The organism is Streptomyces sp. NBC_00012 (genome assembly GCF_045040875.1).
GTDB lineage: Bacteria > Actinomycetota > Actinomycetes > Streptomycetales > Streptomycetaceae > Streptomyces.
In genome coordinates this window covers 1,144,927-1,200,678 of the sequence record NZ_CP108309.1, presented here as the reverse complement: position 1 = coordinate 1,200,678, position 55,752 = coordinate 1,144,927, and the positions used below count along the sequence as shown (strand labels likewise).

Sequence of the window (55,752 nt, the reverse complement as noted above, 5' to 3'; positions counted from 1 at the left end):
GTCCGGGCGTCAGCCATCCGGCACTCCGGCGGCCTGGCGGGAGACCCGGCGCCGCCGCTCCCGCCTCCTGCAGGCTGTGCCGTAATCCCTGGCGGGGGGTTTCGGGACCGATTTAGGCTCGGCGGATGCCGACCCACACGTACCCCGACAAGCCCCGGCCCGGCGACCGCGTCGCCGTGCTGTCCCCCTCGTCCGGCCTTCCCGGCATCCTGCCGCTGCCCCATGAGCTGGGGCTGCGCAGGCTCCGGGAGGAGTTCGGCCTCGAACCGGTGGAGTACCCGACGACGCGGAAGATGGGCTCGACCCCGAGGGAACGGGCCGCCGACATCCACGCGGCGTTCGCCGACCCCGACATCAAGGCCGTGATCTCCAGCATCGGCGGCGACGACCAGATCACCGTGCTGCCGTACCTGGACCGCGACCTGCTGCGCGCCAACCCCAAGCCCTTCTTCGGGTACAGCGACAACACCAACCTGCTGGTGTTCCTGGAGAACCTGGGCATCGTCGGCTACCACGGCGGCACGGTGATGGTCGAGTTGGGGCGTCCCGGCGCGATGCACCCGCTGACCGCGGGCTCCCTGCGGGCCGCGCTCCTCGCCCGGGGCGAATTCGAGCTCACCCCGTCCAAGGAGACCAACGGGGCCAACGGCCGGTGGGAGGATCCCCGTACCTTCGATGCCGGACCCGAGATGCGTCCGTGCGACGGCTGGACATGGCACAACGCCGACGGCCGGACCGTGAAGGGTGCGAGCTGGGGCGGAAATCTGGAGATCCTCTCCTGGCTGCTGATGGCCGACCGCGAGATCCGGCCGGTGGACGCCTACGCGGGACGGGTGCTGTTCCTCGAAACGTCCGAGGAGATGCCGACTGCCGACGAGGTCTACCGGATCCTGCGGAGCATGGGGGAGCGGGGGCTGCTCAGGCAGTTTCCCGCCCTCCTGATGGGCCGGGCCAAGAACTGGTCGTTCGACCAGCCGCTCGACGCGGAGGCGGGGGAGCGGTTCCGCGAGGAGCAGCGGCGGGCGGTCCTGCGGGCGTTGAACGAATACGCCCCCGGGACCATGGCCGTTCTCGACGTCGACCTCGGTCACACCGATCCCCAGCTGGTCATTCCGTTCGGCGGGCAGATCGAGGTGGACGGAGTGGGCCGCCGCGTCGTCGTCACGTACTGAGCGTGCATCGCTCTTTGGTCCGACCATATGCGGTGTGTGACATAGTTGAAGATCCGGCAGCAGACACGACGGCAACCGGACGATTCCGGCCGAGGCAGGGGGTGACGGATGCCCGTCGAATGGCAACCCGTACGGCAGTCCCGTACGCATGAGCTCGTGCTCCAGAGCATCGAGCAGCGGGTCTTCGCCGGTGAACTCAGGGCGGGCGACCGGCTGCCGCCCGAGCGCGAGCTCGCGCCGGTGCTCGGGGTGAGCCGGTCCGCGCTGCGCGAGGCGCTGAGAGTGCTGGAGACCATCGGTGTGCTGGTCGCGCAGCCGGGCCGGGGGCCGGATGCCGGGGCGCGGATCGTACGCAACCCCGACGACGCGCTCGGGCGGCTGCTGCGACTGCACTTCGCGCTGGGCAGCTACAGCCTGGAGGACGTCCTGGAGGCGCGCGTCGTGCTGGAGCGGTCCAGTTTCGAGGCGGCCGCCGGGCATGCCTCGCCGTCGGATCTCGACGAGGCGGAGGCGCTGGTCGCAGGCATGGGGGAGCCGGATGTCACGGTGCCCGAGTTCAATGATCTGGACACCCGGTTCCATGTGCACATCGCCCGCAGCTCCGGCAACGAACTGACCTCGACGCTCACCTCCGCCGTCCGTGAGTCGGTGCGACCGCTGATCCTGCGGGCTCTGGAGGCGGCCGAGGACTGGCCGGCCACGGCCGCCGCGCTCAACGCGGAGCACACCGAGTTGCTGGGGCTGGTACGCGCAGGCGAGGGCGCCCGCGCCGCCGACCTGGTCGAGAGGCACATCCGCAGCCTCCACGGCACGCTGGTCGACGAGAAATCCGACCGGGAGCCGGAGAGTTCCTGACGCATGGACGCGGGCTCGGTGGGCCCGAGCCCGCTGTGCTCGGGTGAATGATTGTCAGGTGCATGACTAAATTCCCCGGCTCGCGGTGCCACATCCCTCGCGTTCCGGACCGAGGCTAGTATGGTCGGACCATAAAAATGGAGAAGCGATCGGAGAGACCCCCATGCGCATCGGACTCTTCGCCACCTGTCTGGGAGACACGCTCTTCCCCGAGGCGGTGAAATCGACCGCGGTCCTGCTCGCCCGCCTGGGTCACGACGTGGTGTTCCCGCCGGGGCAGACCTGCTGCGGTCAGATGCATGTCAACACCGGCTATCAGCGCGAACCCGTCCCCCTGGTACGGAACTTCGCCGACCAGTTCGGCGACGCCTCGATCGACGCCGTCGTCATGCCGTCCGGATCGTGCGCGGGCTCGGTCCGTCACCAGCACGAGATCGTCGCCGAACGGTACGGGGACGCCGCGCTGCGCGCGGGCGTCGCCACCGTCAAGGCCAAGACGTACGAGCTGTCGGAGTTGCTCGTGGACGTCCTGGACGTGGACGACGTCGGCGCGTACTTCCCGCACCGGGTGACGTACCACCCCACCTGTCACTCCCTGCGCATGCTGCACGTCGGTGACAAGCCCCTCAAGCTGCTCCGTGCCGTCGGCTCCATCGACCTCGTCGAGCTTCCCGAGGCCGACTCCTGCTGCGGCTTCGGCGGCACCTTCGCCGTCAAGAACGCCGAGACGTCGACCGCGATGCTCCAGGACAAGATGCGCAACATCGCCACCACCGGGGCCGATGTCTGCACGGCGGGCGACTCGTCCTGTCTGATGCACATCGGCGGCGGGCTCTCCCGCATCAGGTCCGGCACCCGCACCCTGCACCTCGCGCAGATCCTCTCCGCCACCCGCACCTCGCCGTACGTCCCCATGGAGGCCGTCCGATGAGCAGCACCTTCCTCGGCATGCCCGCGACTCCGCCCCGTTCCCCGTACGGGACCGGCAATCTGCGCGGCGACCGGAAGTTCTCCGAGGCCGCCCACGACGAACTGCGCAACGAACAACTGCGCCGCAACCTCGGCCGGGCCACCCGCACCATCCGCGCCAAACGCCTCGGTGTCACCGGCGAGCTGCCCGACTGGGAAGCACTGCGCGAGGCGGGTTCGGCCATCAAGACCGACACCATGAACCGGCTCCCCGAACTCCTGGAGCAGCTGGAGCGGAAGGTCACCGAGCGCGGCGGCACCGTCCACTGGGCGCGCGACGGCGTCGAGGCCAACGAGATCGTCACCCGGCTGGTCAGGGCCACGGGCAGCAGCGACGTCATCAAGGTCAAGTCGATGGCCACCCAGGAGATCGGCCTCAACGAACACCTCGAATCGGTCGGCATCACCCCGTACGAGACGGACCTCGCCGAACTGATCGTCCAGCTCGCGCACGACAAGCCCTCGCACATCCTGGTCCCCGCGATCCACCGCAACCGCGACGAGATCCGGCAGATCTTCCTCAAGGAGATCCCGGGCGTCGACCCGCGCCTGGACAACGTGCCCGCGCACCTGGCCGCCGCCGCCCGCGCCTATCTGCGCGAGAAGTTCATGACGACCAAGGTCGCGGTCTCCGGTGCCAACTTCGGGATCGCCGAGACCGGAACTCTCGTGGTCGTGGAGTCCGAGGGCAACGGCCGCATGTGTCTGACGATGCCCGACACCCTGATCACCGTCATGGGCATCGAGAAGGTGCTGCCGCGCTACCAGGACCTCGAAGTGTTCCTGCAGTTGCTGCCGCGCTCCTCCACGGGCGAGCGGATGAACCCGTACACCTCGATGTGGACCGGCGTGACGCCGGGCGACGGACCGCAGGACTTCCATCTGGTCCTGCTCGACAACGGCCGCACCGCGGCGCTCGCCGACCGGATCGGACGCGAGGCTCTCAACTGCATCCGCTGTTCGGCCTGCCTCAATGTCTGCCCGGTGTACGAACGGGCGGGCGGTCACGCGTACGGATCGACGTACCCCGGACCGATCGGCGCGGTGCTCACCCCGCAGCTCGCCGGGATGCACGCGGCCAAGGACGACCCCAACAGCTCGCTGCCGTACGCCTCCAGCCTCTGCGGCGCCTGCTTCGACGCCTGCCCGGTCAAGATCGACATCCCGTCGCTCCTGGTCGAACTGCGCCATCAGCACACCGAACAGTCCGGCACGACGGCGGAGAAGCTGGCCATGAAGGCCGCGGCCACCGTCATGAAACACCCGAAGCTCTTCACGGCCGTGCAGAAGGGGGCGGGGATCGGCCGCGTCATCGGCGGGCGGGACGGCAAGATCTCGCATCTCCCGCCGCCGTTCGACGGCTGGAGCGAGAGCCGGGACACCGAAGTGCCGCCGAAGCAGACCTTCCGCTCCTGGTTCGCATCGGCCGAGGGCGCCGCGACGATGCGGGCTGCCGCGGGCGAGTACGAGCAGAACCGGAAGAAGAAGGAGGAGGAGAAGTGACGACCGCTCGCGAAACGGTGCTGGGCAGGGTCAAGGACGCCCTCTCCCTCGCACCCGCCCCCGACATCGCCGTCCCGCGCGCCTACCGCACCGGTCGCACCCTCCCCGACGGCGAACGCCTGGCCCTCTTCACCGACCGGCTCGTCGACTACAAGGCCACCGTGCACACCTGCACCGCCGACCGCACCGCGCAGGTCGTCGCCGAGGTGCTGCGGGAACACGGGGCACGGCGGATCGGTGTGCCGGCCGGGCTCGACGCAGGCTGGCTCGACGTGTACGACGGCGAGGTCCAGCAGGACTCCGGTGACATCCCGGCCCCCCGGCTCGACGCGCTGGACGGGGTCGTCACCGCCTCGGCGGTCAGCTGCGCCGAGACCGGCACCATCTTCCTGGACGGCTCGCCCGACCAGGGACGGCGGGCGCTCTCCCTCGTCCCCGATCTCCATGTCTGCGTCGTCGACCTGTCGACGGTCGAGGCCGGTGTGCCGGAAGCGGTGGCGCGGCTGGCGCCGCAGCGTCCGACGACGCTGATCAGCGGCCCCTCGGCCACCTCCGACATCGAGCTGGAGCGGGTGGAGGGGGTGCACGGTCCGCGCACGCTGGCCGTGGTGATCCGGACGGACGCGTAGGGCCGGTCCGGCGGGCGGGGTGCGCGGCGCGACGGCCGCGCACCCCGGTGCTCACCCGTGCGTGACCGTCACCGGCTCGAAGCCGATACGTGTCGTCGTCCCGTCCTGCGCCCAGCGGACCTCCACGACGTCCCCGACCACCGTCACCGCGTCGGCCACCGCGTCGAGCGGAGCCGCGTCGGGCTCCGCGGTCAGCGAGGCCAGCGCCACCAGCACCACCGTGCCCTGCGCGGACGCGGACAGCCTGGGCACCACCGCCCAGGGCGTGTACGCGGTGCCCTGCGGAGCCCGTACCTCGTCGCGGGACTCCCAGCCGTGCAGGCCGTGCAGCGCGGAGGCCAGGGCGTCGTCGCGGCCGGTCGCCCAGCCCGTCTGCTCCACCCGCGCCCCGTCCGGCGCGCCGAGCACCCGGTGCGCCCGCAGTTCGTAACGGCCGTGCACCACCGTGACGCTCTCCACCCGCAGCCCCGGCACCATGGGTGAGCCCGACGTGAACACCGGGCGGTGCCAGGAGGCGGCCCAGCCCCAGCCGTCGCCCCCGCCGGCGCCCAGCGCACGGATGACCCGGCGACCGCTGCGGGCCCCGGCGACGACCACGGCCAGATGGTTGTCCGCCGCGTTCGCCCTGGACGTGGGGCCGGTCACCGTGGAGTACGACTGGCGGCTGTACAGCGGATCGTCCTGCACACCCGACTCGCCCTCGTGCGGGCGCACATGGTCACTGCCGTGGTTGTGCAGCCGCACGATCCCGTCCGCGCGGGTGGACTGGACGAGCAGCCCCGGCGCGGGCAGTGCGAGCACCCGGTCGGGGCCCTCGCTCGGCGCGGGCTCCTCGGTCGCCGTCCACAGCGGATGGCCCTCCGGGGCGAGCAGCGACACGAAGGCCTTGGACGCCCAGTACGGCGACGCGGGCGCCGAGTAGTTCTGCAGCGACGCCTCGTGCGGGCCGTGCCAGCCCAGGTTCAGCAGCCCGTCCGTACCGGTCGCGCCCCTCTCCAGGAAGTAGCGCAGCGACCCGTTGATCACCCGCCGCGAGGCGCCGGGAGTGAGCGGGGTGTGCCCGCTGACGGCGCCGAGCGCCACCGACGAGGCCGCTGCGAAACGGTAGGTCAGCGAGCGGCCGAAGTGGATCGGCGCACCGTCGCCGCCGAACAGCAGCGAGAAGCCCTCCAGATGTTCGCGCAGCCGGGCGCCGTAGTGCGCGGACAGCTCCGCGTCGCCCGACAGATAGGCGTCCAGCACGGGGTAGAGGTGCAGTGCCCAGCCGTTGTAGTGGTCGAAGGCCCGCCCGTCGCCGTCCGAGTACCAGCCGTCGCCGCGGTACCAGCCCTCCAGCAGATCGAGGGCGCGCTGCTTGGCCCGAGCCGTCTGGGCGTCGCCACGGCCCACGGACTCCAGGAAACCGGCCACGGAGTAGGGGAACAGATACCAGTTGTTGGGGGCGGGGGTGTGCCGCAGCGCGTCGCGCAGCCACTCCTCGGTCCGGTCCTGCACCCCCGCGTCCAGCCGGTCCCACAGCCACGGCCGGGTCAGCCGCAGACCTATGGCCACCGAGGCGGACTCGACCATGGGCTGGCCGAACACGGTGTGGTCGCGGATCAGCGGCCAGGACTCGGCGTCCTCGCGGCCGGGGTTACGGGTACCGGCCGCGAGCCCGTCGGCGTACCGGTCGAGCCAGCCGTGCGGGTCCTTGCCCTCGGCGCCCGCCACCCGGAAGGCGGCGGCGAGAAAGGTGCGCGCGTAACCCTCCAGACCGTCGGAGCGCACTCCGGACGCGGACGGCCTTCCCGGCAGGTCCAGCAGGGCGCCGCCCGGAGTGGCCCACTGCCAGGCGGCCCGGAGCAGCCCGTCGGCGGCGGCCTCCCAGTGCGCTCGGGTGTAGCCGGTGTGCGGGCTCAGCGCCCGGTCGTCCGCCGGGAGCTCGATGGGAGAGGTCGGGTGGGGAACGGTCATGCGAGGAATGCCAGCCTTTCGCGTCGTACGGGATGGGCGAAACCGTCGCCCGCGGCCCAGCGGCCGGCCTCGCCCGCCGCCAGGTCGACCAGTCGCCGCAACTCGTTGCCCTGCGAGCCTGCGAGGTGCGGGGTGATCAGGGCGTTCTCGCACTCCCAGAGGGGGTGTGCGGCGGGCAGGTTGTCGGGATCGGTGACGTCGAGGATCGCCCGGATCCGGTCCTGCCGGAGTACGTCGACGAGCGCGTCCTGGTCGATGACGGCGCCCCGTGCGGTGTTGATGAGCACGGCGTCCGGGCGCATCGAGGTGAGCAGTTCACGGCTGACGAGCCCGCGGGTGGCCGGCAGCAGCGGGGTGTGGACGCTCACCACGTCGCTCTGCGCGAACAGTTCGTCGAGGCCGACGGGCCGCACGCCGAGCGCGGCGACCTCCTCGCCGGAGACGTACGGATCGTGCAGCAGGACGGGCAGGTCGTAGGGGCGCAGCAGTTCGACGACGCGCCGCCCGATCATGGAGGCGGACAGAATGCCCACGGTGCGGCCGTAGTTCCCGAGCCGGTCGGGGGCGGCGAGCCAGTCGTCGCGGCGGCGCTGTGCCCGGTAGTCGCGGGCCCGCTCCAGGGCGCGTTTGCCGGAGAGCAGGATCATCGCGACGGTGTACTCGGCCACCGGCAGGGCGTTGGCGGCGGCCGCCGAGGACACCTCGATGCCGCGTTCCCAGCAGGCCTCGGTGATGTGTCCGCGGACGCTGCCCGCGGTGTGGACGACGGCGCGCAGGCGCGGTGCCGAGTCGAGGGCGGCCGCGTCGAGCGGTGGGCAGCCCCAGCCGGTGACCAGGATCTCGGCGCCGGCCAGCACGGCGCGGGCCCGGTCGGTGGAGAAGTCGTCGATCGCAGGCAGTGGCGCGAGGTCGCACACCTCGTCGAGTGCGGCCAGGGACCGGGCGCCGAGCAGCGCGTCCGCGGCGGCCGGCTTCATGGCGACGGCGGCGCGTGGCCGGTTCCGGGCGGCGGAGGCGGAGGGGGCTGTGTTGGGCATCTCTCTCCTGACGGGGGAAGGGGGCGGTGGCCCGGTCACTTCACGGCACCTGCGGTGAGCCCCGGCTTCCAGAAACGCTGGAGCAGGGCGAAGGCGAGGATCAACGGCAGGACCGCGAGCAGCGAACCCATGATCACGACGGGGTAGTACTCGGGTGAGACGACGGCGGCGCTGTTCCATGTGTAGAGACCGAGGCTGACCGGATACAGATGCTGGTCGGAGAGCATCACCATCGGCAGGAAGAAGTTGTTCCAGATCGCGGTGAGCTGGAAGAGGGAGACGGTGGCCAGGTCCGGCCCCAGCATCCGCAGGGCGACCCGGAAGTAGGCGGCCTCGGCTCGACGCCCAGCGGCACGCCGAAGACCCGCTTGTCGAAGGTGGTCAGGCCGAGCGCCTGCAGCAGCAGCGCGGCGCGCAGCCGGTCGCCGACCAGGCCGGTGATGTCCCGGGCGACCCCGTCGATGGCGAAGCCGGGGATCTGGGGGTATTCGATCGTCGCGACGTCCGGGGCATTGCCCGCCGGGGCGGCGTTGCTGAGCTTGGCATACCCGCCCATCGAGCCCGCTGGGACCTGCTGGAAGTCGACCTGGACGGTGTCGTGGGTGCGGTTGAACGCGTCCACCACGTCCTGGCTGCCCCGCAGCGCGGACCAGAAGGTGATGCGGGTAGGGAGCCTGCCGCCGGTGCCGCGCGTAACGCCCGGCCCCGACAGCCCGTCGCTGCGGCCGCAGGCGCCGAGCGCACCGGCCGGCGTCAGGGCGGCGATCGTGGCGAGCACGGATCGACGGCTCTGTCGACCGGGCATGTGCGCCTCCCGCGGCTGCTGAATCGGCTCACGGGGAATCCTGATCGGCTGATCGGTACTGGTCAAGCGATCGCTCAGAAGAAAATAAAAGCGGTCAAACGATCAGCCGGCGGGAAGCGGTGCTCGCCGGGCCGACCCACGCACCTTCAGCGTGGGCAGCAGCTCCGTACGGCGCACCGGTCCCCTCGCGCCCGCCGCGCCGGACAACCGGTGGAGCAGCAGCTCGGCGGCCACCCGCCCGATCTCCGCCTTCGGCGGCGCCACCGCCGTCAGCGGCGTGCTGCCGAGGGCCGCGACCACATCGTCGTACGCCACCACCGAGCAGTCCCGGGGCACCTCGACCCCGCTCTCCGCCAGCCGCTGCACCAGCATCAGCGCGTCCACGTCGCCGTGCAGCACGGCCCCCGTGGCGCCCCGCTCCCGCAGCAGCGCGGCGAGGCCGAGCGCGGTGCGGCCGTCGCTCGCCGGAACGGAACCCCGGGGATCCGCCGGGGCATGGGCGTCCGGGCCCGGCGCCGCCTGCGGCGAGCTCAGCACCACCGACCAGTCCTCCACCTCCCGACGGGCGGCCGCGATCTCGGTGAACGCGGTACGGATGCTGCGCGCCGTCGGGCTGTCGTCACGGGCGGCCAGCACGATACGGCGATGCCCCAGCGAGACCAGATGGTCCACGGCGAGATGGATCCCGTACCAGTGATCGGAACAGACGGAGTCCAGGGCGTGCAGCGCGCTGCCCGGCCGGGGCCGCCGCTCCATGAGCACGGTCGGCACCCCCACGTTCGCGAGCCAGCCGTAGTCCAGCTCCTCCGAGCGGGTGCTGAGCCAGCGCGGCGCGATCAGCAGCCCGCGCGCCCCGTCGGCCAGCGCCCGCTCCACCAGCGGACGTTCGGCACCGGCCGACGGGGGCGCGATGTGCAGCGCGATCCGGATCCCGGACTCCTCCAGGACGGAGCGGGCGCCGTGCAGCGTCTCGTACAGGTACGTGTGCCGCTCCGGGACGACCAGGGCGACCGCCCCGGCGTCCCCGGCCGGCTCCTCGCCCCGGGCCGCCGGGACCGCGCCGGTCGGGACCGGCTCCCGCACCGGGCGGGCCACCCCGTGCCCGCGCCGCAGCCGCCCGTTCCGGGCCAGCTCCTCGACGTCCCGCCGGATCGTGACCACCGAGACGTCGAGCTCGGCCGCGAGCGCGCTGACCTTGACGGCGCCGCGCGACTCCACCACCGACAGGATTCGCTGACGCCTGAGTTCAACCGGCTCCCGCATGCTGCTGGCCCCCTCGCCGTACCGCCGCGCACTGTTCGTTTGAGCGCTTCCGGTGAGCGCTCGGCACGCAGCATAGCGACCGGTCTCCGGACCGCTACGGGTGCGGACCGCCCCGCCCGTCCCACCGGCCCCAGCAGGCACTCTTGCGGCTCCGTCGCAACGCGACCTAACGTCAACGGACTTGAGGCCGAAAGCCGAGGGGAGGGGCACATGGAGATCAAGAAGGTAATCGTCCGCGAGGAAGAAGCGAAGAACCGCGAACGGCAGACGATCGAGAAGCGTCCGACACGCTGAACCGGTGCGTTCCGGCTCAGCCGGCGCCTGACGCGATCGGTCTTCCGGGGCCGGTGCGCCACGGCCGGACAGTGACGAAAAGGGCGGACGCCGGGCGCGAGGCGGCGTCCGCCCCCGTGCCGTGGGAGGCGCAGTGCGAATACATCTGGTGACCATGCCGTGGCAGCCGATCGAACTCCCCTCGCTCCAGGTGGGACTGTTGCACGCACTGCTGGACCGAACCCGGCCGGACGACGAGGTCCGCGAGTTCCACGGCTCGCTGCGCTGGGCGGAATTCCTGCTGGAGCGCTCGCAGGGGGCGCTGCGCCCCGGCGACCACGTCGCGGTCGGCAGCGAATCGATCTTCGACGGCCTCGGGGACTGGGTGTTCTCCGGCGTCCTGTACAACGATCCCGAATGGGGCGTGGCGCAGCTCAAGGAATACGCCACGCGGCGCGGGACCGACATATCCACCGCGACCGCGATGCGGGTCCACGCGGCGGAGTTCATCGACGAGAGCGCGAGCGCGATACTCGACGAGGCACCCGATGTCGTCGGGTTCACCTCCACGTTCATGCAGAACATCTCCTCGCTGGCGCTCGCGGCGGAGCTCAAACGACGCCGCCCCGGACTGACCGTGGTGTTCGGCGGGAGCAATTGCGACGGCCCGATGGGCCATGCCCTGCACCGCAACCACCGCTTCGTCGACCATGTGGTGCGCGGCGAGGGGGAGTACGCCCTGCCCGCCCTGCTCGCCCACATCGACGCGGGCACCGCACCGGCCGACGTCCCCGGACTCTGCTGGTGGGACGGGCAGGAGCCGCGCGCCAACGAGGAGTCCCGGCGCACCGTCGCGCCCGGTGACATTCCCTCGCCCGACTACGACCTCTGGCAGCAGGCCATCGACGCCTCCCCGCTCGCGGAGTACGTCCATCCGAAACTCGTGGTGGAGGGGGCCCGGGGCTGCTGGTGGGGCGAGAAACACCACTGCACCTTCTGCGGCCTCAACGGCTCGGCGATGACTTTCCGCGCCAAGCCCGGGAACCGGCTCTGGGACGAGGTCGACCGCCTGGTCCGGCGCCACCGCATCCTGGACATCGTAACCGTCGACAACATCATCGACATGGCGTACTTCAAGGACTTCCTCCCGCTCGCCGCCGACAGCGACTGGGATCTGCGCATGCATTACGAGGTCAAGTCCAACCTCACCGCCGAGCAGCTGGAACTGCTGGCGCGGGCCGGATCGGTCCACATCCAGCCCGGCATCGAGAGTCTGAACAACAAGGCCCTGGAGCTCATGGACAAGGGCGTCAGCGGCGCCCGCAACATCCGTACGCTCCGCGAGTGCGAGAACCACTCGCTCACCTGCTCCTGGAACTACCTGTACGGCTTCCCGGGGGAGACCGCCGAGGACTACGCCTCCGTCATCGACCAGATGCCCGCGCTCGTCCACCTCCAGCCGCCCGGTGGCGCCCACCGCATCCAGCTGGAGCGGTTCAGCCCCAACTTCGCCGACCCGGCGCTGGGCTTCCACCAGCGGCGGCCCGCCGAGATGTACCGCCACGTCTACGACCTGCCCGAGGAACAACTGGCCGATCTGGTCTACCTCTTCGACACCCCGCCCGCCGGGATCGGCGGCGGGACCGAAGCGCGGCTGAAGGCCGCGGCCCGCGACTGGTACACCGGCCACCCTGCCTCGACCCTGGTCCTGGAACAGCCCGATGGCGAGGAGGCGCTGCTCGTCCACGACCGACGGCACGGCTGGCCGCGCCGCACCCACCGGCTGACCGGCTGGCGGGCCGCCGCCCTGCGCCATCTGGAGGCGGGCCGCACCCGGAAGGCACTGCACCGGCTGCTCACGGCCGACGCGAACCCGCCGACAGCCGAGGCGCTGGACGCGTGGCTCGGCGACGCGGTCGCCCTCGGGCTCCTCTTCGACGACGGGCGGTCGTACGTGTCGCTGCCCACCTGGCACGTGCCGGTCCGGTCGGTCGAGCGCGCCCAGGCGCCGGACGGGACGACCGGCGAACCACCGGACGAACCGATGGACGACCCCAGGCACGAGCCCGGACACCGGGCGCAGGGCCGGTTACAGCCGGCCGGAGCGCCGCGCCGAGGAGAGACGGTCGCCGAATGAGCCCCTTGCCCGCACCCCCGACCCGTACCGCCCCCGTCCTGCCGGCCGGGCAGGTGCCGCACCGGATCCGCGGACGGCTGGTGACGGTCGACGAACCCCTGCGGCTGGGCGCGGCCGGCCGGCCGGCGGCGGAAGCGGTCCGGTTCCTGCGCGAGTGCCAGAGCCACGACCTCGTCGTGCGCTGGCTTCCGGCGACCGACGACCCGCTGTTCACCGGGCCCGCGCGTGAGGTGGCCGGGACGGCGGGCCTGCTGCGCCACCTGCCGGCCCCCGGCCCGCTGCCCGGCGAACCGCCGGAGCTCACCACCTGGCGGGACCGCCACGCCTATGGACAGCTCTACTGCCGGCACGGACCGGACTTCGTCACGGTCATGGACCGCAGGGACCCGTCGGCCGCCGCCCGCTTCACGATCGACGACCCCGATCTGCTCGCCACGTTCCGCACCGTTCAGGCCCCCACCGCCGTGGCCGCACTGAGTGCCGTCGGCCGGGAAGCGGTGGAGCTGCTGGCGGCCGAACGCCTCGCGCGGGTGACCGACGGCTGGGTGGTGGCCCTGCCACCCCGCATCCGCCGGTGGCCCGTCCCCTGCTCCGACATCTGAACGGGATGGAGCAACTGCCCGACCCACCGCCCCCTTCGGCCGAGACCCGTTCCGCCGGTGCCGGGACCGACCACCCCGCCCGATCCGGACGTGCCCTGCTGCGCCACCGGCCGTTCGCGCTGCTGTGCGGGGAACAGATCGCCAGCTCCGTCGGGCGCCAGGTCACCGCCCTGGCCCTCGCGCTGCTCGCCGTGACCCGGCTGGGCGCCGGGCCCTTCGGCGCCTCCGCGCTGATGGCACTGAGCTACCTCCCGGGTGCCCTGCTCGGCCCGTTCGCCGGAGTGCTGGTCGACCGGGCACGGCTGCGCGCACTGACCGTGCTCCTCACCGTTCTCCAGGTGCTGGTCGTCGGCTCCGTACCTCTGGCGGACGCGCTGGGGCGGCTCGGGCTGCCCCAGCTGTACGTGGTGGCCACCCTGTCCGGCGCGCTGACCTCCATGCTCGCCGTCGCCCTCCAGGCGGCTCTGCCCCGGGTCGTGCGTCGCGAGCAGCTGCTGTCCGCCAACTCGGCGCTGACCGGTGCCCGGACCACCGGGCAGATCGGCGGCCCCGCGCTCGGCGGTGTGCTGGTGGGCCTCACCGGGGCCTCCGCCGCGCTGCTGGCCGCCTGTGCGGCGTACGGCATCGAGGCGCTGCTGCTGCTGGGGCTTCCCGCCACGCTCAACTCCTCGGTCCACAAGGCCCGTCGAGACCAGGAATCCCGAACAGCCGCACTGCGCGCCGGGCTCGAAGTGGTACGTGGCGAAAGGCTGTTGCGCCGGCAGGTGCTCGCGGGGGCCGGTTTCAACCTCGGCAGCGGAGCCGTCGACGCGCTCTTCGTGCTCTACGCCACCCGTGATCTCGGGCTGCCGGCCTGGCAGTTGGGGACGGTCTACACCGCCTTCAGTGTCGCCACCGTCCTCGGAGTGCTGCTGGCGGGCCGGTTCGCCGCCACCATCGGGCTGGCCGCGGCGACCCGGGTCTGCGCGGTGGTGGCCGCCCTCGCGATCTTCCTGATCCCGGGCGCCTCGCTCGGGCCCGGCTTCCCGGCGCTGCTGGCGTACCAGTTCGTCTTCGGTCTTGCGGCCACGGTCTGGGCCATCTCCATGACCACCACCCAGCAACTGATCACACCGCCTGAGCTCCAGGGCCGGGTTGCCGGGGTCCTGCAGGCCGCGCTCATCGGTACGGTGCCGGTCGGCGCCCTCGGCGGCGGTGCGCTCGCCGCCTGGCTGGGCAATGTGCCGGTGCTCACCGGCGGGGCGACGGTGGCACTCGTGGCCGCCGCCTGCCTCTGGCTGCCGTAGAGCCGTAGAGCCGTAGAGCCGTAGAGCCGTAGAGCCGTGGCGTCGTACGCCGGGGGAGAAGGCTCCACCACGCACGCGGCCCTCCCGGACCGCCGCCTGTCGGCGGGGCGTTCCGGAAGGGCCGGCGGGACAGAGGCAGGATCAGACGATGCCTTCCTCGATCTCCGCCTGCTCACGGGCGTTCCCGTACGCCGACGGCGTGCTGTACGAACGGCGGGCGACGAACCACCACACGGTGGCCAGGACCAGCACCGCGATCAGCGCGATCGACGCGTAGTTCATCGAGTCGACCGTCACCGGGGAGGACTGCGGGAGCAGGAACAGCACGGTCACGATGGCGACCCACACGACGGCGATCCAGCCGATCGGCTTGCTCCAGCGGCCCAGGTGCCACGGCCCGCGTTCGAACCGGCTGCCGGAGCGCAGTTTCAGGAAGATCGGGATCGCGTAGGCCGGCGTGATGCCGATGACGTTGATCGCGGTCACCGCACCGTACGCGGTGGCGGAGTACAGCGAGGGCAGTGCGAGCACCCCGGCGACGACGACCGACAGCCACACCGCGTTGACCGGCGTCTGGGTGCGGGCACTCACCTTGTGCCACAGCGCCGAGCCCGGCAGGGCGTTGTCACGGCTGAAGGCGAACACCATCCGGCTCGCGGCGGCGACCTCGGCGTTGCCGCAGAACAGCTGTGCCGCGATCACGATCAGCAGCAGGGCGGTGGCGCCGGAGGTGCCCAGCGAGTCGATCAGGATCTGCGCCGGCGGTACTCCGGTGGCGCTGTTCTGGGTGCCCGCGTAGTCCTGGATGGCGAAGGTCAGCCCGGCGAGCAGTACGAAGCCGGCGATCCAGGAGACCCAGATCGCGCGGACGATGCCCTTGGCCGCCGTGACGGAGGCGTTCGACGTCTCCTCCGACAGGTGGGCGGAGGCGTCGTAGCCGCAGAAGGTGTACTGCGCGAGGAGCAGTCCGATCGCCGCCACGTACAACGGGTTGTGCCAGCCCGTGTCATTGACGAACTCGGTGAAGACGAACGACGGCGACTGGTGGTGCGAGGGGACGATCGCCAGCACGGTGACGATCACCGCGACACCGGCGAGATGCCACCACACACTGATGGAGTTGAGCACGCTGACGAGGCGGACACCGAAGAGGTTCAGCACGGCGTGCAGCAGCAGGATGCAGACAAAAATGATCATTGTCTTGCCCGGTGTGGGGGTGAATCCCCACTGGAGGTTCATCAGCGCACCGGTGAACAGCGCCGCCCCGTAGTCGATGCCCGCGATCGCGCCCAGCAGACCCAGCAGATTCAGCCAGCCTGTGTACCAGCCCCACTTGCGGCCGCCGAGCCGGTCGGCCATGTAGTACAGCGCTCCCGAGGTCGGGTACGCGCTGGTGACCTCGGCGAGCGCCATGCCGACACAGAGCACGAAGAGCCCGACACCGGCCCAGCCCCAGAGCATCACGGCCGGACCACCGGTCGACATGCCGAAGCCGTACAGGGTCATGCAGCCGGACAGGATCGAGATGACGGAGAAGCTGATGGCGAAGTTGCCGAAGCCTCCCATGCGGCGGGCGAGTACCGGCTGGTAGCCGAGTTCGCGCAGCCGCTCCTCCTCGTCCTTCGGCGGGTTTGCCTCCGCGCCCGACTGGGTCGGGGTGGATATGGACATCGGGAAAACCTCCGTGAGCGGGTTGTGAAAGGGACGGACAGAATCGGTTCGGGACGGGGCGGGCACACGGCATCGCGGTGCCGTCGCTCAGCGCTGCGGCCCCCGTCCGGGGTCGCGGGAGACGGAGAGACAGCGGCTGCGGGCACGCAGAAAGACGTCCTCCGCGTCTCCGGGGCCCTTGCGGCCACGTGTGCGGTACACCCAGGGAACCGAGGTGAAATAGGGGCCGAGCTCCTGGAACACCGTTGCGGCCTCGGCGAACCGGAGGGCTCCCCACAGGGCATGCGCCAGATGGTTGAGATCGAGCAGGGAGTGCGAGAGAGGTGGTGTGCGACGGAACCAGAGCTCCAGCGCACGGGCCGCGTCCCGTTCCGCGTCCTCTGTGACCCAGTGCAGGTCCAGGGCCTTCTCATGGCCCTGTTCTCGGCGGTAGCGCTCGACCCGCACATAGAGCGGCAGCACATGAAGCGCGGATCCGTCGGGTGCCGAAGAGGCGGCCCACTGAACGAAGTTGACCGCTTCCGAGAGCGATCCGCCGGCCTTGCGCGCGTAGACGAACTGGAGCATCCGGTGGTAGGCCTCGCGATTGCACGGATCGCGTTTGTCGGCCTCGGCAAGCAGCCCCCACGGGCCGGGGAAGAGCATCGGTCCCGGCGGGTGCAGCCGGTGTTCCTCCAGCTGCTGGTGTTCGTCCAGCTGGGACAGGGCCAGCAGGCACACCCACGGCACCGGGTCCGCGGGCGAGGCGTTCGCGGCCGTCCGGCAGGCCTGCCAGGCCTCCTGCCACAACTCCTGTGCGCGGTGGTGGCTTTCGCGGTGGGCACGCACCGCCCTTTCGACGACGACGCGCGCCTGCATCACCGTGGCGGCGACGCTCCGGGGGTCCTCGGCCAGCCAGGCCTGCACCGCGTCCGACCCGGCGGCAACCGCCCCGAGCACCTGTGTGCGCTGGGTCCACAGGGTCCAGTCCGGCGTACTCTCCAGCAGGCTCCGCATGGACATCCAGCGGCCGGTGCGCAGGTCCTGTAGCGCGACCCGCAGATCGTTGTCATGGCCGGCCGGGTGGTAGACCGGCCGGAATTCACTGTTGGCCATGGACTCGCCCTGCCCCTGTACGACAGGCCGGCATACGACGGTCTGGAGATCTCCTCAGCACGTCACGCAACCCGTTGGCGGCATGGAACCCGTGCAACTGCGGAAGGCCGGGACATCGGTGGTCGGGAGTTCGGGGCAGGGTGTCGGTCTCATCAATCCTCAAGGACGTGGGGGGCGAAGCAGCTGTTGAAGAGCGAACTGCTCGAAAGCGTCCGGTTGTTGCTCGGCGGTGAGTGTAAGGCCAGTCACTCCGAACTCCGGACCGATTCGCGGATCTTACTCAAGTCAGCCGAATCCCTTGGACGTTGAAAGATGTACCGGTTGTTCCGGTCGCGTCCCCGGGCGGCCCTTGACGTACGCGGTGGTCTGCACCACTCTGGGCGGCGAGTTCAGTGATCACGATTCCGTTCAAGCCGCAGAGCTTCCGCGTAACTGGAGATTCGATGACAGGCCCGGTACTCGCCGTGGACCAGGGCACGTCGGGGACGAAGGCTCTGGTGATCTGTCCCGAGCGAGGTGTGATCGGCTCCGCTTCCGTTCCGGTGCGAAACCGGCACGGGGCCGGGGGAGTGGTCGAGGCGGACCCCGCCGAACTGCTCGGCTCGGTCGTCGAAGCGGGCCGCCGGGCGTTACGGGAGGCCGCCGAACCCGTGGTCGCGGTCGGCCTCGCCAACCAGGGCGAGACGGTGCTCGCCTGGGACCCGGACACAGGACGGCCGCTCACCGACGCGATCGTCTGGCAGGACCGGCGAGCCGCCTCGGTCTGCGAAGAACTCGCCCAGCATGACCAGGAGTTGACGGAGCTCACCGGGTTGCCCCTCGACCCGTACTTCGCGGCGCCGAAGATGGCCTGGATCCGCCGGGAGCTGACCCGCGAAGGCGTCGTCACCACCAGCGACTCCTGGCTCGTCCATCAGCTGACCGGCACGTTCGTCACCGATGTGGCGACGGCGGGGCGCACCCAGCTGCTCGACCTCGACCGGGCCGGCTGGTCGCCCCGGGCCCTGGACCTCTTCGGCCTCGGCGACGAACGGCTGCCCGACGTCGTCGACTGCGACACCACGGTCGGTACGACGACCGCCTTCGGCGGTGAACTCCCGGTGACCGGCCTGCTCGTCGATCAGCAGGCCGCCCTCCTCGCCCAGAACGCCCTGGACCCGGGCAACGCCAAGTGCACCTACGGAACGGGTGCCTTCCTGCTCGCCCAGACCGGACCGGCCCCGTGCCGCGGCTCGACCGGACTGGTCAGCTGCGTCGCCTGGCGGCTCGGCGGCCGTACGAGCTACTGCCTCGACGGGCAGGTGTACACCGCCGCGTCCGCCGTCGACTGGCTCACCGGACTGGGGGTGATCTCCGGAGCGGCCGACCTCGACCCGGTCGGCACGGCCGTCCCCGACTCCGGCGGCGTCACCTTCGTACCGGCACTCGCCGGCCTCGCCGCCCCCTGGTGGCGCGGTGACCTGCGCGGATCGATGACCGGCCTTGGCCTCGGCACCACCTCGGGCCATCTGGTGCGGGCCCTGTGCGAAGGCATCGCGGCCCAGGTCGTCGAGCTCACCGAGGCGGTCGCGACCGACCTCGGCTCGCCGCTGACCTCGCTCCGGGTCGACGGCGGCCTGACCCGGTCCGGACTGCTCATGCAGACCCAGGCCGACCTGCTGCAACGGCCCGTCGAGGTGTCCGCCCTGCCCGATGTCACCGCACTCGGTGTCGGAGCCGTCGCCCGGCTCGGCCTCGACCCGCGGCTCCCGGTCCGGCAGGCCCTGCCCGACTGGAAGCCGGCCGCCGTGTACGAACCCCGGATCGGCGCCGACGAGGCGGCCGAACGGCTCGCCGGATTCCGGACCGCCGTGCAGACCCTGCTGGACCGTGCCTGAGACGTACGAGAGTCACGCGATGAGCCCCACGATCACCACGGCCGGCGAACTGGCCACCGTCGAGCCGCCCGGCGGCCCGCTCCACGACGTGACCGTCGTCGGTGCGGGCGTCGTCGGCGCCGCCATCGCCCGCGAACTGGCCCGCTACCGGCTGCGCACCGCACTCCTGGACGCCTCCGACGACATCGGCAACGCGACCTCGAAGGCCAACACCGCCATCCTGCACACGGGTTTCGACGCCGTCCCCGGCTCCCTGGAGGCCCGGCTCGTACGCGAGGGTGAGCGCAGACTCCGCGCGTACGCGGTCGAGAGCGGCATCCCCGTCGAACGCGTCGGAGCCCTGCTCGTCGCCTGGGACGAGGACCAACTGGCCGCACTCCCCGCCCTGTTGGCAAAGGCCGAGCGGAACGACTACCACGCCGCACGCCTCCTGGACGCCGACGAACTGCGCGCCCGCGAACCCCACCTGGGCCCCGGTGCCCTCGGCGCACTCGAAATCCCCGACGAGAGCATCATCTGCCCCTGGACGACCCCGCTCGCCTACGCCACCCAGGCCGTGCGTGCCGGAGTCCATCTGCACCTCAACTGCCGGGTACGGCACGTCGAGAGCGGCGATGACGTCCACACCCTCACCACCACCCGAGGACTGCTGCGCACCCGCCACCTGATCAACGCTGCCGGACTGTACGCCGACGAGCTCGACCGGGAACTCGGCCACGACGATTTCACCGTCACCCCGCGCCGCGGCCAGCTCATCGTCTTCGACAAGCTCGCCCGCGATCTCGTCGGCCACATCCTGCTGCCGGTGCCCACCGCCGCCGGGAAGGGAGTCCTGGTCGCACCGACCGTCTTCGGCAATGTGCTGCTCGGCCCCACCGCCGAGGACCTCGACGACAAGACCGCCACCGGATCGACGGCCGACGCGATCGCCCTGCTCCGCGAGAAGGGCCGCCGCATCCTGCCAGGACTGCTCGACGAGGAAGTCACCGCCGTCTACGCCGGACTCCGTGCCGCGACCGGCCAGGAGGACTACCGCATCCGCTCCCGGCCGGAGCGGCGGTACATCACCGTGGGCGGCATCCGCTCCACCGGACTCACCGCCTCCATGGCCATCGCCGCACATGTCACGGAACTGCTCGGCGACTCGGGCCTCGATCTCGGCACGCCGTCCGAACTGCCGCCCGTCACCATGCCCAACCTCGGCGAGGCATTCCCGCGCCCGTACCAGGACGCCGGACTCATCGCGGCGGATCCTGCGTACGGCACGCTGGTCTGCCACTGCGAACGTGTCTCGGCGGGCGAGATCAGGGACGCCCTGGCCGGCCCGGTGCCGCCGCACTCCCCGGACGGCCTGCGACGCAGGACGAGAGCCGGGAACGGACGGTGCCAGGGGTTCTACTGCGGGGCCGCGGTCCGCGCGCTCTTCGAGGAGGCCCGGCCATGACCCGGCACGAACGGACCGTCGACGTGCTGATCGTCGGGGGCGGCCCGGCCGGCCTCGGTGCCGGGGCCGAACTCGCCGCGTCCGGCGCCGGCCGGGTCGAGATCCTGGAACGCGAACAGACCGCGGGCGGCATCCCACGCCACTGCCACCACGGCGGATTCGGCGGCCACACGATCGGTGGGGGAGGGGCGACCGGGCCCGCGTTCGCCCGGAGCCGCGTGGCCGCCGCCGTACGCGCCGGAGCCACCCTGCGCACCGGTGTCACCGTCACCGGCTGGGCGGGTCCGCTCACCGTGGACACCACCGCACCCACCGGCCTCGAACGGATCACCGCCCGCGCGGTGATCCTCGCCACCGGCGCCCGTGAACGCCCCCGCAGCGCCCGCCTCGTCCCCGGCAGCCGCCCACCCGGCGTCTACACCACCGGTGAACTCCAGCAGGCCGTCCACCTGTACCGGCAGCGGATCGGCACCCGGGCGGTCGTCATCGGCGACGAGCCCGTCAGCCGTGCCGCGGCCGACACCCTGCGCGTCGCGGGTGTGGACGTCGTCGCCATGGTCACCGACCGGCCGGCTCCCCGGCTCGCCGCCCTGACCCGGCCCGGGGAGCGCACCCCGGTCCTCGGCCGCACCACCGTCACCGCCCTGACCGGCCGGAAACGGCTCACCGGCGTCTCGGTGCGCCACCACGACGGCCGGACCGCGACGCTGCGCTGCGACACCGTCGTCTTCACCGGCGACTGGATCCCCGACCACGAACTCGCCCGGCGCGGCGAGGTCACCCTCGACCCAGGCACCCGCGGCCCCGCGTACGACGCCGCCCACCGCACGAACCGCACCGGAGTCTTCGCTGTCGGCAACCTGCTGCACGGAGTGGAGAGCGCGGGCGTCGCACTGGCCGAGGGCCGGGCCGTCGCCGCGCCCGTACTGCGTCATCTGACGACTGGTCAGTGGCCCACGGGCCGACCGCCCATCGCGGTCGACTCCCCACTGCGGTGGATCGCACCGAACCTCGTGAGCCCGGTCGGCGACCTCCCGCTCCGGGGCCGCTTCGTCCTGCGCGCCGACCGGCGACTGCCCTCGCCGCTGCTCGTCGTCCGCCAGGACGGCGGGGAGCTCCATCGTCAGCGCCTGCTGCTGCCCGCCGTGCCGGGCCGTCCGTTCCATCTGCGCGGCGACTGGCTGGAGAGGGCCGATCCGAACGGCGGGACCGTGCGGGTCTCGGTGCGCTGAGCGTACGGTCTCGCTGCGCTGAGCGTACGTCAGGGAATCAGCAGCCAGTCGGACCCGATCGCCGCAACGAGACCGACGGCAAGCAGCCAACTGCCCAGACGGGTACGGCCGTTCCGGCTGAGCTCGATCACGATCCCGCACAGGATCAGCGCGAGCCCGTACACCCCGACCACCAGGACAGAGGACCGGCTGGCGATCCGCAGCGCGAGGACCACCGCCATCGCGGCCATGCCTACCGCCGAGAGGGCCATCCGCAGCCGTCTCGCCTGGCGCGGTGTCAGCTTCCGGTCCCCGGCCTCCCCGTCGGCACCGGTCTCCCCGTCCGTACCGGTCTCCATGTCCGCCGCGGGGTCCGTCTCCGCGACGGCCTCGGGGCCGGCCTCGGGACCGGCTTCGGAGACGGTTTCCGGACCGGCTTCGGGACCGGTCTCGGGGACGGGTATCGGGGTGTCCACGGCCTGGTCCTGGTCAGAAGTGCTCATGACGCGCGATCGTAATCGGTGCGGGCCGCCCTGTTCACCGCTCCGGGCGACGGGCGGGCAATATGACCCAGGCGTGACGTGGGCCCGGCCGCATCCCGCCCCTCGGCGGTGCGGTCCGGGTCACCCGTCCTGGAGCCGCAGGCGCGGTGCCTCGGCGGTCGCGTCGACCGGCTCGGCATGCCCCGACCCGTCCCCCGCCGCCTCCACCCGCCCGGCCAGCTCCCCGGCCCAGCCGATCAGCCCGTCGACGCCGAGCCCGTACGGCCGGACCCCGGCGAACTCCGCGAGCGCCGCCGCCCCGCGCCGCAACAGCCGGGCCCCGCCCGTCGCATTGCCCCGGGCCGCATGGGTCAGCCCCACGGCCAACTGGGCGAGACCGCGCCACAACTCCCGTTCCGCCGACGGACCCGACTTCCAGGCGTCCTCGAACACCTCGTGCGCATGGAACGGCATTCCCGCGTCCAGCAGCCGTTGTGCCTCCCGCACCGTCTCCTCGGGGGTACGGGCCACCCCCTCCGGCTGCCGTTCGACCCCCGGCGCCCCGTACGGAAGGGGGCGTCCCAACCCGTCGCGCGGGCGGGCGTTGCGCGCCCGGCCCTCGATGTCGCGGTCCCTGCGAGTCTCGTCCACGCCACGATTGTGCCCCGCACCTGCGGCGAACTGTCCGAACCACTGTCCGTGGACCCCCGGACACGACTAGTGTCGAAGCCATCCGCACCACCCTGGGGAGGGTAGGCATGAAGCCGTCCCGGCCGCTGTACGAGCGCGAACCGGAACTCGCTGCCGCCGCACAAGCCGTGGACGCCCTTTGCGGCGCCCAGGCCGTCGGCGGGCTGCTGATCTTCAGCGGCGAGGCAGGCATCGGCAAGACAGCACTGCTCGGCGAGATCCAGACGATCGCCGCCGACCGCTGCACCGTCTGGTCTGCACGAGGCGGCGAAACGGTCACATCCGTGCCGTTCCACGTCGTGCGCCAGCTGCTGCAACCCGCACTCGACCGATTCCCGCCCGACGAGGCGCGGGCCCTGTTCGGCCCCTGGTACGAGATCGCCGCACCCGCCCTCGGACTGGCCGAGCCGACCGGCCCGCAGCCGGACCCGCAAGGTGTTCGGGACGGCCTCGACTTCGTCGTCGCCCGGCTCGCGTCCCGGCTGAGCCACCGTCCGCTGCTGCTCATCATCGACGACGCGCACTGGGCGGACGGCGAATCCCTCGCCTGGCTCGCCTCGTTCACCGCCCGCCTCGGCGAACTGCCCGTCCTGGTCGTCCAGGCCCACCGACCGGAAGAACTGGCGGCGCGGCAGAAGGAGAGCGGACCGGGCAGCTCCCACCCCTCCCAAGTCAGGGTCGCGCTGCGCGCACTCACCCCGGACGCCACCGCGGAACTGGTCCGCGCGGCCCTCGGCGAACACGCCGACGACCCGTTCTGCCGCGAGGTGTGGGCCGTCACCGGCGGCAACCCCTACGAGGCGGTCGAGCTCGTCGCCAAGGTCCAGGACCGCGAACTGGTACCGCTGGAGGAGTCGGCCGGACTGCTGCGCGAGCTCGGTGCGTCGGCCCGGGGCAGCGGCCTCGTCGCCCGGCTCGAACGACTCGGCACCAACGCGAACCGGTTCGCCTGGGCCGCCGCCGTACTCGGCACGGACATCTCCCAGGACCTCGCAGCCACCCTGGCCGGAATGAGTTCCGCCGAGGCCGCCGACTGCACGGCACGGCTCCGTGAGGCCCGTATCGTCACCGGCTTCGACCCGCTGGAGTTCGTCCACCCGCTCATCGCGAGCGCGGTGTACCGCTCCATCCCGCCGGCCACCCGCACCGCCATGCACGGCCGCGCCGCCTGGGCGATCACCCGGGCCGGACTCGGCCCCGCCGCGGCCTCCCGCCATCTGCTCGAAGTGCACCCGGACGACGACCAGGAACTGGTCGAGCAGCTCCGTGAAGCGGCCAAGCAGCATCTCGCCGTGGGCGCACCGGAGGCCGCCCGCCGCTGCCTCGAACGTGCCCTGCAGGAACCACCGCGCCAGCGCGTGAAGGCCACCCTGCTGTACGAACTGGGCTGCGCCACGCTGCTCAGTTCCCCGGCCACCACCGTCCAGCACCTGCGCGCCGCACTCGACATGCCGGGACTCGGCGACGACCAGCGGGTCGACGCCACCTACCGGCTCGCGGCCGCGCACTCGCACAACAACCAGCTCAAGGAGGCGGCCGGCGCCCTCGCCGCGGAGGCCGCGCGCACCGCTCCGGGCCCCGGCCTGATGCGGCTCCAGGCGGCCCACTTCCTCTGGGAGGGCATGCAGGCGGACGAGGAGGACGGTCCCGGGCGATCCGGCCGGCTCGCTCGGAACGCCGACCACCTGCACGGCCGCGACAACGCCGAGCGCGCCCTTCTCACCCTCCGCGCCTTCGACGCCATGCTGCGCGGCGAGAACTCCCAGCTCATCGTCGACCTCTGCGAACGTGCCCTGGTCGACGGCCGCCCCGCCCGGGGCCTCGGCTGGACCGACACGGAGTGGGGCTTCGAGCTGCCGACCCTCGTCGGCATCACCTACGCCTTCACCGACCAGCTCGACCGGGCCGAGGAACTCTTCGGCGAGGCCGTCCGGGCCTTCGAGATCTCCGGCTGGAGCGGGGCGCATCTCGCGTTCTCGCACACCCTGCTCGGACTGGTCCACCGCCGTCGCGGACGACTCGCCGAGGCCGAGGGCTTCCTGCGCGAAGGACTGCGCCTTGCCGACCGGGTCGGCAGCGGACTCCCGGTCCACTGGGACGCGGCCTGCCTGCTCATCGACACCCTGGTCGCCCGGGGCCGGGTCACCGAGGCCCGCGAGATCGCCGACCGCTACGCCTTCGGCGCGCCGTACCCCAGCGCGATGGTGCTGCCCGACGGCCCGTGCGTACGCGGTCGGCTGCTGCTGGCCGAAGGCCGTACGAAGGAAGCGATCACCGAGCTCGAAGCGGCCGGCCACGCCCTCGAACCCCGTGGCAGGTTCAACGGGGTGTGGGCACCCTGGGCCGGTGATCTGGCCCGTGCCCTGGCCGAGGAGGACCCGGCCCGCGCCGCCCAACTCGCCACCACGGCCCGGGTGCACGCCGAGCGCTTCGGCACGGACACCGCGATCGGTGAGGCCCTGCGCTGTGTCTCCCTGTTCGCCGGACCCGAGGACGCCACCCACCTGCTGGCCGAGTCGGTCCGTCACCTGGAGGCGTCCCCGTCCGCGTACGAACACGCGCTGGCCCTCGTCGACTACGGCATCGCGATCCGCTCACCGCGCGAACTCGCCCGAGCGCACAAACTGGCCACCGCGTGCGGTTCGGAAACCCTGGCGAACCGCGCCCACCAGGCACGGGCGTCGATCCGGTCCTCGGAGTGAGGTAATGTTTGTCCTGCGAGCCCGCCGGGGAACACCGGGGGGAACCGCATCGGGACGTGGCGCAGCTTGGTAGCGCACTTGACTGGGGGTCAAGGGGTCGCAGGTTCAAATCCTGTCGTCCCGACTCGTGAGAGTCGTAGGCAAGAGGTCGTATCGGAGGTTTCCGGCACGGCCTCTTCGTCATTGTCGGGGGCCGCGGGTGGGAGTTCTGCCGCCGCCGGGCCGACGAGGCACAACCTCCGCTTCTCCGTGCCGAGTTGCCCGGGTGACGCCCTGGCAGGAAAGCCCGGCGTGGCGGCGCTCGGAGATGGCACGATCGGTGCATGGAGAATCGGTCGCCGACCACCTTGCCCACCGCCCCCGTTCGACTGGCCGGGCAGAGCATTGTGCTCAGGGAGTGGGACGAGGAAGACGTTCCCGCCCTGATCGAGATGTACGACGATCCGGAGATCAGCCGCTGGACGCCCGTACCTTCCCCGTTCGACCTGACCGCCGCTCGCGAGTACCTCGGGCGGGCGCGTGAGGCCCGGGTCGCGGGCCGTCGGATGCAGCTGGCCATCACGGCCGAGGGCGGACAGCCGCAGGGCGAGGTGCTGCTCTTCCAGGACGACCTGGACGACCGGGACATCGAGCTCGCCTATGGTGTCGGGCCCCGGTACCGGCGTCGCGGCCTGGCTTCCGCAGCGGTGGTGGTCGCCACCGAGTACGCCGTTCGGCACCTGGGCGCGAGGCGGGTGCTTCTGCGGATCGAAGCCGAGAACGCCCCGAGCGCCGCAGTGGCGCGAGCGGCCGGATTCGTGCCAGGCGCGGACGAGCTCGTCGCCCGGGAGGCGAAGGGGCGCAGGGTGCTGCTGCGGACCTGGTGCCACGGGAACGGTGCACCGGCATCCTGACGCCACCGGCATCGCGCCGGATCGCTTTTCGCGCCCGCAGCCGGGCCTCCTCGGGCCACCGGACCGGCCCATTACGCTGGTACGAAGCGGCTGAAACGGGGCGCAACGGTCTCAGGGAGGCGTGATGAGTCAGCAGCCGGTCCTTCTTCCCTACACCGATCCGGCCTTCGTGGCCGACCCTTTCCCGGTCTACCGGCAACTGCGCGACGAGGGCCCGGTACGGCGCGCCATCATCGCCGGTGGCCTGGAGGCGTGGCTCGTCACGCGGTACGAGGACGGCCTCGCGGCCCTCTCGGACCCGCGGCTGAGCAGCGACGTCCGCGACGCGTCGGACCCCCGGCTCATCGAGCGGCTGCCGAGCACCGACCGGGGATCCGTACTGCGCAACATGCTCCGGACCGATCCCCCCGACCACACCCGGCTGCGCCGCCTGGTGTCCAAGGCGTTCACCGCCCGCAGCGTGGCCGAGCTCCGGCCCCGCGTCCAGGAGATCGCCGACCGGCTGCTCGACGCGATCGCGCCCGACGGCCGTGCCGACCTCGTGGGGAGCTTCGCGCTGCCGCTCCCGGTCACCGTGATCAGCGAACTGCTCGGCGTGCCCCTGACGGACCGGCGCGACTTCCAGCGGTGGACCGACGACCTGGTCCTGCAAGGGGCCGAGCCGCCGGACCCGGCCCGGACGGACGAGGCCTGGCGGCACATGCACGGGTACCTGACCGGCCTCGTAGGGGTGAAGCGGGCCCGGCCCGGGGACGATCTGCTCAGTGCCCTGGTGGCCGCCCGGGACGAGGAACAGAGGCTGGACGAGGACGAGCTGATCGCCATGGCCTTCCTGCTGCTGGCGGCCGGATACATCACCACGGTCAACCTCATCGGCAGTGGGATCACCGCGCTGCTCGCCCACCCCGACCAGCTCCGGCGGCTGCGGGACGATCCGGCGCTGCTGCCGGGGGCGATCGAGGAATTCCTGCGATACGACGGTCCGGTCAGCCCCGGCATCGCCCGGTTCGCGCGCGAGGACGTCACGATCGCGGGCGTGGACATCCCTCGCGGCGCGACCGTGCTCGTGGCATCCGCCATCGCCGACCGCGACCCGGACCACTTCCCGGAGCCGGACCGCCTGGACATCTTCCGGCAGGACAACGCCCACCTCGCGTTCGGGCACGGCATCCACTACTGCCTCGGGGCGCCGCTGGCCCGGCTGGAGGGCCAGATCGCCATCGGCACCGTCCTGCGCCGCCTCCACGATCTCGCCCTGGCTGTGCCGCCCGACGAACTGCGGTGGCGGCCGGGAGGGCTGCGCGGCCCGGAGCGGCTGCCGGTCACCTTCACCGCCGCCGCCCTGACCTGAAGGCGCTCACCGGGCCTGACGCCGGCGCCTCAGGAGGCGAGCCTGCCCAGAAACGCGTCGAGGTTGCTCCTGGTCCGCGCCACCTGCTCCTCCAGCGTCAGGGTCTCCTCGAAGCGTCCGCCGGACGCCGGGATCTTCCTGCCCCGGACGTACAGCGAACAGGCGAGGTCGGTGCAGATGTACAGGCCGACCGAATTGCCCTCGCGCCCCGCCGCGCCGGTCTTGCGGGCGGTCATCAGCGAGACGCCGCCCCCCGGGTGCGTGGTGAGGCACAGGGAGCACATGCTCCGGTGCAGGAAGCCGCGCTGCTGGGCGGGGAAGCGGAGCGTCACACCGATGAGTTCGCCGTCGCGTTCGGTGACGATGTAGCTGCGCCCGGGGGCGGAGAGATCCCGCCACCCCAGAAAGTCCAGTTCGTCCCATGGCTGCTCGTCGAGGTCGCGGGGGAGCGGCAGGCGCTTCGCCTCCCCCTTCGAGCAGTTGATGAACGATGTGCGGATGTCCTGCTCACTCAGGGCCTTCATGTGAGGGACGCTAGCTCTGCCTATGATGGCTAGGCAAATGGTTAATGAGGCAAGGTTACGCTTCGGCGGCGCCAGGCGTGCTGTCCGCGATCATCAGCCGGTGCGCGGGCGGGTGCTCGATCGAGAGATCCGGGCGCCAGGCCGCGAGGACCTGGGCGGAGGGACCGAACAGCGACCGGGGCAGGGCGTCGAGCCCTGTCCACTGCCAGGCGCTGATCAGATGGGGCTCGGTCACCTCCGGGTTTCCCGACCGGACGGTCACCTCGGCACCCATCGACACCCGGTTGATGCCCCCGGCCACGTCGTGGAGCATGGCGAAGACGCGCACATCCGCCGCGTCGACCTCCAGCCCCGTTTCCTCCCGGAGCTCGCGGGCGGCCGCTTCGGCGATGGACTCATGGGTCGGGTCGACCTTGCCGCCGGGCAGCTCCCAGGTGCCGCCGTGGTGCCTGCCGAGGAGGATCCGCCCCCGGCCGTCCTGCACGACGACACCCACGCCGAGCGCTGCCTGTGCCTTCGGCGGACGGGTGTTGCGGGAAAAGGTGTCCGCGGGCGTGGTCGTCATGGTGCTCCCTGTGTTCCTCGCTGGTGGGGAAAGGCACGGGCGCTGGGCCCGGCACTCCGTCGTACGAGGCAGCCTACGGACAGCTGTGCGGCCGACCTCCGCGAGGGCCGCGGGCGGGGGCATCGGGCACATGGCCCTGAGGCCAGGCGGGTCGGGCGGGTCGGGCGGGTCAGAGGATGAGGCGCAGCGAGGTCGCCGAGATGCCGAGCCGCACGGTCTGACCCCATGTCAGCTCCAGCGCGTCCGTCTCCATCCCGTCACCGAAGACCACCAGTCGGTCGGATTCGACGGTGAGCCGCAGCCCCTGCGCGCGCCCCAGTTCCCCGGAGACCTGCGTGGTGCCGGTCGCGGGGGAGGGCCAGGCCTCGCGGACGAACCAGAGGAGGCGCGGGTCGGTGGGTGCCGGGAGGCGGAGTTCGCTGCGGCGTTCCTGCCACAGCGAGCGCAGCCACCCCGTGGCACCGGTGCCGGTGCCGACGAGTACACCGGAGGAGGCCTGCGGCTCGGGGGGTGCGTCGGAGTCGTCCGGACCGAGCCGGTAGCGGGCGGTCTGATGGCCGGGCGGGCCGAGGTAGATCTCATTGAGGGCGAGGAGGCGCTGGGTGTCGTCGGACACCGCCTCGACCATGGTGAGTTCGTCCGCCGTGCCGCTCGGGGACACGGCCGCCCGGAGCAGGGCGGCCGTGTCGCGGGGCCGGTGACGTACGAGCACGCCCGGATTGCGTCCGGGCTCGGTGTCGATGCCCACGACCGGCTGGCCGGAGAGGTACTTGGCGGCGTTGGCGACCAGCCCGTCCTGCCCGACGACGACCACCACGTCCTCCGGCCCGAACAGGAATCGGTCGAGGTCCGCGCGCTCCACCCGCGATTGCCGCCACTGGAGCGGTACGGCCGCCGCCACATCGGCCAGTGCTTGTTGGGTCTGCCCGTGCCGCCGCGCCACCTCGTCGATGGAGCGGCCGCGGCTGGACAGGAAGAAGACGGCCTGCCCGTGCGTGCCGTGCCTCGCCAGCAACTCCTCGTACTCGGTGGTGCGGTGGACCAGTACCGCGCGCGGCGCGAGACTCATGCCCGGGTCTCCGGGCCGGCACCGCCGAGCTTGCTGAGCAGACCGGTGAGCACGTCGGGGGAGAGGGTGAGGCTGTCGATGCGCGGCAGGTTCTCGGCGAGCCTGGTCGCCGCCAGGGCGTGCAGGGTGGCGGCGTCCACCTCGCCGTGCACCCGCAGCCAGGCGGCCTGGGACTCCGCCTGCGCGGCGCCGACCTCGCGGGCGGCCTCGGCCTCGGCCCGGGCCAGCCGGACCTTGCGTGCTGCTTCGGCCTCGGCGCGCACTCCGTCGGCCGCAGCGTTCTCCTCGGCCTCGCGGCGGGTGTTGGTGCCGCGCTGCTCGACCAACTGCTCCTCCCTGCGGGCCAGTTCGATCTGACTGGCGAGCTCGTTCTCGGCGATGGCCCGCTCCCTTTCCACGGCCACCGCGCGACGCTCGTAGGTGGCCCGGTCCGCCTCCTGCTGGATCTGCTCGCGGGCGGGGGTGCGCAGGGCGCGCTCCACCTCGGCCTCGGGCCGGATCGCCACCACCCGTACCGCGACCACATCGATCCCGGTGGCGGGCAGCCGCGGTTCGGCGGCGAGCCCTGCGGCGACCCGGTCGCGTACCGACGCGACACCGTCGACGAGCGCCGCGGCCAGCGCCGTTCTGGCCAGTACGTCCAGGGTGTGCTGCTGGGCGGTCTCGGTCAGCAGAGTGGCGATCTGCTCCAGCGGCGCACCGCGCCAGACCCCGGTGTCCGGGTCGACCGAGAAGTCCAGCCGGGCAGCGGCCTCGGCCGGGTCGCTGATCCGGTACGTGACGGTGGCCTGAACGGTCACGTCCTGGAAGTCGGACGTACGGGCGTGGAACGCCATCGCCAGCTCCCGGTCGTTGACCGGGACCTCCGAGAGTGCGGCACTCAGCGAGCGGTACCAGAAGCTCAGCCCCGGCCCGTCGTGGGCCAGTCGGCCGCGCTTGTGGTGGCGGATGTGCGCGGTGGGCGCGGAGCGCAGATGGCGCCAGCCGAAGCGCCTGGTGATGTCGGCCATGTCGAGCTCCCTCGTTTTCTCGTCATAGGGACGATAAGGGGGGATGGCTTTTATCGTCAAGGGGACGAGAAAGAGTGTTCTGCCGCGCTGTCATCGCGGTCTTGACGGCCCCGGATTCCCGGCCCGGTCGTGCGGGCCGCCCGGTCCGCCCCTGGCCGCGAGGAATCTCGCCGGTACCTCGCCCCCGCCGTGCACCGCCAGATCGGCGCCGTTGACGTACCCGGCCAGATCGCCCGCCAGATACAGGCAGGCGCGCGCGACGTCGTCCGGCGCCGCCATCCGTCGCATCGGGATGACCCCGGCCACCGCGGCGCCGCCGTCCTCGCCGTAGACCGACGCCGCGCTCGGGGTGCGGACGAGCCCGGTCGTGATGTGGTTGACCCGCACCTTCGGCGCCCACTCCAGGGCCAGTGCCCGGGTCAGTGCCAGCAGGCCGGCCTTCGCCGCCGTGTACGCGGCCGTGCCCGGTTGCGGTGTGTGGGCGGAGACGCTGCCCATGTTGACGATCGAGCCTCCGTCCCGCTGCCCCTGCATGACCCGGTTGGCCGCCTGTGACACGTAGAACGGGGCCAGCAGGTTGAGGGCGACGACCTTCTCGACGAAACGCGGTGACACGGTGGCCGCATCGGCGTCGGGGGAGCCGCCCGCGTTGTTGACGAGTACGTCCAGCCGTCCGAACCGTTGCACCGCCGCGTCGACGACCCCGGCGGCTGCCGTCGGGTCGCGGATGTCGGCCGGTCGGAAGTGTGCCCGCCGGGTGCCGCTCCCGGGCAGCTCCGGTGGTTCACCGCGACCGCAGACCAGTACCTCCGCGCCGGCGGCGAGGAAAGCCTCGGCGATCGCGGCGCCGATGCCCTTCGTGCCGCCGGTGACGACGACCGCCCGCCCCGCGAAGTCGATGGGATTGCCGATGTCCATGGGTCCGCCCCGCCGTTCTCCGGAATGCGTGGCCGAGGGCCGCGCCGATCGGTCGGGCAAATCTACCAACTGTTTGTTTGGTGGAACAGTCGTCGCGGTGGCTGGACGAAAAGGCGTGCATGGTGAAACCGCGGGCGGCCGGTGACTCCTTCGGGAGTCACCGGCCGCCCGGATGGTGCGCCGCCCCCGTCCCCACGGTGCGGCGCCGGCGGGTCGTCGTCATCCGCTCGGGACAACGGCCCACGTCTGTCAGGACCGGTGCACCGGAGTGCCCAGTCCGAGTGAGGGAAGGATCGCGTTGTCCACGAAGCGGATGAGGTACGCCTCGTCCGCGTACTTCCCCTCGAGCAGCGGCCGGGTGCGCATCGCGCCCAGGAGCTGCGCGGAGACGAATTCCGCCGCCGGGTGGTCCGCCGGGATCTCGCCACGCTCCGCTCCGCGCCGGACCATCGCGTCGATCGACGCGAGTCCGGGCATGATCAGCGCCTCGCGCAGCGCGCACAGCAGCTCGGGGCTCTGCAGTGCGGCATGGCTGAGGGCGTGCATCAGGGGGGTGTCGCGGCCGGAGCCCGCGCCGATCGCCCGTGCCGCCTCGTGCAGATCGCCCGCGAGTGTGCCGGTGTCGATGTGCGGAAGCAGCCCCTGTCGGGTGCCGTGCAGTGCGGCCACGACCAGTTCGGGCTTGGAGCCCCACTGCCGGTAGAGCGTGGACTTGCCGCAGCGGGTCCGCGAGGCCACCCCCTCCATGGTGAGTGCCTCGTAACCGGACTCTCTCAGCATGTCGAGCACGGCCGCGTAGAACTCCTGCGCCCGCTCCGGCGTGATCTTCGATCGGCGCGGCGTCTGTGCCGGTGCGGTTTCCTGCTGCGACATGTGTTTTCCCTCTCGGCGAATCTGCGGCGAGGTCCTTCGATACGCCAGTGTACCGATACGCACGTGTACCGATACGTTCGCGTATCGGTACACTGGCGTATCGATACGGCATGGACTGGACCATGCCGCCGTAACACCGCTTCGTCAGCAAAGGGGCACCGGGTGATGTACGCCGGTAGCGAGCCAGCAGATCGGGAGCCGGACAGTTCTGCCCGACCGCCCCTCGTACGCGAACTGCTTCTGGTCGTGGGACTTTTCGTGATCTACAAACTCGGCCGGCAGGCCGCGAACGGTCACGTGGACGAGGCGTATCGCAACGCCGGACACGTCTGGGACTTCGAGCGCTCCGTGCACCTGCCCGGTGAGGGCGCGGTGCAGAGCCTGCTGATGCACAACGAGACGCTGATCCACCTCGCGAACACCTACTACGCGACGGTGCACTTCCCGGCCACGCTACTCTTCCTCGTCTGGCTCTACTGGCGCCGCCCCCGTCACTACATATGGTCGCGCCGCATCCTCGCCGCCCTCACCGGCGCGGCGCTCGCGCTCCACCTGATCTTCCCGCTCGCCCCGCCCCGGCTGCTGGCCGCCGCCGGACTGGTCGACACCGGCCAGGTGTACGGGCCGTCGGTGTACGGGGCGACGCCGGCGACCGACTCGATGGCCAACCAGTTCGCCGCGATGCCGTCGCTGCACTTCGGCTGGGCGGTGATGGTGGCCGTCGGGCTGATCGTCGCGACCCGGTCGCGGTGGCGCTGGCTGTGGCTGCTGCATCCGCTCGTCACCCTGCTGGTGATTGTGGGCACGGCCAACCACTACTGGCTCGACTCGATCGTGGTCTCCGCGCTGCTCGCGGTGGCCTTCGCGGCGCTGCGGCTGCCGCGCACGGAGCCGGTCCGGGCGCATCTGCCGTGGCTGCCCACGGCGGGTCGACCCGTGCCGACGCCCGTGCCCGGCACCGCCGAGCCCGCCGTCCCGACCGGGTACGCCGGAGCGCGGACGTATCCAGCCACGACCGGGGCCCGTCGATGAACGCCACCGTGATCGCCGTCGTGCTGTCCCTGGTCTCGGCCGCCGCCTATGCCTCGGCCGCGGTGGCACAGGCCCGGCTCGCCGGACGGACCGAACCGGACGCAGGGGTGTTGCGGCTGCTCGGGCGTGGCGCCTGGTGGTCGGCGGTCGCGCTGAACGCGGGGGGCGCGCTGCTGCATGTCGCGGCGCTCAAGTACGGCCCGCTCACTCTCGTCCAGCCGCTCGGCGCCCTCACCCTGGTCGCCGCGGTTCCGCTGGGCGCCAGGGCCGCCGGACGCCGGGTCACCAGGACCGAATGGCGCGGCACGATCCTCACCCTGCTCGGCCTCGGCGCCCTGCTGATGACCGCGGGCGGCGCCGCCCCGCACGAAACGCTCAGCCTGCCCGAGGCACTGGCCGTCGGGGCCGGGACCATGGCAGTCGTCGCCGGACTCAGCCGCCCGGGAGCGCGCCCCGGTCTGCGGCACGCCGCCGCGTCCGGCATCACGTCCGGCGTCGCCTCCGCGCTCACCCAGACCCTGACCGTCTCGGTCACCGACCACAGCGGTCCGCTGTTCAGCTGGCGTCTGGTCGTCGTCGCGCTGCTGGTCTCCGCGTTCGCGATGAGCGGGCTGCTGCTCTCCCAGACCGCCTACCGGGGCGGTCTGGGCGCACCGCTGGCGGTCGTCACGCTCGCCAATCCGGTGGCTGCGGCGGCCATCGGCCTGGCCTTGCTCGGCGAGCGCCTCCAGGGCGGGACGACCAGCCTGTTCCTGGCCCTGCTCGGGACGGTGGCGGCGGTACGGGGCGTGATCCTGCTCAGTCGTGCCCAGGCGGCGACTTCGGGCGCTGCCGGTCCGGCCGGGGGCGAGCCGAAACCCGGCGCCGGACCGCCGTCACGGGTCGTCATCGCGAGCCCGGGGCCGATGGACCAGCCGGCGCTGCGACGGGAACTGGGCCGGGCACCAGTGGGCGGTTCGTAACGCGCGGGAGCGATGTCCGTCGGCCGGGGATGTGTCGTGGGGACGTGACGTTCGCCCACCGAAGTGTCACGCACAGAAACAGCCCGCCTGTGGAACAACCCGCCTATGGACCCGGCTGCTCCGCCTGGTCCAGTGCCTGCGTGAGCCAGCCGATCCAGAAGTTCTCCAGATCGATGCCGCCGCGCAGCACCAGATGCCGCAGGCGGTCCTTCTCGGAGTCCCGCTCGGGCGGGAAGTCCCGCTCCTCGATCTCCAGGTACTCCGCCAGTTGCCGGCGATGCAGTCCCAGATGGCGACGGAGCTCCGCGTCCAGTCCGGGGCCCCCGACAACCGCCGCCGCCCGCATGCGCAGCAGCAACGGATCCCGGGCCTGCTTGGGGTCCTCGGGGCGGGCCACCCAGGCGCGGAGCGCCTCGCGGCCGGCCGGCAGCACCTCGTACTCCTTCTTCTGTCCACGGGCGGGCTGCCGGGAGGGCAGCGCCCGGATCTGCCCGGCCTGCTCCAGCTTTCCCAGCTCCCGGTAGATCTGCTGGTGCGTGGCGGACCAGAAGTAGCCGATCGACCGGTCGAACCTGCGGGTCAGCTCCAGCCCCGACGACGGCTTCTCGAGCAGGGCGGTGAGAATCGCATGCGGGAGTGACATGGGGTGCATCATATGGACGGCCGGCCGTGGTCCGGCGCGGCAGTGGCCTCGCGGACAGCGTGGCCCCGTGGTGCGGGCGGCGGTCCACGAGGCCACGGTGTCCGTGCGTCAGAGCGAGGCCGCGAGCTCCGTGCCCTGGCGGATCGCCCGCTTGGCATCGAGTTCGGCGGCCACATCGGCGCCGCCGATGAGATGTGCCGAACGACCTGCGGCGACCAGCGCCTCGTACAGGTCGCGGCGCGGCTCCTGACCGGCGCAGAGCACGATCGTGTCGACCGGCAGGAGATGCTGTTCGCCGTCGACCGTGAGGTGCAGGCCCTCGTCGTCGATCCGGTCGTAGGCGGCACCCGCGATCGTCGTGACGCCACGGTGGCGCAGCTCGGTGCGGTGGATCCAGCCGGTCGTCTTTCCCAGCCCCGCGCCGACCTTGCCGGTCCTGCGCTGGATCAGATGGACGGTCCGGGGCGTCTTCGGGCGCTCCGGGGCGCGGAGCCCGCCCCGGTCGCGGTATTCGGTGTCGACGCCCCACTGCCGGAAGAACACCTCGGGGTCACTGCTCGCCGCGTCGCCCGAGTCGGTCAGGAACTCGGCGACGTCGAAACCGATGCCGCCCGCCCCGATGATCGCGACCCGTTCGCCGACGGGCGCCCCGTCGCGCAGGACGTCGAGGTAGCCGACCACGCTGGGGTGGTCCTGGCCCGGGATCGCGGGGGAACGAGGGGTGACACCGGTGGCGAGGACGACCTCGTCGAAGCCGCCGAGCGCGTCGGCCGTGACCTTTGTACCGAGCCGGAGCTCGACCTTCTCCTCCCGGAGCCGGGTACGGAAGTAGCGCAGCGTCTCGTCGAACTCCTCCTTGCCGGGGACCCTGCGCGCCACGTTCAGCTGGCCGCCGATCTCCTCGGCAGCGTCGAACAGCGTCACCGCGTGACCGCGCTCGGACGCCGAGACGGCGCAAGCGAGACCGGCGGGCCCGGCGCCCACGACCGCCACCCGCTTCACCGTGCGGGTGGGTGACAGGGTGAGCTCGGTCTCGTGGCAGGCGCGCGGATTGACCAGGCAGGAGGTGACCTTGCCGCTGAAGATGTGGTCCAGGCACGCCTGGTTGCAGCCGATGCAGGTGTTGATCGCGTCGGCGCGGCCCGCCGCCGCCTTGGCGACGAAGTCGGGGTCGGCCAGGAACGGCCGGGCCATCGACACCATGTCCGCCCGCCCCGAGGCGAGGACCTCCTCGGCGACCTCGGGCGTGTTGATGCGGTTGCTCGTCACCAGCGGTACGGAGACGGCGCCGCGAACCTTCTTCGTGACCCAGGTGTAGGCGCCGCGCGGCACCGAGGTGGCGATGGTGGGGATGCGGGCCTCGTGCCAGCCGATCCCGGTGTTGATGATCGTCGCGCCCGCCGCCTCGATCTCGCGGCCGAGCCGCACGACCTCCTCCAGCGAGGAACCGCCCGGTACCAGGTCCAGCATCGACAGCCGGTAGATCAGGATGAAGTCGCTGCCGACCCGCTCGCGGACCCGGCGCACGATCTCGACGGGGAACCGGATGCGGTTCTCGTACGAGCCGCCCCAGCGGTCGGTGCGGTGATTGGTGGCGGAGGCGATGAACTCATTGATCAGATAGCCCTCGGAGCCCATGATCTCGACCCCGTCGTAGCCGGCGAGGCGCGCCAGCTCGGCCGCCCTGACGAAGTCCTCGATGGTCTCCTCGACCTCGTCGTCGTCAAGGGCGTGCGGGGTGAAGGCGCTGATCGGGGCCTGGATCGCGCTCGGCGCCACCAGATCGGGGTGGTGCGCGTACCGGCCGAAATGCAGGATCTGCATGGCGATCCGGCCGCCCGCCGCATGGACTGCCGAGGTGACCAGTGCGTGCTGCTCGGCCTCCGCCTCGGTGGTCATCTTCGCCCCGCCGGGGACGGAGCAGCCCCGGGCGTTGGGGGCGATGCCACCGGTGACCATCAGGCCGACGCCGCCCCGGGCGCGCTCCGCGTAGAAGGCGGCCATCCGCTCGAAGCCGCGCTCGACCTCTTCGAGGCCGATGTGCATCGAACCCATCAGCACCCGGTTGGGGAGGGTGGTGAACCCCAGGTCGAGCGGGCTCAGCAGATTCGGGTACGGGCTCATGCGGCGGCTCCTCACGCAGTGTCGTCTGCGCCAGTTGTAGACCACCGGAACACCATTGTGCAACAAGTTGCACAATGCTGTGGGTCTCATGGGCGGGAAGGAGGCCGTCGCCCGGACGGCGTAGCACCGGGACACGTCGGCGCCCTGCGCCACGGAAAGTGGAACCACGGCATCCGGCCGACCTGGCACGGGTGCCCCGCACACCTCCACCCCCGAACCCCTGCGGAGACACCCATGGCCTGCCTCGACCGGCACGACCTCGGCCTGCTCGCCCTGCGCATCGGCACCGGCGCGGTACTGGCCGCGCACGGCACCCAGAAGCTGGCCGGCTGGTTCGGCGGCGGGGGCATCGAAGGAACCACCGCGGCGATGGAGGCGATGGGATTCCACCCGCCGAAGCACAGCGCGGTCGCCGCCGGGCTCGGTGAGGCGGGCGGCGGAGTGCTGCTGGCCCTCGGCCTGGCCACCCCGGTGGCCGGTGCGGCCGCGGCCGGGGCGATGGCGGGGGCCGTGGCCGTCCACGCGCCCGCCGGGTTCTTCGCACAGGGCGGTGGCTACGAGTACCCGGCCTTTCTCGGCTTCACCGCCGCGGCGATCGGCCTGACCGGACCGGGACGCTACTCCGTCGACCATGTCACCCGGCATGCCTTCAACCAGCCGTGGATGGTCGCCCTGGCCTTCGCGGGCAGTGCCGTCGCGGCGGCGGCCGTGGTCGGCAGGCGTGCCAGGGGACGCGTCGCGGTCGACCCCGACGCGACCTGACCGTTCGGCGGGACAGGGGCCGGGCGGCGTGCCGGGGAGGGAGCCGCCCGGCCCCGCTCGTCACTCGCGGAAGGACAGTGACGCGGCCGGGGAGGCGTTCCCGTACGCGTCGACGGCGACCACCCGGGCCACGTACCGGCCGCCGTGGACCGTGCCGGGCACCGGGATGTCGAGGCTGTTCGGGCGGGGCACGAAGAGCGCCTGTGCGGTGGGCGATTCGAAGCGGTCGGCGAGGCCGTCCTCGGTGACCATCTGGTAGCCGTGGTCGACCTCGATGTACGACATCGAACCGTCGTTGACCGAGGTGAAGTCGCGTTGGTGGATCGAGCGGTCGTCGTTGATGTTCAGGTGCGAGTGGCCGGAGAAGAGGATGGCCTGCGGGAAGGCGCTCAGATCCTCGGCGAGCCGCGGGTTGGACGCCTGCTGGCCGTCCATCGTCGTTCCGGTGGTGGGCCGGTGGCCCTGGACCAGGACCGGCTTGCCCTTGTAGGCCGGGTCGGCGGTGATCGCGGCGAGCCGCCCCTTGAGCCAAGTGCGCTGTGCCGTGTCGGAGTTGTACGTCTCGGTGTTGACCGTGAGGACGTGCAGGCCCTTCACGTCGGACTCGTAGTAGCCGCCGCCGGAGTCGGGGAACCAGGCCTTGGGGTAGCCGGCCCGGATCGCGGCGAGGCTCGCGTCGTGGTTGCCGTTGGAGATCAGCAGCTGGGTGTCGGTCATGCCCTTGCGGGCGAGATTGGCCTGGAAGATCTCGGAGACGATTTTGTGGTCGGGGTCCTTGCCGTCACCGTTGTCGTTGATCATGTCGCCGTTGGACAGGATCGCGTCGGGCTCGGGGAAGATCGACCCGATGGTGTCGAAGAAGCTCTCGTACTTCTTGTCGGCGCTCGTATGGCTGCCGACGTGTACGTCCGACATGACGACGAGCCGGGCGAGCGGCTTCTCCCGCGACTTGATCAGATAGCCGTAGGACACCGGGACGCTGCTCCGATTGCCGTGGAAGGCGACGGCGGTGACGTTGGTGTCCTTGTCGATCCGCAGCGGACGGCCGGGGGAGTAGACGCGGCTGTCGCGGGTCGGGGTCGTGCCGTCCAGCGTGTAGCGGACGGTGGTGCCGCGCTCGGCCCGGAACTTCAGATCGACGGAGTGTTCGTACCGCCCGCCGGGGGCGCTGACACCGGGTGCGGCCGGGGTGTGCGTACCGGGGGAGTCGGCTTGCGCGGCGGTCGGGGCGACGAGCGCGACGGACGTCGCGGCGATCACGAGAGGGGTGAGTCTCACGGGGGGTCCCTGTTCTCCGGCTCGGGAAGGCCGTCCTGGATTCCCGGCCTGGTTGCATAACGGATGGATAACCGGTCTGAACCAGAGACGTTAGGTGCCGCGAGACAGGCCGTGGTGGGGCCCGAACGACTTCCCGGTGAAGCGATCATGAATGTCTGACCCCGTCCCCCGGTGCTTCAGGTCGGCAGTTTCCAGCGGCCCGCCTTCGCCGCCGATATCAGCTCCGGCACCGTGCCGAACTTGATCCGCGGGCGCCCGCCGTCGCGGCCGCGAGCCAGCTCGGCCCTGTCGATGGAGGCCAGCCCCTTGGCATCGACGACATGGCGGCTGCGGCTCCGGGCCAGCCGGAGGAACGCCTTCGGCGCGGGTGCCGGTGCGGGCAGGGCGCCGGCCACGGCATCGTCCAGAAGCGTGCCGACGGTCTCGGCGGCGCAGGCGCGGTTGGCCCCGATGCCGCCCGAGGGCCCGCGCTTGATCCAGCCGACGACGTACGTCGCGGGCATCCCCGTCACCCGGCCGCCCTCGTGCGGGACGGTGCCGGTCGTCTCGTCGAAGGGCAGACCCGTGACGGGCGCGCCCCGGTAGCCGACCGCCCGCAGCAGGGTGCCGGCCGGAATGTCCAGCTCGCCCGGACCTCCCGTCACGCGCACCGCCCGTACGGTGTCGTCGCCGAGCACCCGGACGGGGGCCGAGTGGAACCGGAGGACGATGCGCCGTCCCGATTCCGGCGTACGCGACCAGTCCACCGTCTCGCGGGCCACGTCCCGCAACAGGCCGGCCTTCTCGTCCGGCGCCGCGCCGTCGATCGTGGTGCCGGTCCGCTGATCGTGGTCGTCGACCACCAGAGCCACGCCCGGAAGATGCCTGAGGGCGAGCAACTCGGAGGCGCTGTAGGCCGCGTGCTCCGGGCCGCGCCGGCCGAGCAGCACCACCTCGCGCACCTTCGAGGCACGCAGCGCGGCCAGCGCGTGATCCGCGATGTCCGTGCGGGCCAGGGCCGACGGATCCGCGACGAGAATACGGGCGACGTCGAGGGCGACATTGCCGTTGCCGGCCACGACCACCCGCTCCGAGGACAGGTCGACGGTGTCCGGCGCGACCTCGGGGTGGGCGTTGTACCAGGCCACGAACGCGGTCGCCGAGATGCTGCCCGGCAGTTCCTCGCCGGGGATGCCGATGCGGCGGTCGGTGGAGGCGCCCACCGCGTAGATGACCGCGTCGTGGTGGGCGGCGAGCTCCTGCGCGGTGATGTCCTTGCCGATCTCGACGCCCAGGTACATCCGCACCCGGGGGTGGTCGTGGAAGCGCGCGAAGGTGTCGCCCACCTTCTTGGTCGCGGGGTGGTCGGGCGCCACGCCGTACCGGACCAGCCCACCGGCCACGGGCAGCCGGTCGACCAGGCTCACCTCGGCGTTGGTGTGCAGGAGGAGGTCCTCGGCGGCGTACATCCCGGCCGGTCCGGTGCCGACGACCGCGACGCGCAGCGGTGCGAAGTCGGACGGCAGGCTGCGCTCGAACGAAGGGGCGCTCCAGTGGTGGAAGTTCGGTTCCGTACCGACGGGACCGGGTTCCTGTCCGGCGAAGTACGCCTCGTTGATCTCGGCGTACCCCGCCTGCGCGGCGGGCAGGCTGTCCACCGGAAATATGGCGTCGACCGGGCAGGCGTCCGCGCAGGCACCGCAGTCGATACAGGACCTCGGGTCGACGTACAGCATCTCCGTGCTGCCGAAGGCCCGCTCCTGCGGTGTCGGGTGGATGCAGTTGACGGGGCACACGGCGACACATGTGGCGTCGCTGCAGCAGGTCTGGGTGATGGCGTAGGTCATCTCGTCAGCTCGGGTCGCTCGGCTCGGATCAGATCAGGTTGGCGCGCTTGTAGAGGGCCAGCGCGGGCCTGGTGAGCAGGCGCGCCGAGGTCAGGAACTCCATGAGTCCCGAACAGCTGGACCGCATCAGGGACTTGTGGTGTTCGTTGGCCCCGGCTTCGGCCAGCGCACGCCCGGTGTCGAGCCCCGCGTTCTCGTAGACCTCGCGGTTCACCATGCTGGTGACGATGAAGTAGGACGCGACCGCGATCACGAACGCGTTGAGCTGCCGGCGCAGCGGGCCGGCGTGCCGGAGCCGCTTGCGGGTCTCGTCGCGGGCGAACTTCATGTGCCGTGATTCCTCGACGACATGGATGTTGTTGATGGTGCGCACGAACGGCGCGACCCGTTCGTCCCGCATCCAGTCCCGCTGCATGACGTCGAGCACTTCCTCGGCGACCAGGATCGCGGCGTACGCGGCCTCGCCGAACGCGAGCGTCTTGAACGCCCGGCCGAGTTCCACCACAGCGCGGCGCGGCCGGTAGGCGGGGGCGCCCAGCTTCGCTGCCCCGCGGGCGAACATGATGGAGTGCCGGCACTCGTCGGCGATCTCCGTGAGTGCCCACTGGAACCGTGGGTCGGTGGCGTCCGTCGTGTATATGTCGCGCAACACCATCTGCTGGAGGATCATCTCGAACCAGATGCCGGTGCTGGCCACCGAAGCGGCTTCCTGTCGCGTCAGCTCCTTGCGCTGCGCATCGGTCAGTTCGTTCCAGTACGCCGTGCCGTAGAGCGTGCTCCACTCGGGGCTCGCACCGTGGAAGTCCTTGTCCAGTGGGGTGTCCCAGTCCACCTCGGTGGCCGGGTCGTACGACAGCCTGGCCGACGATTCGAGCAGTCGCCGGGCGACGTCCTGCTCCTCGAGCCGTTCCTGGTCCTGCGGCCGAAGGGTGCTGCCTGCCATGATGCGGCTCCTCGATTCGACAGATCGACTCGACGCCGGCCGGCCGCGACCCCATCCCGTACCTGACCGATGAGTGCGTGGCTGCCGAGCGCCTCCATCACTTGTTAGACGTCGCGTCTAGCAAGCTGTTGGACGGAACGTATAACAACAGAGCTGTGCGGGCCTACCCCTCGTGACGAATCCGCTCGGATCGATCACCGCGCGACGGGCTGGATCGGGGCGACGGCGTTCAGCGCACGGTCGGACGCCGGTGTGTGGCCCAGTACTCGTCGGCGGTGATGCCGAGCAGCACGACGTCGTGGTGACTGCCTGCGAAGAATTCGTGCTGCCGCAGCCGTCCCTCCTCCGTGAAGCCGAGCTTGCGGTAGAGGGCGAGCGAGGCGTCGTTGAACGGATAGACCTCGACCTCGCACTTGTTGTAGCGCTGCTCGGCGAACATGTACGTGAGAATCAGCTCGCTGGCTTCGGTCGCGTGGCCTCGACCGCGGTGATCACGGATGATCTCGATCCCGGTCTTGAACCGTCCGGCACGTGTGTCCGTCTCACCGACCGTCACGGATCCCGAGAACGTGCGGTCGGCCATCGTCTCGATCACCAGCCGGAACGCCTCGCCGCCCGGAGCGCGGACGGCGCGGTCGGCGGTCCAGGCCCGGAAACTCTCGGCGGAGCGGGGCGGCTCGACCCGGTCGGCGTTGCGGGCGTCGACGGTGTGCTGGGCCAAGGAGCGAAAGCCCTCCCAGTCCCCGGGCTCGACGCCGCGCAGACGTACCTTTTCACCGATCCATATGTCGCTCACGACGCCCATCCCCTCAGTTGACCGCAGGCACTGGTGGCCATGCTTTTCGAACGAGCAAGACTAACGAGCCCCTGCATGGTCGGCGGTGACGGTGGCCCCGCCGGCTCGTGGGGCCGTTCGCGGTGGGGATGCAGACACGTAGGCTGATCACGTCGGGGAAAAGCCCTCGTCGTCACTGACGAGCGCGGAAGACCGGAACGCGGGGGGATTCCGCTCCGCCATGAGCACGCCACCGGCCCCGGGACCGCGGCTACCAGCCGGTCCAGAGCAGGTGGTTGACCGTCAGGGCCACCCCCGCCTGCGCGGCCAGCCAGCCACGCCGGTGCCGTGCGGGCAGGAGTGCGGCGGCGGGCAGCAGCCAGATGATGAAGGGCTGCCAGATCCGTTCCGTCTCCGCCTTGCTCATCCCGGACAGGTCAGCGGCCAGCAAGGCGAGGAGGGCGACGAGCACAAGTACGATCAGCCGTTCCGGGGCGGTCGCCGCCCTCGAACGCAGAGCGCTCGGCGCATCCGCCGCCGCACGACGCACGCCCGCGAGCGTCGCCGGTCCGGCGGCGACCGCGGTGCAGGCGAGGTTGGCCCAGACCCAGTAGGAGTACGGCCGGACTCCACCCGCGCCCTGGTAGTAGCGCTCGACGAGCAGGTGGTACGCCTCCCACCAGTTGAACCCCGCCAGTGTGAAGGCGGCCGGCACCACCAGAGCCCCCAGTACGAAGAGGGGGAGCGGCCGGGCCGTGCGGGCGAGTGCGAGGACGGCGACGAGGAGGAGGGCGATGAGCGGCAGACCGTAACTGAGGTAGCAGAGCAGGCCGTACAGCAGTCCCGCACCCAGCGCGGCGGCTGCGGGGCTGCGGACCGTGCGGGTCGAGGCCAGTGCCAGCAGGGCCACGGACCAGGCGGCCACCGCGGTGAAGTAGCCGTCGGCCGAGGTGCCGGCCCAGACCGCGACCGGCGCGAGGACGACGAACGGTGCGGCCCGGCGGGCGATGCGCTCGTCCGCCAGGGCACGGAGCGCGATCAGGACGGCCACCACCGCGGAGGCCGCGGTCACGACGCACCAGACCCCGGCCCAGGCACCGCCGCCGAGCCCGATGCGGTCCAGGAGGACGAAGGTGAGCGTGGCGCCCGGCGGATGTCCGGCGACATGGGTGGGCCAGTTGCCCGGCGGTCCGATCAGGATGTGGTCGTCGAAGGTGCGCAGAGCGGCGCCGATGTCGTCGAAGCGGCCGATGGCACGCAGGTATTCGTGCTTCGTGGTGAGGCGTTCGGCGACGCCGCGCCCCCAGCCGTCGATCAGCGCGAGCGAGAAGACCCAGGCGAGCGAGGCGGCGTAGCAGCCGAGCAGCAGCGTCCGCCAGCGCAACCGGACGGCCAGGAGCGGACCGTGGACGATGACGGCGGTGGCGACGGTGGGCGCGGCCACCGTGCCGATCCCCCCATGCGGGTACCAGGACGCGAGCATCGGCGGCCAGTGCACGAAGAGGGAGTGGTCGGCGCTCTCGATGGCCCGGCCGACGAGCGCGGCGGCGGTGACCAGTACGACGCCCACGCCGACGGCGGCCAGGTCGCGGCGGTGCCCGGAGCGCTCTGCGGGCAGCGGCTCGGTGATGTGCTCGGTGCGGTCCTCGGTCTTCACGCAGGCACCGTACGCACGGCGGGCCCCCGGAACCGGGCGCCGGCGGGGCGCGTCACCGAGCCGTCAGATTCCCGGGCCGTCCAGGGCCTCTCGTTTGGATCATGCCGGGCTCGCGTGCCCCGCTCCCTGATCCGGCCCGATCCGAACGAAAGACCCTGGACGGGCCGGGCAGGAGGGCGGGTGCCGGGCCCGTACGTTCCGAGGGGTGACGTCATCGTTTCGTCAGGAGTCGCAACTCTCCCGCCCCGGGGTCCCGGACATAGCGTCGGGGCATGGGCGACAGCCGTCGGAAAAGTCCGACACCTCACGCTTCCCTTTCCCGGTTCTCCTCCGGCCGTGCCGCGACGCTCCTCGAACGGCTCCCCTCGGCGCCCGGGTTCTGGCGCAGCCCCGTGCGAGGAGTCGGCTTCACCGCGGTCCTCGGACTCGTCCTGCTCGCCGGGATCACGCTGCTCTTCGTGACGGGCCTGCTGTCCTACGCCGCCTACAACCCGGACCTGAATCCGGTCAACGACAAGACGCCCGACAAAGGGCTGCTGGGTTTCTACCTCTTCGCCTGGCCGACCGGGCCGCACTGGCTGTACCGGCTGACGCAGGGGCTCCATGTCACCGTGGGGACCGTCCTGGTTCCCGTGCTGCTGGCGAAGCTCTGGTCCGTGGTCCCGAAGCTCTTCGCGCTGCCGCCGGTCCGCTCCGTCGGGCACGCGCTGGAGCGGATCTCGCTGTTGCTGCTGGTGGGCGGGGTGCTGTTCGAGTTCATCACGGGGCTGCTCAACATCCAGCTGGAGTACCTGTTTCCGGGCTCCTTCTACCCGTTGCACTTCTACGGGGCATGGGTGTTCTTCGCCGCGTTCCTCGCCCACGCGGGGCTCCGGGTGCCGCAGGCCGTACGGGTGCTGCGGTCGGGCGGACTGAGCGGGAAGGTACGCGACGACCCGCTGGAGTCCCCCGATCCCGCGGAGCCGACCCTCTCCCGGCGTGGCGCGCTGGCCATGGTGGGCGCGGGCTCACTGCTCCTGCTGGTCACTTCGGCCGGACGGAGCTTCGACGGGCCGGCGAGGCTGCTGGCCCTGCTCACCCCGCACGGCGCCGCCGAACCCGGATCGGGACCCAACGGCTTCCAGATCAACAAGACGGCCGCCGCGGTCGGCATCACCACGGCCGAGACAGGGGAGGGCTGGTGGCTGACCGTCAGTGGCCCGGCCGGGAACCTCCGGTTCACCCGTGAGCAGCTGCTGGCCATGGACCAGTACAGCGTGGCGCTGCCGATCGCCTGCGTGGAGGGCTGGTCCACCTCGGACCAGTGGTGGCGCGGCGTACGGCTGAGCGATCTGGCGGCCCTCGCCGGATACCCGGACCGGCCACCGGGCGTACTGGTGGAATCAGTCCAGCGCAGCGGGCCGTTCCGCCGGGCGGCACTCCGCGACAACCAGGTGCGCGACCCGCGCTCGCTGCTGGCCTTGCAGGTCAACGGCGAGGACCTGTCACCCGATCACGGATATCCGGCCCGGATCATCGTCCCGGCCGCACCCGGCGTGCTCAACACCAAGTGGGTGGGCCGGCTGACCTTTGGAGAACTGTGAACAGGGCCAGCCCCCAGGTCTTTGTACGGCGTTGGTACGGCGAGGGTCCGCTGCACCTCGTCCTGATGGCCGCCTCCTTCGCTCTCGCGGGATACGCGGGGGTGCGACTGCTGGCGGGCGACACTCCCGGTGTCGTCCTGTGGTTCGTGGGCGCGGCCCTGGTGCACGACCTGGTGCTGGTTCCGGTCTACGCGTCGGCGGACCTGTTGCTGCGCCGGTGTCTCGGCCGGCATCCCGGCTCGGTGAACTTCGTCCGGGTTCCGGCCTTCCTCTCCGGACTGCTGCTGCTCGTGTGGTTCCCGCTGATCACCCGGCAGGCCGAGCTCTACGAGCCGTACAGCGGGCTTTCCCTCGATGTGTTCCTGGGGAACTGGCTGCTGATCACGGCCGTGCTGTTCCTGGGTTCCGGGCTCTGGCTGGTGATCCGGACCATCCGGCTGCGCCGCAGGGAGACGAAGGAGCGGCCGTCCGCGTCCCACTGATCGACGGGGTGCAGCCCGTGGGCGCGGGCATATCTCAGCAGTGCGGGTGTGCCGAGCCGGGCCCACGGGAACGGGTCGGCCGCGGCCGGTCCACAGCCGGTGGCGCGTCCGTCGTCCAGCTGGACCCGGACCCGCTCGTCGATGTCCTGCGGCGCGGTCTCGGCGATGAGGAGGCCGCCCGGGGCGAGCAGCTCCGCCGTACGGTGCAGAAGGTGCCGCGGGTCGCCGCCGATGCCGACATTGCCGTCGACCAGCAGAACGGTGCCCCAACGCCCCTCGCCCGGCAGCGGTTCGAAGACCGACCGGTGCAGGGCGGAACCCCCGAGCCGTAGTGCGCGCTCGACCGCGGCCTCGCTGACGTCGATGCCGAGCGCCCGGTGCCCGCGCGCCGCCAGCGCGGCGACCAGCCGCCCGGGCCCGCACCCGATGTCCAGGACGGGGCCCTCGCAGCGGCGCAGCGCCGACAGGTCCGCGGCGTCCGCGACGGCGCACCAGCGCTCCACGTCCAACGGCAGCAGCCAGCCGTCCGTACGACGGAGGAAGAGCGGCCCGTGCCCGTTACGCAGAGCGTTGGCGTACGGGTCGGTGCCCCATGCGACGTCCGGGAGCGGAGCGCTCAGCACGCCCCGGTCCGGATCCGTGCGGCTCATCGGACCGCCTCCCGGGTCAGCCGGGCGAGTTCGGCGGCGAAGGCCCCGTGCGGTGCGAGGGCGGCGACATCCACGGCGTCGGCCGCCGTGTCCACGTCCCGCAGCCGGGGAAGATCGCGCACGGCGAGCCCGGCCTCGACCAGCCGGCGCCGCTGCACGGTACCGGTCTCGGGCACGGACATCGGCACACCCCGCAGCAGCCCGGGGTCCGGCGCGGCCAGGCCCAGCGCCCAGAAACCGCCGTCCTCGGCGGGACCGAACCAGGCGTCACAGCCCTCCCAGCCCCCGGGGGAGAGCGCGGGGGCCAGATCGGCCGCAGTGATCTGTGGGGTATCCATTCCGATCAGGAGCGTCGGCCCCGTACAGACGCCGAACGCGGCGGCGAGCCGTTCGTCGAGACCTCCCGGGCCCTGCGCCACCACCTCGATGCCGGGTGGCAGCCACGGCCCTGGCACCCCGTCCAGGACGACCGCACGGCGCGCGGCGGGGAGCGCGGCGACGGTACGCAGGGTGTCGCCGAGCGCCGCCTCGGCGAGTCGCGCGGCCTCCTCGGGGGAGAAGGGCGGAGTGAGCCGGGTCTTGACCCGGCCGGGCAGCGGCTCCTTCGCGATGACCAGCACGGTCGTCACCCCGGTCGGAGCCGCGCGAGCGGTGTCGGGCGCGGCCGGGCTCATCGGGAGACCCCCGCCCGGACCGGAGGTTCGCCCAGCACGGCCCGCATGTCGCGCACCGCGTGCCAGGTGCCCAGCCAGGTGCCGGTCACCTTCGACTTCCCCGTACGCGCGAGATAGGGCACATCCGTCTCGGTGACCCGTAGCCCCGTGTCGGCCGCCCGTACCACCATCTGGAGCGGGTAACCGCTGCGCCGGTCGGTGAGATCGAGCGCCAGCAGATCGGTCCGGCGCGCGGCCCGCATCGGCCCGAGGTCGTGCAGCCGCAGCCCCGTGCGGCGGCGCACCATGCGGGCCAGCGCCGCATTGCCCGCCCGCGCGTGCAGCGGCCAGGCGCCGCGCCCCTCGGGACGGCGACGGCCGAGCACCAGATCGCTCTCGCCGTCGGCGACCCGGCGGACGAAGCCGGTCAGCAGTCCGGGGTCCAGGGAGCCGTCGCAGTCGCAGAAGCAGACGAACTCAGCCTCGGCGGAGAGCAGCCCGGTGTGGCAGGCGGCCCCGAAGCCGCGCCGCGGTTCATGCACCACCACCGCGCCGAGTGAGCGGGCCAGCTCCGCCGAGCCGTCGGTCGAGCCGTTGTCCACGACGATCGCCCGCCAGCCACGGGGTACCGAGGCCAGCACCCCGGGCAGTGCGGCGGCCTCGTCCAGGCACGGCAGGACGACGTCGGCACGGGGGCCGGAAGCATGGGAGGGAAGGTTCACCCGGATCACCCTACGGAGCGAAAGCGGACAATTCGGGTTCCGGATTCTTACGAAATTTGGACGTCGTCGGGCGGCGGCACGAGGCCGTCCCCGGTTCGCCGGCGCGGGTGCCAAGGTGGTGGCCAAGGTGGTGGCATGCAAATGACGGACACGCCGCCGCCCGTCCCCGCCGCCGGGGAGCCTCCGGCGCACCCCGGCCGGCAGACCTGCCGGGCACCGGCCACGAACCCCGGCGCCCCGGCCACCGCCCGCGGCCACGTACTCGTGGTGGACGACGACCCCACCGTCGCGGAGATGGTCACCGAATACCTGACCAGGGCCGGGTACGAGGTGGCCCGGGCGGCGGACGGTCCGGCCGCGCTGGAGCGGTACGCCGCCCGGCGCCCCGACCTGGCAGTCCTGGACCTGATGCTGCCCGGCATGGACGGATTCGAGGTCTGCCGCCGCATGCGGGCGCATGGACCGGTGCCGGTCATCATGCTGACCGCGCGCGGCGACGAGGACGACCGCATCCTGGGTCTGGAGACAGGGGCGGACGATTACGTGACCAAGCCGTTCAGCCCCCGCGAACTCGTCCTGCGCGTCGCCTCCGTACTGCGCCGCGCGAGGGCCGCCACCCCCTCCGGCCGCTCGGAACTGCTCGAAGGCGCGCCGCCTCGTCCTGGACCCCGCGGCCAGACGCGCGACGTGGGAGGGCCGGGTGCTGGCCCTCACCCTGCGGGAGTTCGACCTGCTCGCCTACCTGCTGCGCCACCCGGGCCGGGTGTTCACCCGGGAGGAGCTGATACGCGGGGTCTGGGGCTGGGACTTCGGCGACCTGCTCTCCCGCATCCACGCCGGCTCGCTCACTCTGAGCCCCACCCGGATCTCCGCCCACGACTTGGTGGGTGACGCGCTCGCCGGTGCGGACCCGCTGGCCCGCGAGCACGGGGTGCGGCTGGTCGGCGACCGGGTCGAGGCAGTGCCCGTCGAGGTCGACGGCAAGGAGATGAGCCGGGTCCTGGGCAACCTCCTGATCAACGCGATCCGCCGCACCCCGGCCGACGGCACCGTCGCGGTTGCCGCGCACCGCACGGGCGGCGGGGTGGTCCTCTCGGTGACGGACGGCTGCGGCGGCATCCCGGAGGAGGAGTTGCCCAGGGTCTTCGACACCGGCGGCGCGGCAGCCATGCCCGTACGCCCCCGGCCGGTGCGGGGCTCGGACTGGCCATCGTGCGCGGGACCGTCGAGGCGCACGTCGGCCGGGCGGAGGTCCGCAACGTCACCGGCGGCTGCTGCTTCAGGTGACCCTGCCGCAGGCCTGAGCCCCGGATCCCGTCGGGTGGCCGCCCGGCCGCGGCCAACCGACAGGCTCTCAGACGGACGGACCTGCGGCCGCTTCCCGCAGCGGTTCCGCCGCGAACCGGGCCATTCCCTCGGCGAACCCCACTTCCGGCTTCCAGCCCAGTTCGTCGCGCAGCCGCCGCGAGTCCGCCGTGACATGGCGTACGTCCCCGAGCCGGAACTCACCGGTCACCACCGGCGCCGGGCCACCGTGGGCCGAGGCAAGGGCCGCGGCCATCTGGCCGATGGTGTGCGGCTGTCCGCTCCCGGTGTTGTACGCGGTGAAGCTGCCCGGAAGCCGTCCGGCGACCGCCTCCAGCGCCACCGCATTCGCGGCCGCCACGTCCCGTACATGGATGAAGTCCCGGCGCTGGCCGCCATCCTCGAAGACCCGGGGCGACTCCCCCCGGGCCAGGGCCGAACGGAAGAAGGAGGCTACACCGGCGTACGGGGTGTCGCGCGGCATCCCGGGGCCGTACACGTTGTGGTAACGCAGCGACACCGCACTTCCGCCCGACGCGCGTGCCCAGGCCGCGGCGAGGTGTTCCTGGGCGAGCTTGGTAGCCGCGTACACATTGCGCGGGTCGGCCGGCGCGTCCTCCGTCACCAGCCCGGATTCCAACTCGGCGCCACAGTGCGGACAGTTCGGTTCGAAGCGGCCCGCCGTCAGATCGGCCTCCGCCCGAGGGCCCGGCCGGACCCCGCCATGACGGGGACAGGAGTAGCGGCCCTCCCCGTACACCACCATCGATCCGGCGAGCACCAGACTCCGGACTCCCGCCGCGGCCATCGCCGCGAGCAGCACGGCAGTTCCCAGGTCGTTGCAGCCCACATACTCCGGGGCGTCGGCGAAGTCCTTCCCGAGGCCGACCATCGCCGCCTGGTGGCACACCGCGTCGATGCCCCGGAGCGCACGGTCCACGGCCTCGCGGTCACGTACGTCCGCGACGATCATCCGCCCTCCGTTGCCGTTGCCGGCGTCGGCGTCGGCGGGCGGAGTCGCTGTGCCGCCGTGCGCCGAGGGGAGCAGAGCGTCGAGCACCACCGCCTCGTGCCCCGCCGACGTGAGAGTCCGCACGATTTCCGACCCGATGAACCCGGCGCCGCCGGTGACCAGTACACGCATACGCCCAAGCTAGGCCCCCCGGAGCCGAGTCGTCCGCCTCTGCTTCGGCACGTCACGGGACCGTAAGCGTTGTCCGGGGAGGGATGCGCGTCTCTGTTCACACGCTCCGGCAGTGATGTTCCGCAAGGGTGGCGAGAAGCAGGGCCGGCTCCGATCGCATGTTGCGTTAGTCCCACTAACAATCTATCTTCACCGGGGAAGTAACCGTTAGTGCCACAAACGATTGAGGCGTGAGACGTTGTCGCCCCGACGCCTGGACGTCGGGCGAATCCCCTTGGAGTCGAGATCATGATCAAGCCGTTCCGCATCGCCATCCCCCAGGCCGACCTCGACGACCTGAACGACCGGCTCGCCCGCACCCGTTGGCCCAACGAGGTCGCCGATGCCGGATGGGACTACGGCTTCCCGCTGGCGCGGCTCAAGGAACTGGCCGAGTGCTGGCGCAGTGGCTACGACTGGCGCGAGCACGAGGCCCGGCTGAACGAACTCCCGCACTTCACCACGGAGATCGACGGACAGAACATCCACTTCATCCACGTCCGGTCGTCGCAACCGGACGCGCCCGCACTGATCCTCACTCACGGCTGGCCCGGTTCGTTCCTGGAGTTCCTCGATGTGGTCGAGCCGCTGTCGCGCGACTTCCACCTGGTGATTCCGTCCATCCCGGGTTACGGCTTCTCCGGCCCGACCCATGAGCGCGGCTGGGACGTGGTCCGGGTCGCGCGGGCCTGGGCCGAGCTGATGCACCGTCTCGGGTACGAGCGCTACGGCGCGCAGGGCGGCGACTTCGGTTCGGGCATCTCGACGGCGCTGGGCGCGGTGGCGCCCGAGAGGGTCGTCGGGGTGCACGTCAACTACCTGCCGACCCGGCCGGATCCGGACGCCGGCATCGAACTGTCCGAGACCGACGAAGCCCGACTGGACAAGGTCCGGCAGCTGATGGCGAACCGTCCGCCGTACCAGGCTCTCCAGGCCACCACCCCGCAGACCATCGGTTACGCGCTCACCGACTCACCGGTCGGCCAGCTGGCCTGGATCGCCGAGCGCTTCGCACAGTGGACGGATCCCCGCTCGCAGATCAGCGACGATCGGATGCTCACCGACGTCTCGCTGTACTGGCTGACCGCCACCGCGGCCTCCTCGGCACGGCTGCACCGCGAGGCCCCGCGGCGGGTCGAATCCTGCCCGGTGCCGCTCGGCGTGGCGGTGTTCGCGCACGACATCACCCAGTCGGTGCGTCCGCTGGCCGAGCGGCTCTACGACATCAGGCACTGGTCGGAGTTCGAACGCGGCGGTCACTTCGCCGCGATGGAGGTCCCGGAGCTGCTCGCCGAGGACATCCGGGACTTCTTTCTCGCCGACGTCAAGCACGACCACCGGGCCACCGCGCCTTCGAGTCCGTCCTGCGCCGGCCCCGCCGGCCCCACCTCTGTCCGCCGGTGACAGCACCACGCCCGGCAGAGCCCGGCCACGGTCCAGGAAGCCGCTCCACCACCTGAAACGCACTCGTCGCATCAATACCTGTCCGTTCGGCGTCCGGGCCTTTGCCACTGAACATGCGCGAGGTCGTGAGGGCTGGAGACACGGCGCACCGAGACGGGCCGGGACCGCGTCCGTGGCCCCGGCCCGAGCATCGTGCGTCGCCCGACTCGGTTGTGGATCAAGCCCGTTGGCCACTTCTCGCGACGGCGAACTCGCACTCACGTGAGCCAACCCAAAACACTTCCGACACACGCCCCAAGGCGCCTGCCATGATCGCCATCATGGACATACACATCGCACCAGCCGGGGTGGCCGAATTCCACCGGGTCCTGACCGATCAGGTCTCGGGCGTCGTCTGTATACGGCGTTCGCTGAAGCAGCAGAACGTCATGGTGCACAGCAGTTGAAGGCGATCACATCAATCGAGAACACCGGCTCAATCGCCTTCCGCCGCAGCCTCGGCTTCGATGCGAAGACCGTCGACGACTACAACGGCCCTGGCCTGGCTATGGCCGTCTTCCACCGAGATCTGCCGCTCAACGTCTCGCGGCCCTGACCAACCTTCCGTCGCTGGCAATCGCTCCCCAGCCGGCCCGCGGGTCCAGCGGTGGCCGGCCACCGAAGTTCGACCCAGAGGACTACAAGGCCCGGCACGCGCTCGAGTGCGGCATCAATCGCCTCAAGAGACATCGAGCCGTGGCCACCGGGTACGACGGACTCGTGGTCCGCTACGAGGACACCGTCCTCGGTGCCGCCATCAACGAGTGGTCGTGACGTACTGGTCCGACGACAACTCGAACACCCGTACTCGCCGACCGCAGGTGGGATTGACGGTCTCACGGACCGGATACATCCCCAGTTTGGTCATGATCCGTTCGGAGGCGTCGTTGCCCACTTGAGTGATGCTGACGATCCGCTCCAGCCCTCGCTCTTCGAACCCGAACCGTACAGCGGCCGCAGCGGCCTCGGTGGCCAGGCCCTGCCCCCAGTGGGAACGTCCCAGCCGCCAGCCGACCTCAACCGCAGGCAGTACCTCCGGCAGGAAGTCGGGCACCGAAAGGCCGGTGAACCCGGCCAGCTCGCCGGTGGACCGGATCTCCACGGCGAACAGGCCGAAGCCCTGTGACTCCCACTCGCTCTCCCATGCCTGGACCCCGCAGCGAGTCTGCTGTTCGTCACGGACGCTGCCGTCACGGATCCACCGCATCACCTCGGGGTCGGCATGGACGGCAGCCATGGGCGCAACGTCTTCCTCGCGCCAGCGACGCAGGATCAAACGGGGAGTCTCAAGCGTGACCATCCAATCATTCTGGATCACAAGTGGGCTCTCCGTCATCCTCACCAGGCACTTCCGATACACGCCCTGGTCTTCTGGGTCGGGGATTCTGTTCAGATATGAAGCGAGGCGTTCGAGGATCTCGCCTGCGGGATTCGTCCAGACGTAGGGCTTCGGCCCGGTGCCTGCGGTGCGAGGACGCTCTCCCGATACGCGAAGCCCAGCAGCCAGCAGAACAGGAAGGCAGACAGATCGCCGAGCGAACTGCCCAGGCGTCCGTCCGGCACGCTCCACACCGTCGTCAGGAGCTGTACCGGGACGAGCGACACAGCGAGGACGGGGAACGGGGCGAACGCCCACAGCGGGATCAGCAGTCTGCGCAGCCGGCCGCGGATCACCTGTGCGGCGGGACGTCCCGGAGAACGCGAATTCGCAACGGGGCAGAGCCATCGGTCCCCGCCTGCCCTCACAGCCCGCCCGCGCTCCGGAGCAGAGCCACCAGTTCCCGTGCGCCCGGACTCATGGCCCGGGCCGCCGGGAGCACCACGATGCTCTCGTAGTGGGGCCGCAGGGGCCCTTCGAGCTCCACCGTCACCAGCCCCCGGGCCTCCGGCTTACGGGAGAAGTGGTGCGGCACCAGCGCGACCCCCAGCCCCTCGTGCACCAACTCCAGCAGGCTGTGCACGTCATTCACCTCCAGCTTCACCGTGCGCCGCGTCCGCGCCCCGGCGAACGCCGCGTCCGCGGCCCGCCGCGGACCCCAGTCGGGGCGGAAGTCGATGAAGGACTCACCGGGCAGTTCACCCCATGCGACGCGCTCCGCCCTCGTGAACCGGTGGCCGGGCGCGCACAGGACGACCAGGGGCTCACGCGCCAGCGGGATGAGATCGCCCCGCCACTCGACGGAACTGACCGTTGCGGCGAAAGCGGCATCGAGCCGCCCCTCGGCCACCCCGTCCACCAGACTCGCGGTGCCCTCCTGACGGAGCCGGATCTCCATGAGCGGGTGCTTGCGGTGAAAGGCCGCCAGCAGACGCGGAAGATGCACCCCGGGCACGCACTGCTCGACGCCCACCGACAGCGTGCCGCGCAGCAGTCCCCGTACCGCGTCGACGGCGTCCCTCGCCGCTCGCGCCCCCGCCAGTGTGCGTTCGGCCTCCACCAGCAGGGCGCGTCCCGCCTCGGTCAGTCGCACGCTGCGCGTGGTGCGGCTGAACAACGGTGTTCGGAGCTCCTGTTCCAGGGCCCGGACGGAGGCGGAGAGGCCGGACTGCGACACGGCGAGACGCTCGGCGGCACGCGTGAAGTGCTGTTCCTCGGCGACGGCGACGAAATGTTCCAGCTGACGCAACTCCATGATTGAGAAATCTAGTCGCTGAATCCGAGCAGAATCTCCTGTTGGACCGCTGGATCGTTGTCGGCCAACCTGGACCCTGCGCACCCCGGCCGTCCTCTTCCCTGGAGCTCGCATGTACCTGTCGTCCACCGACCGCTACCGAGCCATGCCCTACCGGCGCACCGGACGCAGCGGACTGCTGCTCCCCGCGCTCTCCCTCGGTCTGTGGCACAACTTCGGCGGCGACCGGACGCCGGA

At 71.5% G+C, this 55,752-nt stretch carries 47 protein-coding genes, 1 tRNA gene and 5 pseudogenes (1 of these 53 only partly in view); 24 read left to right on the top strand and 29 right to left on the bottom strand.

What is annotated here, in order from left to right:
- The first annotated feature begins 125 nt into the window (after positions 1-125).
- The 5 genes from OHA19_RS05760 to OHA19_RS05740 all read left to right on the top strand — a co-directional run bounded on the left by OHA19_RS05760 (position 126) and on the right by OHA19_RS05740 (position 5,128).
- Positions 126-1,172, top strand: a complete 1,047-nt coding sequence (locus OHA19_RS05760; protein ID WP_405749551.1) for a S66 peptidase family protein — start codon at positions 126-128, stop codon at positions 1,170-1,172.
- 108 nt (positions 1,173-1,280) lie between these two features.
- Positions 1,281-2,027 carry a FadR/GntR family transcriptional regulator gene (locus OHA19_RS05755; protein ID WP_405719231.1) on the top strand — a complete coding sequence of 249 codons (747 nt, stop codon included), beginning with the start codon at positions 1,281-1,283 and terminating at the stop codon, positions 2,025-2,027.
- Positions 2,028-2,190: 163 nt separating this feature from the next.
- Entirely contained in the window at positions 2,191-2,958 is a 768-nt protein-coding gene (locus tag OHA19_RS05750; protein WP_405719234.1) for a (Fe-S)-binding protein, read from the top strand.
- Positions 2,955-4,499, top strand: a complete 1,545-nt coding sequence (locus tag OHA19_RS05745; RefSeq protein ID WP_405749549.1) for a lactate utilization protein B — start codon at positions 2,955-2,957, stop codon at positions 4,497-4,499. The genes OHA19_RS05750 and OHA19_RS05745 overlap by 4 nt, the downstream gene beginning before the upstream one ends.
- Positions 4,496-5,128 (top strand): lactate utilization protein C, encoded by a 633-nt coding sequence (locus OHA19_RS05740; protein ID WP_405719240.1) that lies wholly within the window; start codon positions 4,496-4,498, stop codon positions 5,126-5,128. Before OHA19_RS05745 ends, OHA19_RS05740 begins: the two co-directional genes overlap by 4 nt.
- 51 nt (positions 5,129-5,179) lie before the next feature.
- Here OHA19_RS05740 and OHA19_RS05735 read toward each other — a convergent pair whose 3' ends face one another.
- The 5 genes and pseudogenes from OHA19_RS05735 to OHA19_RS05715 all read right to left on the bottom strand — a co-directional run bounded on the left by OHA19_RS05735 (position 5,180) and on the right by OHA19_RS05715 (position 10,186).
- Positions 5,180-7,081, bottom strand: a complete 1,902-nt coding sequence (locus OHA19_RS05735; protein ID WP_405749547.1) for a DUF2264 domain-containing protein — start codon at positions 7,079-7,081, stop codon at positions 5,180-5,182.
- Positions 7,078-8,118 (bottom strand): hydroxyacid dehydrogenase, encoded by a 1,041-nt coding sequence (locus OHA19_RS05730; protein ID WP_405749545.1) that lies wholly within the window; start codon positions 8,116-8,118, stop codon positions 7,078-7,080. The genes OHA19_RS05735 and OHA19_RS05730 overlap by 4 nt, the downstream gene beginning before the upstream one ends.
- Positions 8,119-8,153: 35 nt before the next feature.
- Positions 8,154-8,528, bottom strand: a pseudogene (locus tag OHA19_RS05725) (carbohydrate ABC transporter permease); the annotation flags it as partial.
- Positions 8,453-8,923 (bottom strand): annotated as a pseudogene (locus tag OHA19_RS05720) (extracellular solute-binding protein); the annotation flags it as partial. The pseudogenes OHA19_RS05725 and OHA19_RS05720, both read right to left, overlap by 76 nt.
- 102 nt (positions 8,924-9,025) lie before the next feature.
- The gene (locus tag OHA19_RS05715; RefSeq protein WP_405719247.1) at positions 9,026-10,186 is read right to left on the bottom strand and encodes a substrate-binding domain-containing protein; all 1,161 of its coding nucleotides are present in this window, start codon (positions 10,184-10,186) and stop codon (positions 9,026-9,028) included.
- Positions 10,187-10,601: 415 nt separating this feature from the next.
- Here OHA19_RS05715 and OHA19_RS05710 point away from each other — a divergent pair, with 415 nt between their 5' ends.
- The 3 genes from OHA19_RS05710 to OHA19_RS05700 are packed head-to-tail and all read left to right on the top strand — an operon-like array spanning position 10,602 to position 14,484.
- Positions 10,602-12,596 carry a RiPP maturation radical SAM C-methyltransferase gene (locus tag OHA19_RS05710; protein ID WP_405749543.1) on the top strand — a complete coding sequence of 665 codons (1,995 nt, stop codon included), beginning with the start codon at positions 10,602-10,604 and terminating at the stop codon, positions 12,594-12,596.
- Positions 12,593-13,198, top strand: a complete 606-nt coding sequence (locus tag OHA19_RS05705) for a DUF5825 family protein (RefSeq protein ID WP_405749541.1) — start codon at positions 12,593-12,595, stop codon at positions 13,196-13,198. The genes OHA19_RS05710 and OHA19_RS05705 overlap by 4 nt, the downstream gene beginning before the upstream one ends.
- Before the next feature lie 5 nt (positions 13,199-13,203).
- Positions 13,204-14,484 carry an MFS transporter gene (locus OHA19_RS05700; RefSeq protein WP_405719256.1) on the top strand — a complete coding sequence of 427 codons (1,281 nt, stop codon included), beginning with the start codon at positions 13,204-13,206 and terminating at the stop codon, positions 14,482-14,484.
- Between the two features lie 141 nt (positions 14,485-14,625).
- On the opposite strand, the gene OHA19_RS05695 is transcribed toward OHA19_RS05700, so the two are convergent.
- Both OHA19_RS05695 and OHA19_RS05690 read right to left on the bottom strand, forming a co-directional pair.
- On the bottom strand, positions 14,626-16,155 hold the full coding sequence (locus OHA19_RS05695; protein WP_405719259.1) for an amino acid permease: 1,530 nt from the start codon (positions 16,153-16,155) through the stop codon (positions 14,626-14,628).
- Between the two features lie 87 nt (positions 16,156-16,242).
- On the bottom strand, positions 16,243-17,250 hold the full coding sequence (locus OHA19_RS05690; RefSeq protein ID WP_405719261.1) for a hypothetical protein: 1,008 nt from the start codon (positions 17,248-17,250) through the stop codon (positions 16,243-16,245).
- A gap of 443 nt (positions 17,251-17,693) precedes the next feature.
- Here OHA19_RS05690 and OHA19_RS05685 point away from each other — a divergent pair, with 443 nt between their 5' ends.
- From OHA19_RS05685 to OHA19_RS05675, 3 genes are read left to right on the top strand one after another with little or no spacing between them, the layout of a single operon-like run.
- Positions 17,694-19,127, top strand: a complete 1,434-nt coding sequence (locus OHA19_RS05685) for an FGGY family carbohydrate kinase (protein ID WP_405719264.1) — start codon at positions 17,694-17,696, stop codon at positions 19,125-19,127.
- 19 nt (positions 19,128-19,146) lie between these two features.
- Entirely contained in the window at positions 19,147-20,571 is a 1,425-nt protein-coding gene (locus OHA19_RS05680; RefSeq protein ID WP_405719267.1) for an NAD(P)/FAD-dependent oxidoreductase, read from the top strand.
- A complete protein-coding gene (locus OHA19_RS05675; RefSeq protein ID WP_405719270.1) occupies positions 20,568-21,803 on the top strand; it encodes an FAD-dependent oxidoreductase in 1,236 nt (411 codons plus the stop codon). Before OHA19_RS05680 ends, OHA19_RS05675 begins: the two co-directional genes overlap by 4 nt.
- Before the next feature lie 29 nt (positions 21,804-21,832).
- Here the strand turns inward: OHA19_RS05675 and OHA19_RS05670 are convergent, their stop codons facing one another.
- The gene (locus OHA19_RS05670) at positions 21,833-22,285 is read right to left on the bottom strand and encodes a hypothetical protein (RefSeq protein ID WP_405719273.1); all 453 of its coding nucleotides are present in this window, start codon (positions 22,283-22,285) and stop codon (positions 21,833-21,835) included.
- 120 nt (positions 22,286-22,405) lie between these two features.
- Positions 22,406-22,915 carry a DUF309 domain-containing protein gene (locus OHA19_RS05665; RefSeq protein ID WP_405719276.1) on the bottom strand — a complete coding sequence of 170 codons (510 nt, stop codon included), beginning with the start codon at positions 22,913-22,915 and terminating at the stop codon, positions 22,406-22,408.
- A 107-nt stretch (positions 22,916-23,022) separates the two neighbouring features.
- Between OHA19_RS05665 and OHA19_RS05660 the strand changes: the two genes are divergently transcribed.
- The 4 genes from OHA19_RS05660 to OHA19_RS05645 all read left to right on the top strand — a co-directional run bounded on the left by OHA19_RS05660 (position 23,023) and on the right by OHA19_RS05645 (position 27,900).
- Complete coding sequence (locus OHA19_RS05660) at positions 23,023-25,656, top strand: ATP-binding protein (protein ID WP_405719279.1); 2,634 nt, start codon at positions 23,023-23,025, stop codon at positions 25,654-25,656.
- Positions 25,657-25,706: 50 nt separating this feature from the next.
- Positions 25,707-25,780 (top strand) — tRNA-Pro (locus tag OHA19_RS05655).
- 199 nt (positions 25,781-25,979) lie between these two features.
- The gene (locus tag OHA19_RS05650) at positions 25,980-26,549 is read left to right on the top strand and encodes a GNAT family N-acetyltransferase (RefSeq protein WP_405719282.1); all 570 of its coding nucleotides are present in this window, start codon (positions 25,980-25,982) and stop codon (positions 26,547-26,549) included.
- A gap of 124 nt (positions 26,550-26,673) precedes the next feature.
- A complete protein-coding gene (locus tag OHA19_RS05645; protein WP_405719285.1) occupies positions 26,674-27,900 on the top strand; it encodes a cytochrome P450 in 1,227 nt (408 codons plus the stop codon).
- Between the two features lie 29 nt (positions 27,901-27,929).
- Here OHA19_RS05645 and OHA19_RS05640 read toward each other — a convergent pair whose 3' ends face one another.
- The 6 genes from OHA19_RS05640 to OHA19_RS05615 all read right to left on the bottom strand — a co-directional run bounded on the left by OHA19_RS05640 (position 27,930) and on the right by OHA19_RS05615 (position 32,859).
- On the bottom strand, positions 27,930-28,424 hold the full coding sequence (locus OHA19_RS05640) for an FBP domain-containing protein (protein WP_405749539.1): 495 nt from the start codon (positions 28,422-28,424) through the stop codon (positions 27,930-27,932).
- A gap of 55 nt (positions 28,425-28,479) precedes the next feature.
- On the bottom strand, positions 28,480-28,989 hold the full coding sequence (locus tag OHA19_RS05635) for an NUDIX hydrolase (protein ID WP_405749537.1): 510 nt from the start codon (positions 28,987-28,989) through the stop codon (positions 28,480-28,482).
- Positions 28,990-29,158: 169 nt separating this feature from the next.
- Complete coding sequence (locus tag OHA19_RS05630; RefSeq protein WP_405749535.1) at positions 29,159-30,058, bottom strand: hypothetical protein; 900 nt, start codon at positions 30,056-30,058, stop codon at positions 29,159-29,161.
- Positions 30,055-31,068: an SPFH domain-containing protein gene (locus OHA19_RS05625; protein ID WP_405719296.1), complete on the bottom strand. Its 1,014-nt coding sequence runs from the start codon at positions 31,066-31,068 to the stop codon at positions 30,055-30,057. Before OHA19_RS05625 ends, OHA19_RS05630 begins: the two co-directional genes overlap by 4 nt.
- A 90-nt stretch (positions 31,069-31,158) precedes the next feature.
- Positions 31,159-31,986 (bottom strand): SDR family oxidoreductase, encoded by an 828-nt coding sequence (locus OHA19_RS05620; RefSeq protein ID WP_405719299.1) that lies wholly within the window; start codon positions 31,984-31,986, stop codon positions 31,159-31,161.
- Between the two features lie 249 nt (positions 31,987-32,235).
- Positions 32,236-32,859, bottom strand: a complete 624-nt coding sequence (locus OHA19_RS05615; protein ID WP_405749533.1) for a TetR/AcrR family transcriptional regulator — start codon at positions 32,857-32,859, stop codon at positions 32,236-32,238.
- Positions 32,860-33,024: 165 nt separating this feature from the next.
- Here OHA19_RS05615 and OHA19_RS05610 point away from each other — a divergent pair, with 165 nt between their 5' ends.
- Both OHA19_RS05610 and OHA19_RS05605 read left to right on the top strand, forming a co-directional pair.
- Positions 33,025-33,891, top strand: coding sequence for a phosphatase PAP2 family protein (locus OHA19_RS05610; RefSeq protein ID WP_405719303.1), 867 nt, complete (start codon positions 33,025-33,027; stop codon positions 33,889-33,891).
- Positions 33,888-34,853 (top strand): DMT family transporter, encoded by a 966-nt coding sequence (locus OHA19_RS05605; RefSeq protein ID WP_405719305.1) that lies wholly within the window; start codon positions 33,888-33,890, stop codon positions 34,851-34,853. Before OHA19_RS05610 ends, OHA19_RS05605 begins: the two co-directional genes overlap by 4 nt.
- A 103-nt stretch (positions 34,854-34,956) precedes the next feature.
- On the opposite strand, the gene OHA19_RS05600 is transcribed toward OHA19_RS05605, so the two are convergent.
- The gene (locus tag OHA19_RS05600) at positions 34,957-35,496 is read right to left on the bottom strand and encodes a PadR family transcriptional regulator (protein WP_405719308.1); all 540 of its coding nucleotides are present in this window, start codon (positions 35,494-35,496) and stop codon (positions 34,957-34,959) included.
- A 108-nt stretch (positions 35,497-35,604) separates the two neighbouring features.
- Positions 35,605-37,620, bottom strand: coding sequence for an FAD-dependent oxidoreductase (locus tag OHA19_RS05595; protein WP_405749531.1), 2,016 nt, complete (start codon positions 37,618-37,620; stop codon positions 35,605-35,607).
- 234 nt (positions 37,621-37,854) lie between these two features.
- Here OHA19_RS05595 and OHA19_RS05590 point away from each other — a divergent pair, with 234 nt between their 5' ends.
- The gene (locus tag OHA19_RS05590; protein WP_405719312.1) at positions 37,855-38,382 is read left to right on the top strand and encodes a DoxX family protein; all 528 of its coding nucleotides are present in this window, start codon (positions 37,855-37,857) and stop codon (positions 38,380-38,382) included.
- A 60-nt stretch (positions 38,383-38,442) separates the two neighbouring features.
- Here OHA19_RS05590 and OHA19_RS05585 read toward each other — a convergent pair whose 3' ends face one another.
- From OHA19_RS05585 to OHA19_RS05565, 5 genes are all read right to left on the bottom strand, one after another.
- A complete protein-coding gene (locus tag OHA19_RS05585; RefSeq protein ID WP_405719314.1) occupies positions 38,443-39,660 on the bottom strand; it encodes a chitobiase/beta-hexosaminidase C-terminal domain-containing protein in 1,218 nt (405 codons plus the stop codon).
- 176 nt (positions 39,661-39,836) lie between these two features.
- Complete coding sequence (locus OHA19_RS05580; protein ID WP_405719316.1) at positions 39,837-41,486, bottom strand: FAD-dependent oxidoreductase; 1,650 nt, start codon at positions 41,484-41,486, stop codon at positions 39,837-39,839.
- Positions 41,487-41,514: 28 nt separating this feature from the next.
- A complete protein-coding gene (locus OHA19_RS05575) occupies positions 41,515-42,429 on the bottom strand; it encodes a diiron oxygenase (protein WP_405719318.1) in 915 nt (304 codons plus the stop codon).
- A gap of 229 nt (positions 42,430-42,658) precedes the next feature.
- A complete protein-coding gene (locus tag OHA19_RS05570) occupies positions 42,659-43,225 on the bottom strand; it encodes a GNAT family N-acetyltransferase (RefSeq protein WP_405719320.1) in 567 nt (188 codons plus the stop codon).
- A 250-nt stretch (positions 43,226-43,475) separates the two neighbouring features.
- A complete protein-coding gene (locus OHA19_RS05565) occupies positions 43,476-44,861 on the bottom strand; it encodes a hypothetical protein (RefSeq protein WP_405719322.1) in 1,386 nt (461 codons plus the stop codon).
- A 272-nt stretch (positions 44,862-45,133) separates the two neighbouring features.
- Between OHA19_RS05565 and OHA19_RS05560 the strand changes: the two genes are divergently transcribed.
- The gene (locus OHA19_RS05560; RefSeq protein ID WP_405719324.1) at positions 45,134-46,444 is read left to right on the top strand and encodes a molybdopterin-dependent oxidoreductase; all 1,311 of its coding nucleotides are present in this window, start codon (positions 45,134-45,136) and stop codon (positions 46,442-46,444) included.
- Between the two features lie 325 nt (positions 46,445-46,769).
- Here OHA19_RS05560 and OHA19_RS05555 read toward each other — a convergent pair whose 3' ends face one another.
- Genes OHA19_RS05555 through OHA19_RS05545 form a run of 3 tightly spaced genes read right to left on the bottom strand, consistent with a single transcriptional unit; the run spans position 46,770 to position 48,951 of the window.
- Positions 46,770-47,576 carry a class I SAM-dependent methyltransferase gene (locus OHA19_RS05555; protein WP_405719326.1) on the bottom strand — a complete coding sequence of 269 codons (807 nt, stop codon included), beginning with the start codon at positions 47,574-47,576 and terminating at the stop codon, positions 46,770-46,772.
- Positions 47,573-48,250, bottom strand: coding sequence for a DUF2064 domain-containing protein (locus OHA19_RS05550; RefSeq protein WP_405719329.1), 678 nt, complete (start codon positions 48,248-48,250; stop codon positions 47,573-47,575). The genes OHA19_RS05555 and OHA19_RS05550 overlap by 4 nt, the downstream gene beginning before the upstream one ends.
- Positions 48,247-48,951: a glycosyltransferase family 2 protein gene (locus OHA19_RS05545; protein ID WP_405719332.1), complete on the bottom strand. Its 705-nt coding sequence runs from the start codon at positions 48,949-48,951 to the stop codon at positions 48,247-48,249. Before OHA19_RS05545 ends, OHA19_RS05550 begins: the two co-directional genes overlap by 4 nt.
- A gap of 294 nt (positions 48,952-49,245) precedes the next feature.
- On the opposite strand from OHA19_RS05545, the pseudogene OHA19_RS05540 reads away from it, so the two are divergent.
- Positions 49,246-49,771: pseudogene (locus OHA19_RS05540) on the top strand (response regulator transcription factor); the annotation flags it as partial.
- Positions 49,763-50,255, top strand: a pseudogene (locus OHA19_RS05535) (sensor histidine kinase); the annotation flags it as partial. The pseudogenes OHA19_RS05540 and OHA19_RS05535, both read left to right, overlap by 9 nt.
- A gap of 50 nt (positions 50,256-50,305) precedes the next feature.
- On the opposite strand, the gene OHA19_RS05530 reads toward OHA19_RS05535, so the two are convergent.
- Positions 50,306-51,400 (bottom strand): NAD-dependent epimerase/dehydratase family protein, encoded by a 1,095-nt coding sequence (locus OHA19_RS05530; RefSeq protein ID WP_405719335.1) that lies wholly within the window; start codon positions 51,398-51,400, stop codon positions 50,306-50,308.
- Between the two features lie 288 nt (positions 51,401-51,688).
- On the opposite strand from OHA19_RS05530, the gene OHA19_RS05525 reads away from it, so the two are divergent.
- Both OHA19_RS05525 and OHA19_RS05520 read left to right on the top strand, forming a co-directional pair.
- Positions 51,689-52,843 carry an epoxide hydrolase family protein gene (locus OHA19_RS05525; protein WP_405749529.1) on the top strand — a complete coding sequence of 385 codons (1,155 nt, stop codon included), beginning with the start codon at positions 51,689-51,691 and terminating at the stop codon, positions 52,841-52,843.
- 376 nt (positions 52,844-53,219) lie between these two features.
- Positions 53,220-53,438, top strand: a pseudogene (locus OHA19_RS05520) (GNAT family N-acetyltransferase); the annotation flags it as partial.
- 201 nt (positions 53,439-53,639) lie between these two features.
- On the opposite strand, the gene OHA19_RS05515 reads toward OHA19_RS05520, so the two are convergent.
- The 3 genes from OHA19_RS05515 to OHA19_RS05505 form a co-directional block, all read right to left on the bottom strand.
- Complete coding sequence (locus OHA19_RS05515; RefSeq protein ID WP_405719338.1) at positions 53,640-54,182, bottom strand: GNAT family N-acetyltransferase; 543 nt, start codon at positions 54,180-54,182, stop codon at positions 53,640-53,642.
- Positions 54,183-54,271: 89 nt separating this feature from the next.
- Complete coding sequence (locus OHA19_RS05510; protein ID WP_405719341.1) at positions 54,272-54,556, bottom strand: hypothetical protein; 285 nt, start codon at positions 54,554-54,556, stop codon at positions 54,272-54,274.
- Between the two features lie 68 nt (positions 54,557-54,624).
- Positions 54,625-55,515: a LysR family transcriptional regulator gene (locus tag OHA19_RS05505; protein ID WP_405719344.1), complete on the bottom strand. Its 891-nt coding sequence runs from the start codon at positions 55,513-55,515 to the stop codon at positions 54,625-54,627.
- A 112-nt stretch (positions 55,516-55,627) separates the two neighbouring features.
- On the opposite strand from OHA19_RS05505, the gene OHA19_RS05500 reads away from it, so the two are divergent.
- Positions 55,628-55,752: the start of an aldo/keto reductase gene (locus tag OHA19_RS05500; RefSeq protein WP_405749527.1), read on the top strand. Its footprint extends 877 nt past the window's final position; 125 of the gene's 1,002 nt are visible here — the first part of the coding sequence; it begins with the start codon at positions 55,628-55,630; the stop codon falls past the right edge of the window.

What these genes read in the sequence shown, in the direction of transcription:
- OHA19_RS05745 (WP_405749549.1), top strand. Translation starts at nt 2,955, where the DNA reads ATGAGCAGCACCTTCCTCGGCATGCCCGCGACTCCGCCCCGTTCCCCG.
- OHA19_RS05685 (WP_405719264.1), top strand. Translation starts at nt 17,694, where the DNA reads ATGACAGGCCCGGTACTCGCCGTGGACCAGGGCACGTCGGGGACGAAG.
- OHA19_RS05505 (WP_405719344.1), bottom strand. Translation starts at nt 55,515, where the DNA reads ATGGAGTTGCGTCAGCTGGAACATTTCGTCGCCGTCGCCGAGGAACAG.
- OHA19_RS05750 (WP_405719234.1), top strand. Translation starts at nt 2,191, where the DNA reads ATGCGCATCGGACTCTTCGCCACCTGTCTGGGAGACACGCTCTTCCCC.
- OHA19_RS05615 (WP_405749533.1), bottom strand. Translation starts at nt 32,859, where the DNA reads ATGTCGCAGCAGGAAACCGCACCGGCACAGACGCCGCGCCGATCGAAG.
- OHA19_RS05680 (WP_405719267.1), top strand. Translation starts at nt 19,147, where the DNA reads ATGAGCCCCACGATCACCACGGCCGGCGAACTGGCCACCGTCGAGCCG.
- OHA19_RS05515 (WP_405719338.1), bottom strand. Translation starts at nt 54,182, where the DNA reads ATGGTCACGCTTGAGACTCCCCGTTTGATCCTGCGTCGCTGGCGCGAG.
- OHA19_RS05605 (WP_405719305.1), top strand. Translation starts at nt 33,888, where the DNA reads ATGAACGCCACCGTGATCGCCGTCGTGCTGTCCCTGGTCTCGGCCGCC.
- OHA19_RS05715 (WP_405719247.1), bottom strand. Translation starts at nt 10,186, where the DNA reads ATGCGGGAGCCGGTTGAACTCAGGCGTCAGCGAATCCTGTCGGTGGTG.
- OHA19_RS05660 (WP_405719279.1), top strand. Translation starts at nt 23,023, where the DNA reads ATGAAGCCGTCCCGGCCGCTGTACGAGCGCGAACCGGAACTCGCTGCC.
- OHA19_RS05675 (WP_405719270.1), top strand. Translation starts at nt 20,568, where the DNA reads ATGACCCGGCACGAACGGACCGTCGACGTGCTGATCGTCGGGGGCGGC.
- OHA19_RS05625 (WP_405719296.1), bottom strand. Translation starts at nt 31,068, where the DNA reads ATGGCCGACATCACCAGGCGCTTCGGCTGGCGCCATCTGCGCTCCGCG.
- OHA19_RS05525 (WP_405749529.1), top strand. Translation starts at nt 51,689, where the DNA reads ATGATCAAGCCGTTCCGCATCGCCATCCCCCAGGCCGACCTCGACGAC.
- OHA19_RS05695 (WP_405719259.1), bottom strand. Translation starts at nt 16,155, where the DNA reads ATGTCCATATCCACCCCGACCCAGTCGGGCGCGGAGGCAAACCCGCCG.
- OHA19_RS05530 (WP_405719335.1), bottom strand. Translation starts at nt 51,400, where the DNA reads ATGCGTGTACTGGTCACCGGCGGCGCCGGGTTCATCGGGTCGGAAATC.
- OHA19_RS05590 (WP_405719312.1), top strand. Translation starts at nt 37,855, where the DNA reads ATGGCCTGCCTCGACCGGCACGACCTCGGCCTGCTCGCCCTGCGCATC.
- OHA19_RS05670 (WP_405719273.1), bottom strand. Translation starts at nt 22,285, where the DNA reads ATGAGCACTTCTGACCAGGACCAGGCCGTGGACACCCCGATACCCGTC.
- OHA19_RS05705 (WP_405749541.1), top strand. Translation starts at nt 12,593, where the DNA reads ATGAGCCCCTTGCCCGCACCCCCGACCCGTACCGCCCCCGTCCTGCCG.
- OHA19_RS05630 (WP_405749535.1), bottom strand. Translation starts at nt 30,058, where the DNA reads ATGAGTCTCGCGCCGCGCGCGGTACTGGTCCACCGCACCACCGAGTAC.
- OHA19_RS05635 (WP_405749537.1), bottom strand. Translation starts at nt 28,989, where the DNA reads ATGACGACCACGCCCGCGGACACCTTTTCCCGCAACACCCGTCCGCCG.
- OHA19_RS05600 (WP_405719308.1), bottom strand. Translation starts at nt 35,496, where the DNA reads ATGTCACTCCCGCATGCGATTCTCACCGCCCTGCTCGAGAAGCCGTCG.
- OHA19_RS05650 (WP_405719282.1), top strand. Translation starts at nt 25,980, where the DNA reads ATGGAGAATCGGTCGCCGACCACCTTGCCCACCGCCCCCGTTCGACTG.
- OHA19_RS05760 (WP_405749551.1), top strand. Translation starts at nt 126, where the DNA reads ATGCCGACCCACACGTACCCCGACAAGCCCCGGCCCGGCGACCGCGTC.
- OHA19_RS05730 (WP_405749545.1), bottom strand. Translation starts at nt 8,118, where the DNA reads ATGCCCAACACAGCCCCCTCCGCCTCCGCCGCCCGGAACCGGCCACGC.
- OHA19_RS05580 (WP_405719316.1), bottom strand. Translation starts at nt 41,486, where the DNA reads ATGACCTACGCCATCACCCAGACCTGCTGCAGCGACGCCACATGTGTC.
- OHA19_RS05595 (WP_405749531.1), bottom strand. Translation starts at nt 37,620, where the DNA reads ATGAGCCCGTACCCGAATCTGCTGAGCCCGCTCGACCTGGGGTTCACC.
- OHA19_RS05735 (WP_405749547.1), bottom strand. Translation starts at nt 7,081, where the DNA reads ATGACCGTTCCCCACCCGACCTCTCCCATCGAGCTCCCGGCGGACGAC.
- OHA19_RS05560 (WP_405719324.1), top strand. Translation starts at nt 45,134, where the DNA reads ATGGGCGACAGCCGTCGGAAAAGTCCGACACCTCACGCTTCCCTTTCC.
- OHA19_RS05640 (WP_405749539.1), bottom strand. Translation starts at nt 28,424, where the DNA reads ATGAAGGCCCTGAGTGAGCAGGACATCCGCACATCGTTCATCAACTGC.
- OHA19_RS05690 (WP_405719261.1), bottom strand. Translation starts at nt 17,250, where the DNA reads ATGGCCAACAGTGAATTCCGGCCGGTCTACCACCCGGCCGGCCATGAC.
- OHA19_RS05755 (WP_405719231.1), top strand. Translation starts at nt 1,281, where the DNA reads ATGCCCGTCGAATGGCAACCCGTACGGCAGTCCCGTACGCATGAGCTC.
- OHA19_RS05620 (WP_405719299.1), bottom strand. Translation starts at nt 31,986, where the DNA reads ATGGACATCGGCAATCCCATCGACTTCGCGGGGCGGGCGGTCGTCGTC.
- OHA19_RS05645 (WP_405719285.1), top strand. Translation starts at nt 26,674, where the DNA reads ATGAGTCAGCAGCCGGTCCTTCTTCCCTACACCGATCCGGCCTTCGTG.
- OHA19_RS05700 (WP_405719256.1), top strand. Translation starts at nt 13,204, where the DNA reads ATGGAGCAACTGCCCGACCCACCGCCCCCTTCGGCCGAGACCCGTTCC.
- OHA19_RS05575 (WP_405719318.1), bottom strand. Translation starts at nt 42,429, where the DNA reads ATGGCAGGCAGCACCCTTCGGCCGCAGGACCAGGAACGGCTCGAGGAG.
- OHA19_RS05550 (WP_405719329.1), bottom strand. Translation starts at nt 48,250, where the DNA reads ATGAGCCCGGCCGCGCCCGACACCGCTCGCGCGGCTCCGACCGGGGTG.
- OHA19_RS05555 (WP_405719326.1), bottom strand. Translation starts at nt 47,576, where the DNA reads ATGAGCCGCACGGATCCGGACCGGGGCGTGCTGAGCGCTCCGCTCCCG.
- OHA19_RS05610 (WP_405719303.1), top strand. Translation starts at nt 33,025, where the DNA reads ATGTACGCCGGTAGCGAGCCAGCAGATCGGGAGCCGGACAGTTCTGCC.